This window comes from Bradyrhizobium sp. 157, assembly GCF_023073815.1.
GTDB lineage: Bacteria > Pseudomonadota > Alphaproteobacteria > Rhizobiales > Xanthobacteraceae > Bradyrhizobium.
The window spans coordinates 169,875-225,419 of record NZ_JADPKF010000077.1 but is presented as its reverse complement, the minus strand read 5'-3'; the positions used below and the strand labels follow the sequence as shown (position 1 = coordinate 225,419).

At 63.2% G+C, this 55,545-nt stretch carries 56 protein-coding genes, 1 pseudogene and 1 riboswitch (2 of these 58 running past the window's edge); of the genes and pseudogenes, 28 read left to right on the top strand and 29 right to left on the bottom strand.

Features of this window, described 5'->3' with window-relative positions:
* A protein-coding gene (locus IVA95_RS20605) for a TonB-dependent receptor (RefSeq protein WP_247512119.1) crosses the window boundary here: on the bottom strand, nucleotides 1-520 show its 5' end (the start). The gene continues 1,763 nt to the left of window position 1, outside the view; only the first 520 of its 2,283 coding nucleotides appear in the window; its start codon is at nucleotides 518-520; its stop codon lies off the left edge, out of view.
* Nucleotides 521-631: 111 nt separating this feature from the next.
* Nucleotides 632-830: riboswitch (cobalamin riboswitch) on the bottom strand.
* Nucleotides 831-964: 134 nt separating this feature from the next.
* Here IVA95_RS20605 and IVA95_RS20600 point away from each other — a divergent pair.
* From IVA95_RS20600 to IVA95_RS20590, 3 genes are read left to right on the top strand one after another with little or no spacing between them, the layout of a single operon-like run.
* A complete protein-coding gene (locus IVA95_RS20600) occupies nucleotides 965-2,008 on the top strand; it encodes an iron ABC transporter permease (protein ID WP_247512118.1) in 1,044 nt (347 codons plus the stop codon).
* Nucleotides 2,005-2,787, top strand: coding sequence for an ABC transporter ATP-binding protein (locus IVA95_RS20595; protein WP_247512117.1), 783 nt, complete (start codon nucleotides 2,005-2,007; stop codon nucleotides 2,785-2,787). Before IVA95_RS20600 ends, IVA95_RS20595 begins: the two co-directional genes overlap by 4 nt.
* Complete coding sequence (locus IVA95_RS20590) at nucleotides 2,787-3,620, top strand: ABC transporter substrate-binding protein (protein ID WP_247512116.1); 834 nt, start codon at nucleotides 2,787-2,789, stop codon at nucleotides 3,618-3,620. The genes IVA95_RS20595 and IVA95_RS20590 overlap by 1 nt, the downstream gene beginning before the upstream one ends.
* An 88-nt stretch (nucleotides 3,621-3,708) precedes the next feature.
* Here IVA95_RS20590 and IVA95_RS20585 read toward each other — a convergent pair whose 3' ends face one another.
* The 10 genes from IVA95_RS20585 to soxC form a co-directional block, all read right to left on the bottom strand.
* Nucleotides 3,709-4,749: an MBL fold metallo-hydrolase gene (locus tag IVA95_RS20585; RefSeq protein ID WP_247512115.1), complete on the bottom strand. Its 1,041-nt coding sequence runs from the start codon at nucleotides 4,747-4,749 to the stop codon at nucleotides 3,709-3,711.
* A gap of 252 nt (nucleotides 4,750-5,001) precedes the next feature.
* Entirely contained in the window at nucleotides 5,002-5,445 is a 444-nt protein-coding gene (locus IVA95_RS20580; RefSeq protein ID WP_247512145.1) for a hypothetical protein, read from the bottom strand.
* 14 nt (nucleotides 5,446-5,459) lie between these two features.
* Nucleotides 5,460-7,208: a thiosulfohydrolase SoxB gene (gene soxB, locus IVA95_RS20575; protein WP_247512114.1), complete on the bottom strand. Its 1,749-nt coding sequence runs from the start codon at nucleotides 7,206-7,208 to the stop codon at nucleotides 5,460-5,462.
* A gap of 26 nt (nucleotides 7,209-7,234) precedes the next feature.
* Nucleotides 7,235-7,540 carry a hypothetical protein gene (locus IVA95_RS20570; RefSeq protein ID WP_247512144.1) on the bottom strand — a complete coding sequence of 102 codons (306 nt, stop codon included), beginning with the start codon at nucleotides 7,538-7,540 and terminating at the stop codon, nucleotides 7,235-7,237.
* Nucleotides 7,541-7,548: 8 nt separating this feature from the next.
* Nucleotides 7,549-8,415, bottom strand: coding sequence for a sulfur oxidation c-type cytochrome SoxA (gene soxA, locus IVA95_RS20565; protein ID WP_247512113.1), 867 nt, complete (start codon nucleotides 8,413-8,415; stop codon nucleotides 7,549-7,551).
* Nucleotides 8,412-8,723 (bottom strand): thiosulfate oxidation carrier complex protein SoxZ, encoded by a 312-nt coding sequence (gene soxZ, locus IVA95_RS20560; protein ID WP_247512112.1) that lies wholly within the window; start codon nucleotides 8,721-8,723, stop codon nucleotides 8,412-8,414. Before soxZ ends, soxA begins: the two co-directional genes overlap by 4 nt.
* 21 nt (nucleotides 8,724-8,744) lie before the next feature.
* Entirely contained in the window at nucleotides 8,745-9,239 is a 495-nt protein-coding gene (soxY, locus tag IVA95_RS20555) for a thiosulfate oxidation carrier protein SoxY (RefSeq protein WP_247512111.1), read from the bottom strand.
* Between the two features lie 44 nt (nucleotides 9,240-9,283).
* Entirely contained in the window at nucleotides 9,284-9,604 is a 321-nt protein-coding gene (gene soxX / locus IVA95_RS20550; protein ID WP_247512143.1) for a sulfur oxidation c-type cytochrome SoxX, read from the bottom strand.
* A 57-nt stretch (nucleotides 9,605-9,661) separates the two neighbouring features.
* A complete protein-coding gene (locus IVA95_RS20545; RefSeq protein ID WP_247512110.1) occupies nucleotides 9,662-10,336 on the bottom strand; it encodes a cytochrome c in 675 nt (224 codons plus the stop codon).
* Entirely contained in the window at nucleotides 10,320-11,564 is a 1,245-nt protein-coding gene (soxC, locus tag IVA95_RS20540; RefSeq protein ID WP_247512109.1) for a sulfite dehydrogenase, read from the bottom strand. Before soxC ends, IVA95_RS20545 begins: the two co-directional genes overlap by 17 nt.
* A gap of 216 nt (nucleotides 11,565-11,780) precedes the next feature.
* Between soxC and IVA95_RS20535 the strand changes: the two genes are divergently transcribed.
* The 5 genes from IVA95_RS20535 (at nucleotide 11,781) to IVA95_RS20515 (ending at nucleotide 16,012) form a co-directional block, all read left to right on the top strand.
* Nucleotides 11,781-12,170: a metalloregulator ArsR/SmtB family transcription factor gene (locus IVA95_RS20535; RefSeq protein ID WP_247512108.1), complete on the top strand. Its 390-nt coding sequence runs from the start codon at nucleotides 11,781-11,783 to the stop codon at nucleotides 12,168-12,170.
* Between the two features lie 36 nt (nucleotides 12,171-12,206).
* Nucleotides 12,207-12,902 (top strand): DUF938 domain-containing protein, encoded by a 696-nt coding sequence (locus tag IVA95_RS20530; RefSeq protein WP_247512107.1) that lies wholly within the window; start codon nucleotides 12,207-12,209, stop codon nucleotides 12,900-12,902.
* A gap of 105 nt (nucleotides 12,903-13,007) precedes the next feature.
* Nucleotides 13,008-14,252, top strand: a complete 1,245-nt coding sequence (locus IVA95_RS20525) for an MFS transporter (protein ID WP_247512106.1) — start codon at nucleotides 13,008-13,010, stop codon at nucleotides 14,250-14,252.
* A 14-nt stretch (nucleotides 14,253-14,266) separates the two neighbouring features.
* Nucleotides 14,267-14,626, top strand: a complete 360-nt coding sequence (locus IVA95_RS20520; RefSeq protein WP_247512105.1) for a nuclear transport factor 2 family protein — start codon at nucleotides 14,267-14,269, stop codon at nucleotides 14,624-14,626.
* A gap of 135 nt (nucleotides 14,627-14,761) precedes the next feature.
* Complete coding sequence (locus IVA95_RS20515) at nucleotides 14,762-16,012, top strand: MFS transporter (RefSeq protein WP_247512104.1); 1,251 nt, start codon at nucleotides 14,762-14,764, stop codon at nucleotides 16,010-16,012.
* A gap of 54 nt (nucleotides 16,013-16,066) precedes the next feature.
* Here IVA95_RS20515 and IVA95_RS20510 read toward each other — a convergent pair.
* Nucleotides 16,067-16,450 (bottom strand): annotated as a pseudogene (locus IVA95_RS20510) (helix-turn-helix domain-containing protein); the annotation flags it as partial.
* Nucleotides 16,451-16,528: 78 nt separating this feature from the next.
* Here IVA95_RS20510 and IVA95_RS20505 point away from each other — a divergent pair.
* Nucleotides 16,529-17,410 (top strand): class I SAM-dependent methyltransferase, encoded by an 882-nt coding sequence (locus IVA95_RS20505; RefSeq protein WP_247512103.1) that lies wholly within the window; start codon nucleotides 16,529-16,531, stop codon nucleotides 17,408-17,410.
* A complete protein-coding gene (locus IVA95_RS20500) occupies nucleotides 17,403-17,906 on the top strand; it encodes a DUF2938 domain-containing protein (protein WP_247512102.1) in 504 nt (167 codons plus the stop codon). Before IVA95_RS20505 ends, IVA95_RS20500 begins: the two co-directional genes overlap by 8 nt.
* A gap of 12 nt (nucleotides 17,907-17,918) precedes the next feature.
* Here IVA95_RS20500 and IVA95_RS20495 read toward each other — a convergent pair whose 3' ends face one another.
* Nucleotides 17,919-18,413 carry a VOC family protein gene (locus IVA95_RS20495; protein ID WP_247512101.1) on the bottom strand — a complete coding sequence of 165 codons (495 nt, stop codon included), beginning with the start codon at nucleotides 18,411-18,413 and terminating at the stop codon, nucleotides 17,919-17,921.
* Nucleotides 18,414-18,605: 192 nt separating this feature from the next.
* Nucleotides 18,606-19,151: a carboxymuconolactone decarboxylase family protein gene (locus tag IVA95_RS20490; RefSeq protein WP_247512100.1), complete on the bottom strand. Its 546-nt coding sequence runs from the start codon at nucleotides 19,149-19,151 to the stop codon at nucleotides 18,606-18,608.
* A gap of 162 nt (nucleotides 19,152-19,313) precedes the next feature.
* On the opposite strand from IVA95_RS20490, the gene IVA95_RS20485 reads away from it, so the two are divergent.
* Complete coding sequence (locus tag IVA95_RS20485; RefSeq protein WP_247512099.1) at nucleotides 19,314-20,498, top strand: acyl-CoA dehydrogenase family protein; 1,185 nt, start codon at nucleotides 19,314-19,316, stop codon at nucleotides 20,496-20,498.
* Nucleotides 20,499-20,646: 148 nt separating this feature from the next.
* Nucleotides 20,647-21,786: an acyl-CoA dehydrogenase family protein gene (locus tag IVA95_RS20480; RefSeq protein ID WP_247512098.1), complete on the top strand. Its 1,140-nt coding sequence runs from the start codon at nucleotides 20,647-20,649 to the stop codon at nucleotides 21,784-21,786.
* A gap of 162 nt (nucleotides 21,787-21,948) precedes the next feature.
* Here the strand turns inward: IVA95_RS20480 and IVA95_RS20475 are convergent, their stop codons facing one another.
* From IVA95_RS20475 to IVA95_RS20425, 11 genes are all read right to left on the bottom strand, one after another.
* Complete coding sequence (locus tag IVA95_RS20475; RefSeq protein WP_247512097.1) at nucleotides 21,949-22,989, bottom strand: amino acid ABC transporter substrate-binding protein; 1,041 nt, start codon at nucleotides 22,987-22,989, stop codon at nucleotides 21,949-21,951.
* Nucleotides 22,990-23,041: 52 nt separating this feature from the next.
* Nucleotides 23,042-23,641, bottom strand: a complete 600-nt coding sequence (locus tag IVA95_RS20470) for a L,D-transpeptidase (RefSeq protein WP_247512096.1) — start codon at nucleotides 23,639-23,641, stop codon at nucleotides 23,042-23,044.
* 171 nt (nucleotides 23,642-23,812) lie between these two features.
* Nucleotides 23,813-23,950: a DUF2474 domain-containing protein gene (locus tag IVA95_RS20465; RefSeq protein WP_156433451.1), complete on the bottom strand. Its 138-nt coding sequence runs from the start codon at nucleotides 23,948-23,950 to the stop codon at nucleotides 23,813-23,815.
* The gene (gene cydB / locus IVA95_RS20460) at nucleotides 23,941-24,951 is read right to left on the bottom strand and encodes a cytochrome d ubiquinol oxidase subunit II (RefSeq protein ID WP_247512095.1); all 1,011 of its coding nucleotides are present in this window, start codon (nucleotides 24,949-24,951) and stop codon (nucleotides 23,941-23,943) included. Before cydB ends, IVA95_RS20465 begins: the two co-directional genes overlap by 10 nt.
* On the bottom strand, nucleotides 24,948-26,345 hold the full coding sequence (locus IVA95_RS20455) for a cytochrome ubiquinol oxidase subunit I (RefSeq protein WP_247512094.1): 1,398 nt from the start codon (nucleotides 26,343-26,345) through the stop codon (nucleotides 24,948-24,950). Before IVA95_RS20455 ends, cydB begins: the two co-directional genes overlap by 4 nt.
* A 146-nt stretch (nucleotides 26,346-26,491) precedes the next feature.
* On the bottom strand, nucleotides 26,492-27,460 hold the full coding sequence (locus IVA95_RS20450) for a hypothetical protein (protein WP_247512093.1): 969 nt from the start codon (nucleotides 27,458-27,460) through the stop codon (nucleotides 26,492-26,494).
* Between the two features lie 226 nt (nucleotides 27,461-27,686).
* A complete protein-coding gene (locus IVA95_RS20445; protein ID WP_247512092.1) occupies nucleotides 27,687-27,887 on the bottom strand; it encodes a hypothetical protein in 201 nt (66 codons plus the stop codon).
* Nucleotides 27,888-28,063: 176 nt separating this feature from the next.
* Nucleotides 28,064-28,675, bottom strand: a complete 612-nt coding sequence (locus IVA95_RS20440; protein WP_247512091.1) for a sigma-70 family RNA polymerase sigma factor — start codon at nucleotides 28,673-28,675, stop codon at nucleotides 28,064-28,066.
* 345 nt (nucleotides 28,676-29,020) lie between these two features.
* Entirely contained in the window at nucleotides 29,021-29,758 is a 738-nt protein-coding gene (locus tag IVA95_RS20435; RefSeq protein ID WP_247512090.1) for a response regulator, read from the bottom strand.
* Nucleotides 29,755-31,500, bottom strand: a complete 1,746-nt coding sequence (locus IVA95_RS20430; RefSeq protein ID WP_247512089.1) for a DUF3369 domain-containing protein — start codon at nucleotides 31,498-31,500, stop codon at nucleotides 29,755-29,757. The genes IVA95_RS20435 and IVA95_RS20430 overlap by 4 nt, the downstream gene beginning before the upstream one ends.
* Nucleotides 31,470-33,464: a HAMP domain-containing sensor histidine kinase gene (locus tag IVA95_RS20425; RefSeq protein WP_247512142.1), complete on the bottom strand. Its 1,995-nt coding sequence runs from the start codon at nucleotides 33,462-33,464 to the stop codon at nucleotides 31,470-31,472. The genes IVA95_RS20430 and IVA95_RS20425 overlap by 31 nt, the downstream gene beginning before the upstream one ends.
* Before the next feature lie 164 nt (nucleotides 33,465-33,628).
* Between IVA95_RS20425 and IVA95_RS20420 the strand changes: the two genes are divergently transcribed.
* The 11 genes from IVA95_RS20420 to IVA95_RS20370 all read left to right on the top strand — a co-directional run bounded on the left by IVA95_RS20420 (nucleotide 33,629) and on the right by IVA95_RS20370 (nucleotide 45,171).
* Entirely contained in the window at nucleotides 33,629-33,769 is a 141-nt protein-coding gene (locus tag IVA95_RS20420) for a hypothetical protein (RefSeq protein ID WP_247512088.1), read from the top strand.
* Nucleotides 33,770-34,102: 333 nt separating this feature from the next.
* A complete protein-coding gene (gene ugpB, locus IVA95_RS20415) occupies nucleotides 34,103-35,413 on the top strand; it encodes a sn-glycerol-3-phosphate ABC transporter substrate-binding protein UgpB (protein ID WP_247512087.1) in 1,311 nt (436 codons plus the stop codon).
* Between the two features lie 113 nt (nucleotides 35,414-35,526).
* A complete protein-coding gene (locus tag IVA95_RS20410; protein WP_247512086.1) occupies nucleotides 35,527-36,480 on the top strand; it encodes an aminoglycoside 3'-phosphotransferase/choline kinase family protein in 954 nt (317 codons plus the stop codon).
* A gap of 231 nt (nucleotides 36,481-36,711) precedes the next feature.
* Complete coding sequence (locus tag IVA95_RS20405) at nucleotides 36,712-38,331, top strand: ABC transporter substrate-binding protein (protein ID WP_247512085.1); 1,620 nt, start codon at nucleotides 36,712-36,714, stop codon at nucleotides 38,329-38,331.
* A 257-nt stretch (nucleotides 38,332-38,588) separates the two neighbouring features.
* Nucleotides 38,589-39,602: an ABC transporter permease gene (locus IVA95_RS20400; protein ID WP_247512084.1), complete on the top strand. Its 1,014-nt coding sequence runs from the start codon at nucleotides 38,589-38,591 to the stop codon at nucleotides 39,600-39,602.
* Between the two features lie 9 nt (nucleotides 39,603-39,611).
* Nucleotides 39,612-40,511, top strand: a complete 900-nt coding sequence (locus tag IVA95_RS20395) for an ABC transporter permease (RefSeq protein WP_247512083.1) — start codon at nucleotides 39,612-39,614, stop codon at nucleotides 40,509-40,511.
* A 115-nt stretch (nucleotides 40,512-40,626) separates the two neighbouring features.
* Nucleotides 40,627-42,432, top strand: coding sequence for an ABC transporter ATP-binding protein (locus IVA95_RS20390; RefSeq protein ID WP_247512082.1), 1,806 nt, complete (start codon nucleotides 40,627-40,629; stop codon nucleotides 42,430-42,432).
* Between the two features lie 19 nt (nucleotides 42,433-42,451).
* Nucleotides 42,452-42,634, top strand: coding sequence for a DUF4089 domain-containing protein (locus IVA95_RS20385; protein ID WP_247512081.1), 183 nt, complete (start codon nucleotides 42,452-42,454; stop codon nucleotides 42,632-42,634).
* Between the two features lie 7 nt (nucleotides 42,635-42,641).
* Nucleotides 42,642-44,039 (top strand): AtzE family amidohydrolase, encoded by a 1,398-nt coding sequence (locus IVA95_RS20380; protein ID WP_247512080.1) that lies wholly within the window; start codon nucleotides 42,642-42,644, stop codon nucleotides 44,037-44,039.
* Between the two features lie 2 nt (nucleotides 44,040-44,041).
* Nucleotides 44,042-44,470 carry an oxalurate catabolism protein HpxZ gene (hpxZ, locus tag IVA95_RS20375; protein ID WP_247512079.1) on the top strand — a complete coding sequence of 143 codons (429 nt, stop codon included), beginning with the start codon at nucleotides 44,042-44,044 and terminating at the stop codon, nucleotides 44,468-44,470.
* On the top strand, nucleotides 44,467-45,171 hold the full coding sequence (locus IVA95_RS20370; RefSeq protein WP_247512078.1) for a GntR family transcriptional regulator: 705 nt from the start codon (nucleotides 44,467-44,469) through the stop codon (nucleotides 45,169-45,171). Before hpxZ ends, IVA95_RS20370 begins: the two co-directional genes overlap by 4 nt.
* A 93-nt stretch (nucleotides 45,172-45,264) precedes the next feature.
* Here IVA95_RS20370 and atzF read toward each other — a convergent pair whose 3' ends face one another.
* Together atzF and IVA95_RS20360 are read right to left on the bottom strand one after the other, a co-directional pair.
* The gene (gene atzF / locus IVA95_RS20365) at nucleotides 45,265-47,070 is read right to left on the bottom strand and encodes an allophanate hydrolase (RefSeq protein WP_247512077.1); all 1,806 of its coding nucleotides are present in this window, start codon (nucleotides 47,068-47,070) and stop codon (nucleotides 45,265-45,267) included.
* A gap of 209 nt (nucleotides 47,071-47,279) precedes the next feature.
* Complete coding sequence (locus IVA95_RS20360) at nucleotides 47,280-47,708, bottom strand: MarR family transcriptional regulator (protein WP_247512076.1); 429 nt, start codon at nucleotides 47,706-47,708, stop codon at nucleotides 47,280-47,282.
* A gap of 218 nt (nucleotides 47,709-47,926) precedes the next feature.
* Between IVA95_RS20360 and IVA95_RS20355 the strand changes: the two genes are divergently transcribed.
* Complete coding sequence (locus IVA95_RS20355; protein ID WP_247512075.1) at nucleotides 47,927-49,789, top strand: feruloyl-CoA synthase; 1,863 nt, start codon at nucleotides 47,927-47,929, stop codon at nucleotides 49,787-49,789.
* A gap of 242 nt (nucleotides 49,790-50,031) precedes the next feature.
* On the opposite strand, the gene IVA95_RS20350 is transcribed toward IVA95_RS20355, so the two are convergent.
* Entirely contained in the window at nucleotides 50,032-50,535 is a 504-nt protein-coding gene (locus IVA95_RS20350; protein ID WP_247512074.1) for a MarR family winged helix-turn-helix transcriptional regulator, read from the bottom strand.
* A gap of 166 nt (nucleotides 50,536-50,701) precedes the next feature.
* Here IVA95_RS20350 and IVA95_RS20345 point away from each other — a divergent pair, with 166 nt between their 5' ends.
* Entirely contained in the window at nucleotides 50,702-51,889 is a 1,188-nt protein-coding gene (locus IVA95_RS20345) for an ABC transporter substrate-binding protein (protein ID WP_247512141.1), read from the top strand.
* A gap of 238 nt (nucleotides 51,890-52,127) precedes the next feature.
* Here the strand turns inward: IVA95_RS20345 and IVA95_RS20340 are convergent, their stop codons facing one another.
* Entirely contained in the window at nucleotides 52,128-52,658 is a 531-nt protein-coding gene (locus tag IVA95_RS20340) for a MarR family transcriptional regulator (RefSeq protein ID WP_247512073.1), read from the bottom strand.
* Between the two features lie 80 nt (nucleotides 52,659-52,738).
* On the opposite strand from IVA95_RS20340, the gene IVA95_RS20335 reads away from it, so the two are divergent.
* From IVA95_RS20335 to IVA95_RS20325, 3 genes are all read left to right on the top strand, one after another.
* Complete coding sequence (locus tag IVA95_RS20335; RefSeq protein WP_247512072.1) at nucleotides 52,739-53,974, top strand: cytochrome P450; 1,236 nt, start codon at nucleotides 52,739-52,741, stop codon at nucleotides 53,972-53,974.
* Nucleotides 53,975-53,984: 10 nt separating this feature from the next.
* Nucleotides 53,985-54,308: a 2Fe-2S iron-sulfur cluster-binding protein gene (locus IVA95_RS20330; RefSeq protein ID WP_247512071.1), complete on the top strand. Its 324-nt coding sequence runs from the start codon at nucleotides 53,985-53,987 to the stop codon at nucleotides 54,306-54,308.
* A gap of 78 nt (nucleotides 54,309-54,386) precedes the next feature.
* A protein-coding gene (locus tag IVA95_RS20325) for an ABC transporter substrate-binding protein (RefSeq protein ID WP_247512070.1) crosses the window boundary here: on the top strand, nucleotides 54,387-55,545 show its 5' portion. Its footprint extends 56 nt past the window's final position; the window shows 1,159 of its 1,215 coding nt (coding positions 1-1,159); the start codon lies at nucleotides 54,387-54,389; its stop codon lies off the right edge, out of view.

The window sequence follows — 55,545 nt, the reverse complement described above, 5'->3', positions numbered from 1 at the left end:
GCACCAGCGTATTTGAGGTCGCGAAAGCGCCGAATCCGCGCAGGTCGACGCTGGTCTTGGCGCCGTTGACGCCACCAAACAGGCTGGTCAGCTGCACGCCGGGCGTTTGCGCGATGATTTCCTGCAGCGTTTGAGCCGGTGAGTGCGCGATCTCTTCGGCGGTAATAATGGTCGACGCCGAGCCGACGATTCCTGAAAACTGGCGGCCGCCGCTGCCGTCCGCGCCTTGCGAGACGCTCTGGGATGCGGTGTTCGAGCCGATCCCTGCTGCGGGTCTTCCGCCGGTCGACGGCACCGCCGCCGGCACGACGCGGCGCGAGGTCGACGTTTCATTGTAGGTCGGTTTTGCGCGAGTCCGGTTCGGATCGGTGGGCGAGGTTACCTCGATCGGCGGCAACTGCTCCGATGGCCTCTGCTGCGCCTGCGCGCCGGATATGCCAAGGGAAATGATGGGCACCAGGAAACTGGAGGCAAGCCAGAAGCGGCGCTGCCGCTTCGCGACTGTGGTGGTGGAAGACATGGTTTAACCTCGGTATGACGTCAGTGGCACGTCACAGCGAACCAAGTCTCACCATGTGCTTTGAGCAGCTCAGGTGAAGCTAATGTCTGTACTCCCCGACCGACATCTTCGCGTGTGACCACGGCTGACGGCAGGTCTCCTGGCTCGCGGGTCGTTACCCATCGTCGCCTTCCCAGGACCGAGTGCCCAGTGGCATGTGACGAAGGATTCGCCGCTTACAGTTGCGGGGGCAGCCGCGGAATTGGGGGATTTCCCCGCACCGCATTCCCTTTTGATCCCCAAAACGGGAACCGTCGGGAACTATGGTAGAAGTTTGTCAAAGTCCGAGTCAATGCGCCCCGGGGCGTCCCGCGATCCTCACTGGACGAGTGCGCTATTTTTGCCGCATGAGCACGCCTGCCCGCCACCTGTACCGGGGCGAGTAAACCTGCTTTAGGACGATCGATGAGTGTTGAAGCCGTAGCCCTGACCAATGAGGACGCCGCGCGCCGGCGGATCGGCGCGACCGCGGCGCTTGCTGCCCTTGTTGTGCTCCTGATGCTGATCTCGCTCGGCATCGGGCCGGTGCGGCTGTCGCCCCTTGCGGTGGCGCAAGCGCTGTTCGGTGGCGGCAGCGAGGTGGCGCAGGTGATCGTGCGGGAAATCCGCCTGCCCCGCACGCTGCTGGCGCTGGCGATCGGCGCCATCCTCGGGCTGTCGGGCGCGTCGCTGCAGGGCTTGCTGCGCAATCCGCTGGCCTCGCCTTCGCTATTCGGCGCGCCGCAATCAGCGGCGTTCGGCGCGGTGCTGGTGATCGCGCTCGGGTTGGCCGACGTGCGCTCCTATGCGCTGCCGGTCGCCGCGATCATCGCGGCATTCGCTTCGGTGTTCGTGCTGCTCTCGATCGCCGGCCGCAATGCGGGTCTGCTGATCCTCATTCTGTCCGGACTGGCGATTTCGAGCTTTGCGGGCGCTGCCACCGCGCTGGTGATGAACCTCTCCAGTAACCCCTTCGTGGTGCTGGAGATCGCGTTCTGGCTATTGGGCTCGCTGGAGGACCGCAGCTTTCAGCATGTCATGCTCGCGTTTCCCTTCATCATTGCCGGCGCGGTCATGCTGTTCAGCCAGCGCCACGCTTTTCGCGCGCTCAGCCTGGGCGAAGAAACCGCGCAAAGCCTCGGCGTCGATGTGGGGCGTCTACGGCTGTTCGTGATTTCGGGCGTTGCGCTCGGTGTTGGCGGCGCGGTCGCGGTTACCGGCACTATTGGTTTCATCGGCCTGGTCGCGCCGCATCTGATGCGGCCCCTGATCGGCCACGATCCCGGGCGGCTGTTGGTGCCGAGCGCGCTCGCGGGCTCGGCGCTGCTGCTCGCCGCCGATATTGCGGTGCGCATCATTCCCTCGACCTCTGACATCAAGGTCGGCGTGCTGACCTCGATCATCGGCGTGCCGTTCTTTCTCTATCTGATCATGCGCGAACGCCGCGCGCTCGGCGGGGGCGTCGCATGAGTGAGGCTGCGCTGCTGATCGCAAGGAGACTCGGCGTGCGGCTCGCCGGCCGCGTCGTGCTGAAGGACGTTTCGCTGGCGCTGTCGGCGGGACACCTGGTGGCGCTGGTCGGCCCGAATGGCGCTGGCAAAACCACGCTGCTGCGCGCGCTAGCCGGGCTGATCCCCTCCGAAGGCGAGATCACGATCGGCGGCGATGCGCTGGCCTCGCTGCCGCTGCGCGAGCGCGCCAAACGTTTCGGCTATCTGCCGCAGGGGCATCTCGTGCATTGGCCGCTGCCGGCGCGCGATATCGTGGCGCTCGGGCGTTACCCGCATGGCGCAACCGATCCGGCGCGGCTGTCGCCCAGGGATGCCGAGGCCGTGCTGCGCGCGATGCAGGCGGTCGACGTGATGGAATTCAGCGATCGCCGCGTCACCGAATTATCCGGCGGCGAACGCAGCCGCGTCGCGTTGGCGCGCGCGCTGGCGGTGGAAGCGCCGATCATTCTGGCCGACGAGCCGACCGCCTCGCTCGACCCCCGCCACCAGATCGATGTCATGAGGAACTTGCGCGCGACCGCGGACAAGGGCGTGCTGGTCATCGTGGTGACGCACGATTTAGGCCTCGCTGCGCGGTTTGCCGACCATGTGCTGGTGCTGAAGGAAGGCAATCTAGTGTCGCGGGGCACACCGAGCGAGGCGTTATCGGAGCAGGTGATGGCGGACGTATTTCGGATCAGCGCCTACCGCGCGGAATATCAGCGCGAGGCGGTGATCGTGCCCTGGGCGGATATCTGATGCGACGGTTCGGCGTTCTTGTTGCGATCGCCGCATTGGCGATGTCAGGCGGCGCAGTATTCGCAGCCAGCCCTCCGCGTATGGTGTCGATGAATGTCTGCAGCGATCAGTTGCTGCTGACGTTGGCCGACCCCGAGCAGATTTTGGGCCTCAGCCGCTTCGCACGCGACGGCTGGCAATCGCAGGCGGGTGACATCAGCCGCTATCCGGTATTATCAGGCGCGGCCGAGGACGTGCTGCTGCTCAAGCCGGACCTGGTCATCGCCAGCGCGTTTGATAAGCGCTCGACGCGGGAGCTGTTGAAGGCGAAGGGGCTTCATCTTGCCGAGCTCGCCGTGCCGCGAAACCTCGACGAAGCCCGAGCGCAGATCCGCGAAGTCGGCGACATGACCGGGCACCCCGATCGCGCGGCTGCCGAAATCGCGCGGCTCGACGCCGCGCTAGCGCGCGCCCGCCGTGCCGCCGCCGAGCGGCATTATCGCGTGCTGCCGCTGTCGCGGCGCGGCTGGGTGGCGGGCAGCGACAGCTTTCTCGGCTCGCTGCTGAGCGAAGTCGGGCTGCGCAGCGCCGCTGGCGATCTCGGCTTTACCTTCGGCGGATTTGCCTCGCTGGAGGCGATCGTGTCCTTGAGGCCCGACTTCATAGTGGTTTCGAACGCCGGCAATTATGCGCGCGATGACGGTCAGGCGTTTCTGGTCCATCCGGCGCTGGAGCGCTTCTACCCGCCGGAGCGGCGCATCGTGATTCCGGAGCGGCTGACCGAATGCGGCGGCGTGATGCTGGCCGATGCGCTCGATGCGCTGACCGCGGAGTTGAAGCGGGTGGGAAAGTAAATTCGTAGCCCGGATGAAGCGAAGCGCAATCCGGGATGCCGCGAAAAGATTCCCGGATTGCGCTTCGCTCCATCCGGGCTACGGACTGTTACCCTTGCACCACCGGGCCGCCGACCTTCTTCCACGCGTCGAGGCCGCCTTCGATATGGGCGGTGTTGGCTAGTCCCGCGTTCTTGGCCGCGGCAACCGCCATCGCGGAGCGTTCGCCGAAGGCGCAGAAGAACACCACCCGGCGGCCGGTGGCGGCGGCGACTTCGCGCAGCATGCCGCCGGGCTTGAGGCTCTCGGCGATGCCGGGGTAGGGCGCGTGCAGCGCGCCCGAGATCGTGCCGTGCTTGGCGCGCTCGCTGGTCTCGCGCAAATCGACCAAGAGGATATCGGGCCGGCCGAGAATGTTGATCGCGTCGCGGGCAGAGAGCGCGAGTCCCTGCTTGGCAAGCTCCTCCTGGTGCAGCCCGACATGCATGTTGGCGGGCACCGCGACGTCCATCATCTTCGGGTTCGGTAGCTTCAGGTTCGCCATCAGCTCAATATATTCGTCGACGTTACGCACCTGCAGCCGGGGATTGTAGCGCCTCTCCTCGCCGATGGTGGAAACCGTGTCGCCCTTGTAGTCATGGGCCGGGAATACCATGGTTTCATCCGGCAGTTTCAGAAGCCGGTTGAAGATCGATTCATATTGCGCACGGGAAGAGCCGTTCTGGAAGTCGGTGCGGCCGGTGCCGCGGATCAACAGCGTGTCGCCGGTGAATACGCGGTCGCCCATCAAATAACTGTAGGAATCGTCGGTGTGGCCGGGCGTGTACATGACATCCAGGCTCAGCCCCTCGATCGTCAGCTTGTCGCCGTCGGAAACCCGCATCGACACTACGTCGGCCTTGCTTTGCTCGCCCATGATGGTGATGCACTGGGTGCGGTCGCGCAGTTCGCCGAGGCCCGTAATGTGGTCGGCATGCAGATGGGTATCGACCGCCTTCACCAGCCGCAGATCGAGCTCGCGCAGCAATTGGCAGTAACGATCGGCCTTTTCCAGTACGGGATCGAGGATCAACGCCTCGCCGCCGGCGCGGCTCGCCAGCAGGTAGCTGTAGGTGCCGGAGACACTGTCGAAGAGTTGACGAAAGATCATGGCTGACCGCCCGTGTTAATTCAGATCGGATCAGGGCGGATATAGCTCCAGCCCTGCTCCTGCAGTTCCTTCATTGTACCACGCGCGAAATGATCACACAAAATCCCCGGGCGTGAAATGAAGTCCTATCCCCGTCATTGCGAGGAGCGAAGCGACGAAGCAATCCATATTTCCGCCCGGGGATAGATGGATTGCTTCGCGGAGCCTGTCATCGGGCGCGCATTCGCGCGACCCGTTGGCTCGCAACGACGGTCACGGCCGCACCAGCGTGTACCCATTCTCCGTCAGAAAAAGAATCTGCGCCACCCCGACCTGCACCGGCGTTGCCGCGGCGATGAATTCCGGCCGTTTGCCGTGCTCGCGTTCGAGCGTATCGACGGTGTTGAGGCAGACGTCGAAACGCGCGCCTTGCGCGACCAGGCTCTCGACCATCTTGCGGTTGGGGTTTTCCGGGCGCAGCAGGTCGACGCCGGGGCCGAACGCGACGACCTCGATCGCGACCTTGTCGGGGTCGTAATGCTTCATCAGGTTGCTGGCGACGCTGAGCACGAGGCCCTGCTTGCGCGGATCGTTGTCGGAAAGCTGCAGCACGATTTTGTGCTCGGCGAAGGGCTTGTCCTGCAGCGGCGCCTGCTGGGCGCGGGCATCGGGCGCGGCGGCTGCGATCAGAAGCGCCGCGGTAGTTGCGCGAAGCATGGTCGAAAAGCCCGTCATGCCTGTCCCGCAATGCCCGGATTGCCTTCAACGCCTTTCAGCGTCACGCCCGGAAGCGAGCGGTTGGGCGGCTTGCCCGACCTCAGATGCTTGACGACGACATCCCAGATCGGCGCGCCGGTCTGCTCGTTGACGGAGGCCCAGCCCGCTACCTTGTAGCTCTTGCCGGCTTCGAGCGCGCGGCCATTGTCGAGCTTGAGTTCGGAAATCCGTTTTCCCACGGTTTCAGTTGGCGTGCAGGTGTAGGCGAGCCCGCCGACACGGACCATGTCACCGCCCTGCTGGTAATAGGGATCGGTGTTGAAGAGATTGTCGCAGATGTCTTCCAGCACGTCCTTGATCTGGCCGCCGGTCATGGTCTGGACGTAGGTCTCCGGATAGCTGACGGCGGTCTGCGCCATCACGTCCTCCATCGTCAGCGGCTGGCCCGCCAGCGCCGTGGTGCCCCAGCGAAAACCCGGCGACAGCGCGATCTCCGCGTTCAATTCGCCGAGCAGCGCGTCGCAGATCAGTTGATCCATGGTGCCGCTGAAATTGCCGCGGCGATAGAGCAGGCGGTCGGCGGATGCGATCTTCTCGTTGAACGTGGCCGCATACGGCTCGCGGATCTTGTCGATCAGCGCCTGCATCGCCGGATCGGGCTTCAGCAATTCGGAAAACACCGGCAGCAGCCGGTAGCGCACATCCTTGATCTTGCCCCTGCCGATGTCGAGGTCCAACACCGCGAGAAACTTGCCGTTCGAGCCGGCATTGGTGACGAGCGTGGTGCCGCCTGCGTTGGTGACGGCAATCGGCTGCGGCACGGCGTCATGCGTATGTCCGCCGAGGATGACGTCGATGCCGGTGACGCGGCTGGCGAGCTTGAGGTCGACATCCATGCCGTTGTGCGAGAGCAGAATGACGGCGTCGACCTTGTCGTCGTTACGATGGGTATCGACGAGTTTCTGCAGCTCCTCGTCGCGGATGCCGAACTTCCAGTCCGGCGTAAAGCGCTTCGGATGGGCGATCGGCACGTAGGGGAACGCCTGTCCGATTACGGCGATGCTACGCCCGCCGATCTCCTTGATGATGGATGGCTTGAACACGCGCCCCGATGCAGGGTCGAATGCCTTGGCGTCGTTGAAGGCGGCTTCCTCTGTCAGGAAGACATTCTGCGCCAGGAATTCGCCCTTGAAGCGTTCAAGGTTGGCGCGCAGCGCCTTCTCGCCATAGGTAAATTCCCAATGGCCGGTCATCGCCTCGATGCCGAGCAGGTTGGCGGCGTCTACCATGTCGGCGCCCCGCATGGTGTTGGCGAGGCCGGTGCCTTGCCAGAGATCACCGCCGTCGAGCAGCAGGGAGCGTCCGGCGGCGACCTCGCTGCGCATCCGATCGATCAATGTCTTCAGATGCGCAAAGCCGCCGAGCTTGCCGAACCGGCCGGCGGCCTTCTCGAATTCGATAAAGGTAAAGGCATAAGCATCGGCGCTGTCGGGGCGGATGCCGAAGCGATCGAGGAAGGCGCGTCCGACCAAATGCGGCGGGTTGCCCTGCATCGGTCCGACGCCGAGATTGACGCTCGGCTCGCGGAAGAACACCGGCCGAAGCTGGGCATGGGTATCGGTGATATGCAGGATTCGGGCATTGCCAAAGCGTTCGAGATCGTAGACGCCGCCATTGTCGGCGCCGCGCGTCAGCCGCGGCAGGCTGCCTGCCAGTGTGGCGGCGCCTGCCAACGTCAAAAAATCCCGGCGGCGGATAGTCATGCGTGTCTCCGCGCGTCGTAACAGCTTCAGCGTATTTCCAGATCCCTCCAGCGGGTCTTCTCGCTGGTGGCCTGGAAGATCGAAGCTTTGGCCAGCGCCTCGGCTTCCTTGGCCGACGCGGTGGCTTTGTCGAAATCGCCGGCGTCCGCCGCCTTTTTCGCCGCCACCAGCGTGTTCGCCGTGGTCGTCCATTGGTTGCGTAGCTTGCCGGCCTCCTTGTTGGCGGCTTCAGCCGCGGCATAGGCCGCCTTGAATTCGTTCTCGGAGCCCGCGGCGAGCGCGGACATGGCGCCCGCGGCGAGCAGCGCCAGAACCAATGCGGATTTCTGCATCATGTTCCTCATGGCCGCGCTCCCGGACCTGAAATCGGCAGCCCGTTGCTGACATAGGACAGGTAGTATTCGACGTTGCGATATTCATCGTCCTGCGGGCTGAGCGGCACGGCGCGGATCTGGCTATTGCAGGTGGTGAAGCGCCGGCTGGTGGTGCCCATGCCGCTCCATTCCGAGCGGTAGATCGGCATCGCATTAACGATGCCAAGCGCGGGCGCCAGGACCTCGGCGCGGATACGCTCGCCCGGGCTCTGCACGTGGCAGGTGGCGCAGGAGAAGTTGAGCTGGCCGCGCCGCGTGTAGAAATATTCCTTGCCGTTTTCGTAAGCCGCGAGCGCGCGCGGATCGTTCGGAATCTTGATGTCCATCGGCTTGCCGCGCGAGGTGAAGGCCATGTAGGCGGTCAACGCCGCCATTTCGTCCTTTACGTAGGAATAGGGCGGTTCGCCATTGGCCTCCCGGCAGCGGTTCAAGGCCAATTCAAGCGTAATGACCTTGCCTTCCTTCTCGTCGAAGTAGGGGTAGTTCTGGCGGATGCCGATGCCGCCGTTCGGGAAGCAGTCGGCATAGGTCTTGCCGTTCTTGAACGGCTTGGAGAACATTTCCTTGCCCATTTCGAGCGAGAACTCGTAGGGCGGGAATTGCTCCTTCTCCTGCCACTGCCGGTAGAGGTCCTCGTCCATCGAATAGGGACCGTTGACGAAGTCCTCGAACTTTACCTTGGGAAATTTGTCTCGGAAGAACTTCTGGAACGCCTTGGCGTCGGCGACAGGATCGATCTTGTCGTTGGCTGCCAACGGCGGCGCGCCCGCCAGCGTCAGCGCGGCCAGCACAATCGCGGCGGACGCCAGAAAGATCGCGGATCGCAGCTTCATTGGATCTTCGCCGTGGTGGTATCGGTCGCGCCCTTGTTGTCGACCCAACTGATCTTCAGCTCGTCGCCCTTCTTGGCGCCCTTGAACGCGAACTTGACGTAAGGATCCTTGGAGACGCCGCCGCCCCAGTCGGCCGCGAACACCTTCTTGCCGTCATGCTCGAAGGTGAGCTGCTGGATGAAATGTGCTGGAATGAGCTCGCCCTTCGAATCCTTGACGAAGCCGGAATCCATTGGGTGCTGGATCAGCACCTGCACCTCAGTGGTCTCGCCGCTCGAAGTGGCGCGCACGCGAATGGTCGATGCCATGAAATTCTCTCCCGGTACCCGTTAGCCGCCGCAGCCGCCGACGGTGACTTTGACTTCCTTGTTTGCGCTGTAGAGCTTGCCGCCGGCTTCCACGACCACGACGACGTTGCTGGTTCGCGCCATCTTGATGCGGTTGGAAACACTTGGGAGTGTGCCTGCAGGGATCTTGTAGGACGCCACCAGCGCGACCGGATTTTCGCTGACCAGGAACGAGATCGAAGTCACGTCTGCAAGAGTTGTGGAGACCGAGATCGGAACGACGGCGCCATTCTCCGCGATTTCGGGAGCGTCCATCTTGACCTTGTCCGAAGGCTCCGGCGTCTTGCCGTAGAGCGCCTTGATCGCATCGGCCTCGCTCTTGGCCTTGAACGCCTCTTCCGGATATTTGTCGTTGGCCGCGGCGAGTGCCTTCGTGACATCAAAGGGCACAATGCCAAGGCCGATCAGCGTCAACACGCCGGCGCCTTGCAGGATCAGGCGCCGGGTGGCGGAAAATCTGACGTCAGTCGTATTCATCGAAAAATCTCCTAAAGCGTGCGCCAGCACGTCTCAAACTTGCGTCACAGCGTCTGCAGGAAATCCACCACCGCGTTGATTTCCTTTTCGGTCAGGATCCGGTTTCGGCCGAACGGAGGCATCACGGTCAGCGGATTGCGCAGGGTTTCGTCGTTGATGATGGCGACGAGGTCCTCGCGATTGGGGTATTTGCTCTTGATGTCGACCAACTCGGGCCCGATCGTGCCGGGAAGATTGCCGCCCTTGATGACATGACAGGTCAGGCAATTGCCCTTCGAGCGATCGAACGCAAGCTTGCGGCCTTCATCCACCGCGGACTGCGCGTGCGCGGTGCCCGCGGACGCCAGAGTGACGAGCAGCGCCAGCGCCGGAAGCTTTGCGGATTTCGTCGGGGAACGATCGGTCACAGGCGTTTCCGTATTCTACTTCGGTTGCATCGTATCAAGCGGCCCGGTCGTGCGCGGCGTCAGATTCCTGCCCTCGGCCGTCGATGATATCCTGACATCGGCGGCGTTAACGCAATCGTTCATGCAGGGTTTTGCCATCGTATCGGGGCGCGGGTCGGCCCAGATGAAATTGTCGCGATTGCGCATTTTGACTTTCGGCAAGCTGTTGCGATCGGCAACGAATTCATGGGGAACGAGATCGTTCAGGTTCAGAATATAGGCGGTCAAAGCATAAACGTCATCCGCTGACAATGTGTGCGGCGCCTGCATCGGCATGGCGCGGTTAATATAGTCCCACAGGGTCGGGGCGAACGGCCAGTAGCTGCCGACCGTCGGCTCCGGGCGCTCGTCCCGGAGCGATCCGACGCCGCCCACCAGCTTCGGAAACCGGCCTTCGCCTTCGCCGAAGGTTCCATGGCACGCAGCGCATTGTTCGGCATAAACCTCCGCGCCCCTGTCGACGGTGCCCTTGCCGGGCGGGAGGCCCGTTCCGTCCTCGCCGCGCACGTCGATGTCCCATCCGGCGATCTGCGCCGGCGTCGCGACGCTGCCGTAACCGAACGAGCCGGGTTCGGCCGCGCCGGCGAGGCTTGCGGCGCAGGCAAGCAGGATGGCCATGATCGGCAGGCAAATCTTACGCGAGCTGTACATTGAAGACGCTTCCGTCGGGCTTGACCTGCCAGGTCTGGATCGAATTGTTGTGGTAGACCGAGTTTGAGCCGCGCTGTGCGCGCAGTTGTGCGATTGTAGGCTGCACGTAACCGGTCTCGTCGATAACGCGGGATGCGACCAGCGCGGGTCGGCCGTCCCAGCGCCAGGGCAGCGAGAATCTGGTCAGCGCCTTCGACAGCACCGGCTCGTGCAGCCGCGCGGTCTGCCAGTTGACGCCGCCGTCCATCGAGACATCGACGCGCTTGACCTTGCCGTTGCCGGTCCAGGCCAGTCCCCGAATTTCATAGAGGCCAGGTCCATCCAGCGGCTTCTCGGGGCAGGGAAAGGTAACGACCGACTTGGCGTCGATCAGCCAGGTGAAGCCGCGCGAGGTGCCGTCGGGCATCAGGTCGGTGTATTTCGAGGTTTCCTCGCGGGTGTGCCACGGCTTTTCGCCAAGCTTGATCCGGCGCAGCCATTTGATGTTGACGTTGCCTTCCCAGCCCGGCACCACCAGCCGCAGCGGATAACCCTGTTCGGGCCGCAGCGCCTCGCCGTTCTGCGCATAGACCACGAGGCAATCGTCGAGGCATTTGTCGAGCGGTAGACTACGATTCATATGCGCGCCGTCGGCGCCTTCGACCATCGCCCACTTCGCTTGCTTCTTGATGCCGACCTCCTCCAGCAGCGTCGACAGCTTGACCCCGGTCCATTCCGCGCAACTGACCATACCGTGGCTGAACTGCAGCGAATTCATCTGCGCAGCACGCCAGTTCATGCCGCCGTTGGCCGGACATTCGATGAAATGAATGCGCGACACGGACGGGAAGCGCATGATGTCCTTCATGGTGAGAAGCAGCGGGCGCTCGACAAGGCCGTGGATCATCAGCTTGTGCTGCGCCGGATCGACATCGGGCCATCCCGCATGATGGCGCTCGAAGAACAATCCGTTCGGCGTGATGATGCCGTGCAGATCCTGCAGCGGCGAAAAGCTCACCGACGATTCCGCGCTCGCGGTCAACCAGGGCACGTTGCGGCGGATGACGGAAGCTTCGGTATCGGCGGGGCGGCCATAGGGCCGATCGACCACGCCGGCGCCGATCGATTGCGACCAGGGCGCGTCTGCTGGGGGAGACTCCTGCGCGGGGTCAGCTATGGCGGAGTTGCCGCCAACGGCCAGGCTGCCGGTCAGGGCTGCACCGAGGCCAAGGAAGCGGCGGCGGCCCATCGGGGTATCCGGGGCGACGGGATCAGAGAGAACAGCTTTGCTGCGTAACGGGTCTGGCCGCACGTTTTCTTCCCCTCGCGGCCACCTCGCCGCATCATTTGTTTTTTTTTGGAACCGATATCCACATTTGCTAATTTAGTCAATGCTAAAGAAAGGATGGCGCGCTAGTGTGGTATGTGCTTCGCAGGCGCGGAAAATGATACCGGATTTGCAGTGATGAGAGCAGCCGCCCCGGCAGCCCAAGAAAGTACGCAAGAGACTACGCAAGAGACCGCCTTCGCTCCCGGCGCGGACGACGCGGCGGCGCTAAAGAAGCTGGCGAAGCAGGCCGGTGACGCGGCTCGGCTTCTGAAATTGCTCGCCAATGAAAAGCGTCTGCTGATCCTCTGCTTTCTTGCCGTGCGCGGCGAGATGACGGTGGGCGAACTCGTCGGCGTCGTGAAGCTGAGCCAGTCCGCATTGTCGCAGCATCTGGCGAAATTGCGCGCCGACGGTCTGGTGGAATTCCGCCGGACCTCGCAGACGCTGCATTATCGCGTCGCCGACCAGCGCACCCTGCGTCTGCTTGGGGTGTTGAAGGAGATCTTCTGCGGCGATCTGAAGTGATCGCTGCGCCACTGATTTTTTCGGGACCGAACTGCGATGGCGGAATATGTGGTGGAATTCGGCAAGGACGGCCGGCCGGTCGAGCCCGACGGCCGGCTCGACGCGGCGGCATTCCACCGCAACCATGAGCCGATCTGGGCGGTGCTGCAGAAATTCCTGGTCGGCAAATCCGGCGACGTGCTGGAGGCCGGCAGCGGCACCGGCCAGCACGTGGTGCATTTTGCGAAACATACGCCTGACATCATCTGGTGGCCGAGCGATCTCAATGAACGGCATCTCAAAAGCATCGAAGCGTGGCGGGCGCATGCCGCCTTGCCGAACATTCGTTCGCCGCTGCGGGTCGATCTCGCCGATCCGGCCTGGTGTCCGGCGATGCATGACGGCAGCGGGCCGGGCAAACTGCTCGCGGTGTTCTGCGCCAACGTGATTCACATCGCGCCCTGGCGCGTAGCTGAGGGCCTGTTCGCCGGCGCGGCGCGCTATCTCCGTGATGACGGGCGGCTGTTTCTCTATGGCCCATTCAAGCGTGACGGCAAGCATACCGCGATGAGCAACGCCGTGTTCGACACCAGCCTGCGCGAGCAGAATGCCGAATGGGGCGTGCGCGACATCGGAGAACTCAGTACATTGGCTGAGAACGTCGGTCTTTCGTTGATCGAAGCCGTACCAATGCCGGCCAACAATATGATTGTGGCCTTCGCGCCATCCACAAAGGGTGAAGTCGGCGCATAGCGCGCGCCCGTTTGCGTCAGTTGATCGCACCGCTTCGCGTCTTCATAGTGCTGCGGAATCAATCAACAAGGCTCCCGGCCCGGGGCCTGCAGGGCGGGAATGCCGATGCTGGATACGACAGCCACCCAAGAGATCGCCAATGACGCTCGCGCGCGCGCCAACGTGCTGCGGCTCGCTGCGGCGCAGGCGCTGACCGGCGCCAATTCGGCGGTGATTTTCGCCACCGGCTCGATCGTGGGCGCGACGCTGGCGCCTGATATCTCGCTCGCCACCGTGCCGCTGTCGATGTACGTGCTGGGGCTCGCCGCCGGCACGCTGCCGACGGGTGCGATCTCGCGCGCCTATGGCCGCCGTGTGGCGTTTATCGTTGGTACCTTCTGTGGAATCCTCACCGGTGCGCTCGCCGCCGCCGCCGTTCTCTACGCGTCGTTCTGGCTGTTCTGCTTCGCAACTTTCCTCGGCGGCCTCTACGGCGCAGTCGCGCAGTCTTATCGTTTTGCCGCCGCTGACGGCGCCAGCGCGGCATTCCGGCCGAAAGCCGTGTCCTGGGTAATGGCCGGCGGCGTGTTCGCCGGCGTGCTCGGTCCGCAGCTCGTGCAGTGGACCATGGATATCTGGCCTCCTTATCTGTTTGCGTTCAGCTTCGTGGTGCAGGCGTTCGTCGCGCTGGTGGCGACGGCGGTGCTGTGGAGCGTCGACGCGCCGAAGCCGGCAGCGTCGGACATGCACGGCGGGCGGCCGCTGTTCGAGATTGCACGGCAACCGCGCTTCATTGCCGCGGCGCTGTGCGGCGTGATCGCTTACCCGATGATGAATCTCGTCATGACTTCTGCACCGCTCGCCATGAAGATGTGCGGGCTCACGGTGAGCGATTCCAATTTCGGCATCCAGTGGCACATCGTGGCGATGTACGGCCCGAGCTTCTTCACGGGAACGTTGATCGCCCGCTTCGGCGCACCGACAATCGTGGCATTTGGCCTGACCCTGGAAGCCGTCGCTGCCGCGATCGGCCTTTCCGGCATCACCGCGCTGCATTTCTGGGCGGCGCTGATCGTGCTCGGCGTGGGCTGGAACTTTGCCTTTATCGGCGCCTCGGCATTGGTGCTGGAGACGCACCGGCCGCAGGAGCGCAACAAGGTGCAGGCGTTCAACGACTTCCTGATCTTCGGGATGATGGCGCTGGGGTCGTTCTCGTCCGGCCAGTTGCTGGCGCATTACGGCTGGTCGATGGTAAACATGGTGGTGTTCCCGCCGGTGCTGCTCGGCCTTGCAGTGCTGTCGTTTGCGTCACTTGCCAAGCGTCGCGCGAAGCTGCAGGCGGTCAACGAGATTCCCGATCCGAGTGTCTGATTACCGGAGGTCCCATGCCGTCGCGCGCCCGTCTCGATGAATTCATCGCCGCCGTCGTCTCCGGCGACCATGCCGGCGCGATCGAGCGCTTCTACACCGAGGACGCCAGCATGCAGGAGAACGCCGCCGCGCCGCGAGTCGGCCGCGACGTGCTGGTAGCGCATGAGCGCGCGGTGCTGGAGCGGGTCAAAAGCGTGACCTCGACCTGCGTGACCTCGATCGTCGAGGGCGACCATGTCGCGATCCACTGGGTGTTCGAGTTTACCTATCATTCCGGCAAGACCGGCCGTTTCGACGAAGTCGCCTTGCAGGAATGGCGCGGCGACAAGGTTTGGCGCGAACGGTTCTTCTACGATCCGTCGAAGCCGGCCTAGCTGCCACCTGCTGACATTTCGGCCGGCACCGAAGCAATGGGCGTTTCGATCTGCTAAGCCTCGCTGTCATGGCCGGGCAAAAAGCGCGAAGAGCGTCTTCGCGCTTGTGCCCGGGCATCACAGTGCGGTGAGCAAATGAAGCACGAAAAGTTGGATAGCCACCTCACTCACATCTGCATCGACGAGACCTCGATCCGCTACGACGGCTGGCGCATCGTCGCCGTCTGTTTCCTGCTGGCAACCTTCGGCTGGGGGCTCGGCTTCTACGGCCAGAGCGTCTATGTCGCCGAATTGCAGCGGCTGCACGGCTGGCCGGCGTCGCTGATTTCGTCCGGCACCACGTTTTTCTATCTGTTCGGCGCAGCCCTGGTCGCCTTCGTCAGCGAAGCCATCAAGGCGTTCGGTCCGCGCAACTGCCTGATCGCAGGTACGTTGGCGATGGCGGCGGCAGCCATCTCGATCGGTCAGGTGCGCGAGCCGTGGCAGCTTTACCTCGCCAATGCCGTGCTGGCGTTCGGCTGGGCCGGCACCAGCCTCGGCATCATCACCACTACGCTGGGGTTGTGGTTCGACAATAAGCGCGGCATGGCGATCAGCCTGGCGCTGAATGGCGCGAGCTTTGGCGGCATTGTCGGCGTGCCGCTGCTGGTGACCGGGATCGGCTATTTCGGCTTCTCCGGTGCCATGATGGCGTCGGCCGTCGTAATGGTTGCGCTGATGGTGCCGGTGATCCTGCTGCTGGTCGGACAGCCGCCGCTTCACCTGAGTGCGGGCCGGCTCGACACTGCTGACGCGCCGTCGCCAACGCAAATTCGCGCACGCGCCTTTCGCGATATCGGTTTCCTCTCGGTGTCATCGGCGTTCGCGCTGGTGCTGTTCGCGCAGGTCGGCTTCATCGTGCACCTGATCGCGTTTCTGGATACGGTGGTCGGGCGGCAGCAGGCGGCGATTGCGGTGGCGCTGTTGACGGCGATGGCAGTGGTCGGTCGCGTGCTGTTTTCTTTCGTGATCGACCGGATGAACCAGCGGCTGGCGTCCGCGCTGTCCTTTGTCAGCCAGGCCGTGGCGCTGCTCATTGTCATCAATGTGCATAACGACTACGTGCTGATCGCAGCCTGCGCGCTGTTCGGATTTTCGGTCGGCAACTTAATTACGCTGCCGGCGCTGATCGTGCAGCGCGAATTCGATCCGCGTTCATTCGGCGTGCTCGTCAGTTTGATCACGGCGATCAACCAGATCACCTACGCATTCGGTCCCGGCGTGGTCGGCCTGTTGCGCGATCTCTCCGGGAGTTACGCGCTGCCGTTCTATGCGTGCATCGGTGTGGAGTTGACCGCGGCGGTGCTGATCATGATCAGGGGGCGCGGCCCTGCTCGCGTCCAGTAGCGGCGAACATTTGCGTGGCGGCCGCCGCGTCTTCCTTTCGCCAATAGCGCCTGACGCCGCGGCCCGCAGCAGGCGGCGGAAGGTAGGACACTCCATGTGGCTCGGGGCGGGGCAGGCGGCGGCGTGGCGCAAGCCATCGCGCATGGCGTTGAGCTTGCGGATCGTCCGGTCCAACTCCTCAGCCTTGGCCGCCAGCATCCGCCGGTCGATGCGCGGGCGGCCGTCGGGTGCGAACATCCTGGCGATCTCGTCGAGCGAGAAGCCGGCGGCGCGCCCGAGCGCGATCAGCGCCAGTCGGTCCAACACGACGGGATCGAATAGCCGGCGGAGGCCACGCCTTCCGATCGAGGCGATCAGCCGCTTTTCCTCGTAGAACCGCAGCGTCGATGCCGGAACGCCGGATCGTTGCGCCACCTCCGCGATATCAAGGTCTTTCATGGTCTTGACCTCAAGTTGACTTGAACTGGCATCATGTAGGCTTCCGTTTGGTGAAGACAAGCGAAAGGAGACGGCATCATGGATGCGGCGTACCGAGGCGATGACGAGCAGATGAGGCTTTGGAACGGGCCTGCAGGGCGCGCGTGGCTCGGAACTCAGGATTTGATCGAGCAGATGTTCAAGCCGTTCGAGGAAATGCTCGTCGAGGCGGTTGTCTCAAGGTCCGGCGTGCACGTGCTCGACGTCGGCTGTGGCGTGGGCGGCACAACACGCGCGGTCGCGCGGCGGCTCCCAAGAAACGGAAGCTGCACCGGCGTCGACATTTCGGAGCCGATGATCGCGGCCGCCCGAGCCGCCGCCGGGTCCGAGGGAGTGCCGGCGAGGTTCATTTGCGCCAACGCGGAGACCTATGCGTTCCAACACGATAGCTTCGACACGATCATCTCGCGCTTCGGCGTCATGTTCTTCGAAAATCCGGTTCGCGCTTTCTCGAACCTGCGGCATGCCGTCAAGGATGAGGCCGAGCTTCGGTTCGTCGCATGGCGCGAGCCTGCGGAAAATCCGTTCATGACGACAGCCGAGCGCGCCGCGGCACCGCTGCTGCCAAATCTACCCGCCCGCCGGCCGGGTGCGCCCGGACAGTTCGCCTTCGCCGACCGCCACAGAATCAATGCCATCCTGCAGGAGAGCGGCTGGGCCGAGATCGATATCCGGCCCATTGATGTCGCCTGTACGCTGCCCGAGAAGGAACTGGTCCGTTACCTGTCGCAGCTCGGTCCCGTCGGCCTGATCCTGCAAGAGACGGACAGCGCGATCCGCGATCAGGTCATCAAGACGGTTCGCGCCGCTTTTTCTCCTTTTGTGCACGGCCCGGAAGTTCGCTTTACAGCGGCTTGCTGGATGGTGAGCGCTCGATCACCGTCTGCGGCAGGCGCGGCAGAGGAGACGATGCGTGGCTGACGTGACGGACTATCTCGTGCCCGCGGTCTTGATTGGAGCAGGTGCGACGGCGATCATGGACGGCTGGATGGTGGTGCGGCAGCGGCTGCTCGGCATTGCCCCATTGGACTATGGCTTGGTGGGTCGTTGGATCGGCCATCTGCTAAGCGGGCGTTTTCGCCACGATCAGATCGCCGTTTCCCCGCCGGTGCGGGGCGAACGCCTGATCGGATGGGGCGCGCACTATCTGGTCGGCGTCGTGCTAGCGGCCATGTTGCTTGCAATCTGGGGCCTCGATTGGGTTCGGCGCCCAACCATCATTCCTCCGCTGGTTGTCGGCGTCGGCAGCGTGATCTTGCCGTTCCTGCTGATGCAGCCCGGGATGGGTTTCGGCGTCGCCGCCAGCCGCGTGCCACGTCCTATGGCCGCTCGCCTGCATAGCCTCGTCACACACGGTATTTTCGGACTCGGTCTGTATGTGTCTGGCTGGCTCGCAAGTTTGTTGAGTATGTTTTGAGGATGTGCCGTCCTACGGCTCCCGCTGCCGCAGCAGGTTGTCGAGATCAAGCCGCTTGGTGAACATCGCGAGCGATTCGTCGGGTGCGCGGGGCCATTCTTCCTTCGGCCGGTCGCGATAGAGCTCGACGCCGTTCTGGTCGGGATCGCGCAAATAGAGCGCCTCGCTGACGCCGTGGTCGCTGGCGCCGTCGAGCTCGATGCCGGCCTGGATCACACGATACAGCGCATCCGCCAGCGCCGGGCGCGTGGGATAGAGAATGGCGGTGTGGAACAGCCCCGTGGTGCCCGGCGGCGGCGGATGGCCGCCTTTGCTCTCCCAGGTGTTGAGGCCGATGTGGTGGTGATAACCGCCGGCCGAAATGAACGCCGCGCCAGAACCCATCCGCTGCATCACCTCGAAGCCGAGCACGCCGCAATAGAAGCCGAGCGCGCGTTCGAGATCGGCGACCTTGAGATGGACATGCCCGATCCGCGTGCCTGATATGATGGGTGAGTTCTGGGGCATGTGTTCTCTCCGCTTTGGAAGTATCCGTGCCCCGGATGCGGCGCAGCGCGTCCAGGATCGCGCTTCGCGCGACTCCGGCAGTGCGCTGCTAAGCCGGGGCCTATGTCAGAGGCCGGCATGGGGTCCCGGCTCTGCAGTGCACCGCTGAAGAAGCGCTGCACTGCGTCCGGGACACGTAGGCGTGGGTTTTCCTCACGCAAGATCCGACACCTCGCCGTCCGGCAGTCCGAACTCGAACGTGTTCAGCGTCATCGATACCATCGTGTAATAGCCGCACAGCCCGATAATTTCGACCACACCGCGTACAGTGAGCAGCGCGACAGCCTCATCATACAGCGCTTGCGACACGCCGTGGCCCTCATGCAGCGACTTGGCGAGATCATAGATCATCCGGCCCTTCGGATCATCGAAGACAGGCGTGCGGCGGTCTCTGATGTCCTCGATGATCTTCGGATCCATGCCGTCCTTCAGCGCCAGGCGCTTGTGCGCATACCATTCGTAATGCGAGGTCCAGTGCCGCGCGGTGACGAGGATCGCAATCTCGGAAAGCTTTGCAGGGAAGATCGTGTTGAAGCGCAGCTGCTCACCGAGCCGCGTGGCGTGCCGCGCCATCTCCGGGCTGTTGAGCCAGGCCATCATCGGTGCCGGCGGAGCGCCGCGCTTGCCGGCGATGGCCTCGTCGTAGGTTTCTTTTTGCTCGGCGTTCATTTCGCCAGGCGAAAGCAACTTCAGCCGCATGCCGGTTTCCTCTTGTTTTTCAATCGTTATCGCCTAGCGCATACACCCGATCGGGCATCGTGACCACCGCCAGAGCGGCATGGGCTGATGTCAGACATATATTGAATTCCGCAACGCGAGGGCTAAGGTCGCTTCCAAACATTCCCACATGGAAACGCCGACATGTCCGATCTGGAAACATTCCGCCGTGAAACCCGCGCCTGGCTCGAGGCCAATTGCCCGCCGGAGATGCGCCGTCCGATGACCTCCGAAAGCGATACCTACTGGGGTGGTCGCAACGCCAAATTCTCCTCCGAGCCGCAGCGCGTCTGGTTTGAGCGGATGCGCGACAGGGGCTGGACCGTGCCGGACTGGCCGAAGGAGTATGGTGGCGGAGGGCTGGAGCCCGCCGAGCACAAGGTGCTGCGTGAAGAAATGGCGGCGATGGGCGCGCGCTCGCCGCTCTCGAGCTTCGGCATCTGGATGCTTGGGCCGGCGCTGCTGAAATACGGCACCGAGGCGCAGAAGAAAGAGCACCTGCCGAAGATCGCCGCCGGTCTGATCCGCTGGTGCCAGGGCTACTCCGAGCCGAACGCCGGATCGGACCTCGCCTCGCTGCAGACCCGCGCCGAGAGCGACGGCGACGACTACATCATTAACGGCCAGAAGATCTGGACGTCATACGCCAACTACGCCGACTGGATTTTCTGTCTGGTGCGCACCGATCCCACGGCGAAGAAGCATGATGGCATCAGCTTCATCTTGTTCGACATGGCCTCGAAGGGCGTCTCGACCAAGCCGATTCTTCTGATCTCCGGCTATTCGCCGTTCTGCGAAACCTTCTTCGACAATGTGCGGGTGCCGAAATCGCATGTGGTGGGCCAGGTCAACCGTGGCTGGGATGTTGCAAAATATCTGCTGCAACATGAGCGCGCGATGATCTCGGGCACTGGAGAGCGCGGCATCGGCCGTCCGCTCGGGCAGGTCGCGGCCGACTCCGTCGGTAGCGATGATTCCGGTCGGCTCGATGATGCCATGCTGCGCGGCCAGATCGCCGCGTTCGACATCGACGAGGCGGCGTTTGCGGCTGTGGCCGAACGCGCGATCGATCTCGCCAAGGCCGGCCAGTCGCATCCGGCGTTTTCGTCGGCGATGAAATATTACGGTACCGAACTCAACAAGCGCCGCCACGAGATCCTGATGTCGGCCGGTGGCATCGACGCGCTGGAATGGGAAAGCGAGCGCTCCAGAGGCGGCGCACGTTCGCGCGCCTGGCTGCGCACCAAGGCTAACTCGATCGAGGGTGGCACCTCGGAGGTGATGCTCGGCATCGTCGCCAAGCGCATCCTCGATCTGCCGGGGGCTTGACCTGAATCCCTCATCCTGAGGAGCGCGGAGCGCGTCTCGAAGGATGAGGCCCCGATATCGGCCTCATGGTTCGAGACGGCGCCAAGGCGCCTCCTCACCATGAGGATCAAGAGCGAAATCAGTCCAAGATCAGCGTAACGGAATCCCCATGCCCCTCGTCCTCACCGAAGAACAATCCATGCTGCGCGACAGCGCGCGCGGCCTTATCAGCGACAAGGCACCGGTGTCGCATCTGCGTCACCTGCGCGACAGCAAGGACGAAACGGGCTTTTCCCGCGACCTCTGGAAGGCGTTTGCCGAGATGGGCTTTTCCGGCCTGCTGGTGCCGGAGAATTTCGGCGGCAGCGGGCTTGGCTGCGTCGAGGCCGGCGTGGTGATGGAAGAAATCGGCCGCACGCTGATGCCGTCACCGTTCCTGTCGACCGCGGTGCTGGCGGCATCGGCGCTGTCTCGCGGCGGCAGCGAAGCGCAGAAATCGGCGCATCTGCCGAAGATCGCCGACGGATCGCTGCTGGCAGCGCTCGCGATCGATGAGGGCCCAAAGCATCGGCCTTTGCAAATCAACCTACAGGCGGTGCGCTCCGGCAACGGCTTCAAGCTGAACGGTGCCAAGGCGCTCGTGGTCGACGGCCACACCGCCGATCTCCTGATTGTCGCGGCACGCACCGGCGGCGCAGCCGGCGAACGCAACGGGCTGACGCTGTTCCTGGTCGATCCCAAAGCCAAGGGAATTGCGATCGAACGCACTGTAATGGTCGACGCACATAATGCTGCGCGGATCGAATTCGGCAATGTCGAGATCAATGCCGATCAGGTGCTCAGCGAGATCGACCAAGGCGGCGTGTTATTGGAGGGCGTGCTCAATATCGGCCGCGGCGCGGTCGCTTCCGAAATGGTCGGCCTGAGTGAGGAGGTGTTCGGCCGCACCGTCACGTATCTGAAGGAGCGCAAGCAGTTCGGTAAATTGATCGGCGAATTCCAGGCGCTGCAACACCGCGCCGCCCAGCTCTATATTGATATCGAGATCACCCGCGCCGCGGTGCTGAAAGCTCTGCAGACCCTCGACGACGATTTCGAGCACGCGGGCGCGGCAGCGTCAGTCGCAAAGGCCAAGGCCGGCAACACCGCGACGCTCGCGGTACAGGAGGGCGTGCAGATGCACGGCGGCATGGGCATGACCGACCAGTTCGACATCGGCTTCTTCATGAAGCGCGCGCGGGTCTGCCAGGAGTTGTTCGGCGACAGCAATTACCACGCCGATCAGTTGGCGCGGATGAAGGGCTATTGATCTTCATTTTTTGGGGTGCGCGGCGTCCCGTACACGGCTGTCATCACCCGCGAAAGCGGGTGATCCAGTACGCCGCGGCCTCTCGTATTGTTACCAGCGTCTCTGGAATACTGGATCGCCCGGTCAAGCCGGGCGAGGACAGGGTGTGGTCAGCGAAAGAACTCACCTAATCGGCGGCGCGTACTGAATCCCGCCGTTGCTCCACAGCGAATTCAACCCGCGCGGGATCTTCAGCTTGGATCCTTCGCCGACATTGCGCTCGTAAACCTCGCCATAATTGCCGACATGGCGGATGATGCGGGCGGCCCAGTCCTTGGGCAGGCCGAGATCTTCGCCATAGGCGCCTTCGGTGCCGACCAGCCGCATCACGTCGGGCTTCTTCGACTTTAGCGCCTCGTCGATGTTCTTCGAGGTGATGCCGAGTTCCTCGGCGTTGATCATCGCATACAGCGTCCACTTCACGAGCATCATCCAGTCGTCGTCGCGCTGACGCACCACGGGTGCAAGCGGCTCCTTGGAGATGACGTCGGGCAGGATGACATGGTCGCTCGGCTGGATGAGGTTCAGCCGGAGTGCGTAGAGCTGGGAGACGTCGGCGGTGAAGGTGTCGCACTTGCCGGACTCATACGCTTTGAGCACATCTTCCAGCCTGGGAAACTTCACCTCGGTGTATTTCATATTGTTGGCGCGGAAATAGTCGGCGGCGTTGAGCAACGTCGTCGTCCCCTCCTGCACGCAAACCTTGCTGTTGTTGAGGTCCAGCGCGGAATCGATGTTGCGCGAGCGCGGCAGCATGAAACCCTGGCCGTCATAATAGGCGACCGCCGGGAAATAGAGGGCGTTATTGCTCTCGCGCGACATGCTCCACGTCGTGTTGCGCGAGAGGATGTCAACCTTGCGGCTCTGCAGCTCCTTGAAGCGTTCGTTGGCATCCAGCGGCACGAATTTCGCCTTCTTGGGATCGTCGAAGATCGCCGAGGCGACCGCGCGGCAGAAATCGACGTCGAAACCGGTCCAGTCGCCCTTGTCGTCGGGGATCGAGAATCCGGGCAGGCCTTTGTTGACGCCGCACAGCACTTCGCCGCGGCGAATCGTCCGCTTCAGCGTCTTGGTGTCGTAACGCTCATAGGTGATCGCGCCAGCCGCAATCGCGATTGCGACCGCCAGCCCAATCAGGAGGCCGCCTCGAAATGTCCGTAGCATTTTTAACTCACTATTTCAGGGGAATGGATCGGCGGGAGAAGCGGCGTTGCAATTAAAGCTCCGGCTTCTGCCGCACGATCACCTTGGTGCCCACGGGCACGCGCTCATAGAGATCGGCGACGTCGGCATTGACCAGCCGGAAGCAGCCGGAGGAGACGGCGGTGCCGATCGTGTCGGGCCGGTTGGTGCCGTGAATGCGATAGACGGTGGTGCCGAGATACATGGCGCGGGCGCCGAGCGGATTGCCGGGTCCGCCGGCCATGAACCGCGGCAGATAGGGCTGGCGCGCGATCATCTCCGGTGGCGGCGTCCAGTCCGGCCATTCCGCCTTGCGGGTGATATTGAGCAGCCCCTGCCACTGGAATCCTTCGCGGCCAACGCCGATGCCGTAACGCAACGCGCGGCCGTTGCCCTGCACCAGATAGAGGTGGCGATCCTGCGTCGAGATGATGATGGTGCCCGGCGGTTCGTTGGTGCGATAGAGCACCGCGGTCTTCCTGAACTGCGGATCGAGTTCGACGTTCTCATCGGGAACAAACCCCGGCTGGTCGCCGACATCGGGCTGCCGCATCTGCGCCTGGCTCTGCGAGGCCGAAAGGATCAGACCGCCGGCGGCGATCACCATCCAGATCAGGTGCCGAAATTTTTTCATCGCAGAAATTCTCCTTGTTGGCGCGGCGGCAAAATGGTTGGCGGCAAATCAGCGGAACCATCAAATCTCAGGGCTGGCTTGATGGCAAGTTTAGGGCGAATGCGGCGGATACGTGACTGAAATGTCGTCCATTTTCGTCATCCACCAAATTCATGGGATATTCCGCCTGCCCTATTTCGGCGCGATCCACAGCCGCAGGCAAAACGAAATCAGCGCGACGGTGCCGACGCCGCCGAGCCAGAGCGCGGCAAACCACAGCAGGCGCTGCATGAGAGGGCGAGGGGCCGGCTCGTTGGGCTTCAATGGTATCCACTCTCGGGTTTGACCTTGCCGCGGAACACCCAATAGGCCCAGGCGGTATAGCCGAGGATCAGCGGGATCAGTCCGGCGACGCCGACCAGCATGAAGAGCTGACTGTTCGCCGGTGCCGCCGCCTGCCAGATCGTGATGCTCTGCGGCACGATATAGGGATACATGCTGATGCCGAGGCCGGCATAGGACAGCATAAACAACGCCAGCGCCAGAAAGAACGGCTGGTAGTCGTATTTCTTGGCGAGACTGCGCAGCAACAGGGCGGTGACTACAGCAACCGAAATCGGTACCTGTGCCGTCATGAGGACGTTCGGCCAGGCGAACCAGCGCTCGGTGTACTGTATATGGAGGAACGGCGTCGCGATGCTGACCGCGGCGATGGCCCCGAGCATCGCGAGCAACAGGACCCAGCTCAGGTGATAGGCGCGGTCGCGCAACTCGCCTTCGGTTTTCATGACCAGCCACGTCGCGCCGAGCAGCGAATAGCCGATCACCAGCGACACGCCGGTCAGAATGCTGAACGGCGTCAGCCAATCCCACCAGCCGCCGGCATAGTGCCGTCCCTCGACATGCACGCCCTGCAGGATGGCGCCCAGTGCAATGCCTTGCGCCAGTGTTGCCAGCAAGGATCCGCCGAAAAAGGCGATGTCCCAGCGGTTGCGTGCGGCTGTCGTCCGCCAGCGGAATTCGAAGGCGACACCTCGGAATACGAGGCCGAGCAGCATCACGATCATCGGCGTATAGAGCGCCGGCATCAGCACGGCATAGGCGAGCGGGAACGCCGCCATCAGGCCGCCGCCGCCGAGCACCAGCCAGGTTTCGTTGCCGTCCCATACCGGCGCGACGCTGTTCATGATGACGTCGCGGTCGCGCTTCTCCGGAAACAGCGGAAACAGAATGCCGAGACCGAGATCGAAGCCGTCCATCACGACGTAGACGAAGACAGCAAAGGCGATGATGAAGGCCCAGACGATGGCGAGGTCGACCGCGACGTTCATGAGCCGGCCCCCTGGGCAGCCGGCGTGATGCCGGCGGTGCGGATCGGCGCCTCGTGCGCCATTCCCTCTTCGCCCGGATACGGCGGCGCCGCCATCAGGCGCAGCAGGTAGATCACGCCGGCCGCGAACACCACGAAATAGACGATGATGAAGGCGATCAGCGAGGAGGCGACCGCGGGCGCCGCCAGCGGCGAGGCGGAATCAACCGTGCGCAACAATCCGTACACCGTGTAAGGTTGCCGTCCGACCTCGGTGGTGATCCAGCCCGCAAGCACGGCGATGAAGCCTGCCGGAGCCATTGCGACCGCAAACATGTGCAACAGCCGCGAATCGTAGAGCTTGCCCTGAACACGCATCAACAGGCTGAACATGCCGAGCGCCAGCATGAGCAATCCCATGCCGACCATGATCCGGAACGACCAGAACGCGATCGCCACCGGCGGCCAGTTTTCGCGCGGCACGGTGTCGAGGCCGGCCATCGGCGCGTCGGGCGAGTGCTTGAGAATCAGGGAGCCGAGCTTCGGCACTTCGACTGCGTAGTCGACCCTGCCGGCGCTCTGGTTGGGCAGGCCGAACAGAATCAGAGGAGCGCCGTCCTTGTGGCTCTGGAAATGGCCTTCCATCGCCATGATCTTCACCGGCTGGTGCTCCAGCGTGTTGAGCCCGTGCTGATCGCCGGCGATGATCTGGATCGGCGCCACCAGCGTCGCCATCCACATCGCCATCGAAAACATCACGCGCGGGCCGGCGAGGTGCCGATCGCGCAAGAGGTGCCAGGCGCCGACCGCGCCGACCACCAGCGCGGTGGTCAGATACGCCGCCAGCACCATGTGCACGAGGCGATACGGGAATGAGGGGTTGAAGATCACCTTGAGCCAGTCGGCGGCGATGAACTGTCCGGCCTCATTGACGGTGTGCCCTGCCGGCGTCTGCATCCAGGAATTGGCCGACAGGATCCAGAACGCCGAAATCAGCGTGCCGATCGCGACCATCAGCGTAGCCAGAAAATGCAGTTTTGGACCGACGCGGTTCAGGCCGAACAGCATCACGCCGAGGAAACCCGCTTCGAGGAAGAATGCGGTGAGCACCTCATAGGCCATTAGCGGGCCGATCACCGGGCCGGTCTTGTCGGAAAAGACCGACCAGTTGGTGCCGAATTGGTAGGACATCACGATGCCCGACACCACGCCCATTGCGAAGGCGACGGCGAAAATTTTCAGCCAATAGTTGAACAGGTTGATGTAGACCTCGCGCCCGGTCGCGAGCCACAGCGCTTCGAGCACGGCGAGATAGCTGGCGAGCCCGATCGAGAAGGCCGGGAAGATGATGTGGAACGACATCGTGAAAGCAAACTGCGCCCGGGCCAATATGACCGCATCCCAGCCTTCAAACATCGCCACCACCTGTCGCAATTTCGCCGGGCGCGATCTTTCAAAAACGGAACTACAGTTTTCGAAAATTGCGTCCGAACCAGGCGTGTACCTTACCACGCCCGATGCGACGATTATACCTGCATGCCGCGCGGAACAGGCGTGCAAGCCTATGCGTCACCCGATGAGTTTAGTCTCAGTCGCCGAATGATCTCGGCCCGTACGGCGTGCGTCTGATCCTTGCCGGCCAGCGGCGGGCTGCGGATTTTCTTTCCCGTGCGAAGCCGGATTGTGATCACGTAGAGGCTGTCCTTGCGACCGCCGCTCTCGACATCGATAGCCTCGACATCGTCACCGCCGATCGTCTCCACCTCTGTTGTGCCTTTCCATGAAAGCCGTTCGATCCTGATCGCGCCATCGTGGACGATCCAGCATGCACTTATCCGATGCAGATATCTGAGCAGCACGAAGGTCACGATCGCGCCGAGCGACCAGACGGCGATCCCGAGGGCGGACAATTTGCCGCTCCACGGTGCATAGATGAATGGAATGCTCAGTGTGCCGGCGAGCAGCACGAACAGAACCTTGAGTCCTCGTACCCTTCTGGGATTGACCGGCTTGCCTAGTCGTATCCCGGCATTGACGGCGTCGAGCGGGTTCTCGGCCGGTTCGGGATCAGGAAGCCGAAGCAGCCGGGCAATGTGGACGGTGGTTTGGTGCACCTGGGTGATATCAGGCAGGGGAGGCGAGGTGAGCAAATCTCCCGATTCGGTCTCAAATACCAGGCTGAACTCGATTGATCTTCCGCTGTTCTTTCGAAGATGCATCCCCGAAATTTCATCATACCTGATCAGTCTTTTGTGCAACTTCCCGAATGGACGCTGTTCGCCGATCAGGATTTCGCCTGATGTAATGATCCAGACAACATTACGATCAAGTAGAGCTGCGCCCAGCAGGAGGCATCCGAACAGCAGTGCAAAAAGGGCGGCGACGCCAAGCCAATATTGGTTCGGCAGATGGCTAAGGCCAGGCAAGGCAACCAAACAAAGGAGTACGGCAGCGCCTGCGAGAGCGAGCCGCTCGTTAAGCGACGTGCCCTTGCGTAGCCTGACTTCATTCTCGTTAGTCGCAGCATCCATCAATGGCGACAAGCATCATGACCGACGTGGTCACGTAAGCGGCTAAGTGTACGGCTGAATTACGGCAGGTGAGAGTAGCCCATCGCGGCAGATTATTCGCGATCAGCTACTCGCCGCAAGGTTGCGTTCAGCGGTCCTCCAAAACAGAGCGACCCGGCTGGGGGGCATCCCGGCCGGGTCGTTGGAGGTCGCTTGGGAGTCTGGAGCTTGGGAGGTAAGAGGAAGTTCAGCGGGGGGTCTCGCTGTCGTAGGAGATCACGCAGACCTCCCTGGGACTCTTGGTGCCGCAATCGACCACCTGTTCGCGCACGAACGTCGAACCGGTGTCGCGCTGGGCGCGCGGCTGGACGTTCTGAGCCGATAGGGTGGCCAAGGTCGCGACGGCGCCGAGCGGGACGATGAAAAAGCGGAAGGACGGCTTCAGCATGTTCGCTCTCCTGTTCGGCGTTGGCGTTGCGTCGTTGACGATCGGTATAGGGGGTGAGTTTTTCCGGGTGATGTCGTGATTTGTTTCATTTGTTTCGCCGGAGGTAAGCTTTGTCCGTCGAATTCGACCCGTTTTCTATCCTTAATGCCGATCTAAGTAATTGAAGTCGCTTATCTTTAAGCAGCGATGCTGTCCACGCCGGCGCCCTTAAGCAACTCGGCCAATTGTTTGCGGGCATAGAACATGCGGGTCTTCACCGTGCTCTGGGGAATACCGATGATCGCGCCGGCCTCTTCCACCGACTTCTCGTGGTAGTAGACCAGGTTGATGATCTCGCGATGTGCCGGCGACAGCTTGGCAACGCAGGCGCGCAGGATGGCGCTGGTATTGCTGCGGTCGAGCGAGGCTTCCGGCGTGTCGGCCTCGTCGGCGATCTCCAGCACGTCTTCCTGCTCGATGTCCTCATGCTTGCGCTGGCGCAGCGCGGTCAGCGCCTTGAACCGGGCGATCGACAGCAGCCAGGTCGAAACCTGCGAGCGGCCCTCGAACTGGTCGGCGGTCCGCCACACGTCGAGGAACACCTGGCTGACGAGGTCTTCCGCCATGGTGGTGTCGCGCACCATGCGCAGCACGAAGCGGTAAACCCGGACGTTATGACGGGAGTAAAGCACATGCATCGCCGTACGGCCGCCCTTGGCAATATCCTGCAGCAGCGTTTCGTCGGATGTCGCGCGGGCGGCGGCAATCGACTTCTTGGCTGCGGCGTTGATGGCGATGACGTTCGACATGACAGGCTCCCAATTCCACGCCGGGCGGCGTTTCGTTAGGAGGATTGTTAATTAAGCTCGGTTTCGGGATGTCTGCACCAAAAGGGAAAAATGGTTTCGTGGCCGAGAGAATTGTTTCGTCGCGGGGCCCGCGACGAAACATTCGGAGATAAAAGGCCAATAATTTCAATGTGCGGAAAATTGGAAGATTTCAGATGCGGATTAGTTCCGCAGGTAGACCCTCATCCCTGAGGAGCGGCGCCTTCGCCGCGTCCCGAAGGATGCAGGCCCCAGACGGGCCACATGGTTCGAGACGCCGCTTCGCGGCCCCTCACCATGAGGGTCGAACAGCAGAAGCGCCGAGACCTAACCCTTCTCACCCGTCGGCGAGAACAAATAGCCGCCGCCTCTGATTGTGCGGATCACGGCGGGCTTGGTTGGATCGATCTCGATCTTGCGGCGGATACGCATGATGCGCAGATCGACGGCGCGGTCGAAAGCCTCGGCGTCGCGCGCATTGGCCAATTCCAACAGCCGCTCGCGCGACAACACCCGTTTCGGATTCGCCGCGAACACTTTCAACAGGCCGAATTCGGACGCCGTCAGCGGATGCTCGTTGCCTTCGTCGTCGCGTAGCGCCTGGGCTTCGAGATCGAGCCATTTGGTGCCGAACCGCACCAGTTGTTCCTTCTCCGCCTTGGCCGTCGCGGGCTCGGGCGTCGCCGTCTTGGCCGGCGTGCTGCGGCGGAGCACGGAGCGGATCCGCGCCATCAGTTCGCGCAGCTCGCAGGGTTTTGCGATGTAATCGTCGGCGCCGAGTTCGAGGCCGACGACGCGGTCGATCGGGCTCGCGGTCGCCGTTAGCATGATGACGGGAACGTTGATGCGGCTCTTCAGGTCGCGAATGATCGAAAGCCCGTCTTCCTCGGGCATGTTGAGGTCGAGCACGACGAGGTCGGGCACGGCGTTCTCGATCTCCCTGCGCAGGCTCTTTCCCCCGTCGCACAAGGTGACGCCGAAGCCGTGCATCTTGAGGTAATCACCGACCATCTCGCGGGCCGGCGCCTCGTCGTCGACGATGAAGATGTGCGGGTTCTGGGTCATGTCGTCTCTGTCGCAGGCAGTGTAACCGTAAATGTCGATCCCTGCCCGGGTCCGGCACTTTCCGCAGTCACATGGCCGCCATGCATGTCGATAATACGTTTGACGATCGACAGACCGAGGCCGGTCGAGCTTTCACCGGCGGTCGGCTTGGCCGATAGCCGCTGGAAGCGGCCGAACAACCGGCCGAGATCCTCCGGCGAAAGCCCGGCGCCCTGGTCGGCGATGCGGATCACCGTGTCGCTGCCTTCATGGCTCACAGTGACCGTGATCTTGCCTCCGATCGGCGAATATTTGATGGCGTTGCTGACGAGGTTGTCAATCGCCTCGCGGATCCGGTCGGCATCGCACATGGTAACGATGTTCGGCGGGGCCGATACCGTGATGGCCTGCTGCTTGTTGACGGCCGAGGGCAGGTTGGAGTCGGTGACCTCGTTCACGAGGGCTCCGACATCGACGGGTTCGCGGCGGATGGTGATGTCGAAGGCATCCGCCATCGCATCCGAAATCAGGTGGTCGACCATCGAGGTCAGGCGTTTGGTGGCATCCCTGATGTGCTCGACCTGTGCGGTGACGTTCTCCTTCGGCGAGCCTGCGCCGATCAATTCGGTCAGCATCTCGGTGCGGCCGAGGATTACGCCGAGCGGGTTCTTCAAATCATGCGCCACGGTGCCGAGAATTTCGTTCTTGAAGCCGTTGGCGCGCTGCAGCCGCAGCCACTGCGCCGAAAGGCGGCGGTTGGCCTGCATCAGCGCGCGGGTGCGCTGGGCGACCCGGTCCTCGAGCTGGGTGTTGGCCTCGTGCAGTTGGCGATAGAGGATGACGTTGTCGAAGGCGATCGACAGCCGGCTGGAGAAAATCTCGACCAGCGCGCGGTCGGTGTCGGAAAGCTGGCGCTCGGCCTGCAACAGCACCACCACTTCGCGGCCGCTGCCGGTGCGCAAATAAAGCACGCTGCGATGGTCGGCGAATTCGTTCTTGCGGCGCTGGAAGGCCGCTTCCACCATTTGCCGCAAATCCGGATCGAGCGCCTTGGAGCTCGTCGTGCCGATAAACCGGCTGTAACAGCCCGAGCCCGCCAGCACCGAGAATTCGCTCCCCGGGGCGCCGTCGTCGCGCAGCACCAGGATGCCGGCGCAGTCGACATTGAGCAGCGAGGCGAGCTGCGTCAAAACGCCCTCCGCCAGCCGCTGCATCGATTTGAAGTCGTAGAGCGTCGAGGCGGCGTCGATGATGATCTCAAGCCCGCGCCTTGTCTGCACCATGCGCTCAAGCTGCTGGTAGCTGCGCAGTGCCGCCGTCAGCGAGGTGAACAACTTGTCGGCTGTCAGCTCTGTCTTGGCCTTGTAGTCGTTGATGTCGTACTGGACGATGACGCGGCGCTCGGGCGCCTGCCCGGGCTGGCCGGTGCGCAGGATGATGCGGACGGTCTCGTTCTTGATTTCGTTGCGGATGTATTCGACCAGGTCCAGGCCCGCAACGTCGGTCTCCATGATGACGTCGAGCAGCACGGCGGCGACATCAGGGTTGTCGCGCATCAAGATGCGGCCTTCGGCCGCGGAATAGGCTGACAGGATTTCCAGCGTCGCGCCGTTGAGACTGTAGTCGCTGAGCGCAAAGCGGGTGCCCTCGTGCACCGCGGCGTCATCGTCGATGACGGCGATCTTCCACTTGCGCGCGGATGAGTCCTCCGGAGCCAGTCCGGTATCGTCGATCAGGTGGAGGACATCGTCCTGTTCGGCCATTGCGAAGTTCCGTCGGCTGCTGTCTGGTCTGTACTCGTGGATCCGCCCTTGGCGACTTTCGGCATGATAATGCGGAAGGTGGTGCCTTGTCCCAGCCTCGACTCCAGCATCATCCGGCCGCCGAGCTGTTGAGTGACAAGATTATAGACGATATGCAAGCCCAGTCCGGTGCCGCCCTCGTTGCGGCGGGTCGTAAAGAAGGGGTCGAATGCCTGCCGTTGCACGTCCGGCGTCATTCCGGCCCCGTTATCGGCAAAGATGATCTCGACATCGTCGCTGCCGCGCGCCCGGGCCGAAATCGTGATCGCGCCGGAGCGGCCATCGGCAAAGGCATGGTTGGCGGCATTGAGGAAAAGATTGGTTAATATCTGGCCGTAGGAGCCGGGATAGCCGTCGATGACGAGCCCTTCCGGCACCTCGACCGACAGCGTGATCGCCGCTTTCTTCAACACCGGCCGTAAGCTCGCGACGATCTGGTCAGTGGCCTCGCTCAGGCTGAATTGCCGGCGCTCTGCGTGCGAGCGGTCGACCGCCACCTGCTTGAACGACTGGATCAGCTCGCCGGCGCGATGCAGGTTCGCCACCAGTTGTCCTGCTGCGTCGCGCGAGCTCTTGACGAATTCGTCGAGCTTGGAGCGGCGGAGCGGCTCGGTGCGCAACTCGGACTCGAATGTTTCGGCCCGCCGCGCAAAGCTCGACGCCACCGTCAGGCTGATGCCGATCGGGTTGTTCACCTCGTGGGCAACACCGGCGACCAGCCCGCCGAGCGCCGCCAGCCGTTCGGCGTCGATCAGGTTCTGTTGCGCGGCGTTGAGCTCGAGCAATGCGCTCTCCGCTCTTTCCTTCGAGGCGCGCAGTTCGTCCTCTGTTTTGCGCTTGGCGATGGCGTTCTCGCGGAAGACGTCCACCGCGCGCGCCATGGCGCCGACCTCGTCCCGGGCGGTAGTGCCCTGTACGCGGCGATCGTAATTGCCCGACGTGATTGCATGCATCGAAGCCAGGATCTGCTGCAGTGGCAGGCGGATCGAGAGCGCGATCAGGACGCCGGCGGACAGGATGATGCCGAGGAACATCACGGCGATCGACAGCACCCGGCGCGAGATGCTCGATAACGTCTTGTCAAAAGTCTCCTGCGCCTTTTGCTCGCGCTGGCGCATCTTGACCGATAGCTCGTCGATCACCGCGATGGCCTCGGCCTGGCTGGCATCGATAGTGTTGCGCAAAAGTTCGGTCCGGACCGCGAGTTGTTCGGTCAGCTTGGCCATGCCCTCGCGCAGTGCCACCGTCCGCGCCTGCAGCCGCGTCAGCGCCATGCGCTGCAGATCATTATCGGCCAGATCGGTCATCGCGGGGATCGTCTTCTCGATCGTCTCGGTATTCCTGCGGGCGTCTTCCGCAGATGCCGAGGCCGGCGACAGGTAATAGGCGTTGGCGGCGACCAGCAGGGCCGTAAACGCCTCGCGTGACTTCCCGAGCGCGGGCCAGATCTGCGCGTCGCGATGCCCGGTGGCGCCCTCGATGATGGAATACAGCCCGGCCATTTCGCGGGCCGGCCCCAGCACCTGCTGCTCATAGGTCTTGGTGATGGTGGCCTGCACGGCGCGCAATTCACCGAAGCCGTTGAGGAAACGGTCGGTGACCTGTTCGAGCCGCTCGACTGACCCTGATAGCATCGGGTCGTTCGAGGCGCGCGTGGTCAGCGTACCGAGCACCGCTTCGCGCAGCAGCAGGATCTCGGCGAACAGCTCAGGGCTCGGCTGATTGATGTAGCGATGGATCAGGTTCTGCAGCCGGCTGGTTTCGCTTTCGAGGTGGGCCAGGATCTTGTCGGACTCCCGCACCTGCCGGACGTCGTCCCATGCAGAGCCCAGCACGTTGGCGCCGTTCCAGATCAAGACGGCGAGCACCATGACGACGGCGGAGTTCAGTCCCGCGATCGACAGAATGCGCCATCGGATCGGCACCGCGCGGAGCCATTGCACGATGCGAAAGCGCCCGCGCGCGGCGAAGCTCGCCGGCCGTTGCGCTGTTTGCTGCTGTTGCGGCGCGCCGGTCAAATCCACTCCACTCTACGAAGGCGCCCGACCAATAACGGCGCCACCGTCCCGATCAATGCAACGTTGGTACGGTGGAGATCGATCGCACCGGTCCGGGTCTGTCCGGGACGGTCCTGTTCCGCGCCGAACTGGTGGGAATGGAACATTTCGTCCCGATGCTTGCCGTTTCGGGGATCGGCGGCAGGAAATCCGCGCGCAAAAACGCTCATTGAGACCGCCGTTAGCAACAGCGCGACAACAAGCACAAAAGTCCGCGAAAGGCTGGCGCGGCGATACACAGGCGACAAATCCCCTTAGAGATGGAGTCTGCGGCGGAGAGAAAAGGTTCAACGCAATTTTAGCAGAATTTGCCGATGCTTGGCTATCAGGGACACGGCGGGGCGGCGGCTAGCCTGGGGTTATCCTCAGGCGCCGGTTACAATCTTTAATTGTGCATTGCGGCGATGTCGGCGGATTGAAACCGCGGTCGCAGGCATTTATGAGGATGCGGCGAACGGGTACATCGCTCGCGCGGCAGAGCAGGGTTGTCACCGGTGAAATCGGCCTTGAGGTTCTTGCAATTCGCAACGCTCGCCGCCGTGGCGCTTGCGTCCCCCGCCCACGCCGCCACCGAGATCATGTGGTGGCACGCGATGTCGGGGGAACTCGGCAAGCAGCTCGAGAAGCTGGCGGCCGATTTCAATGCGTCGCAGTCCGACTACCGGATCGTGCCAACCTACAAGGGCAACTACACCGCGACGGTGACGGCGGCGATCTTCGCATTCCGATCGCGAACCCAGCCGGCCGTCGTTCAAGTCAACGAGATCGCCACCGCAACCATGATGGCGGCAAAAGGCGCGATCTATCCGGTGTTCGAATTAATGCGCGACCAGTCGGAGCCGTTCTCGCCGGAGGCCTATCTGCCGGCAATCACTGGCTACTATGCCGACGTCGCCGGCAACATGCTCTCATTCCCGTTCAATGTCTCGACGCCGATTCTCTACTACAACAAGGATCTGTTCCGCGCCGCGGGCCTCGACCCCGAGGTGGCGCCGAAGACCTGGGTCGAGGTCGGAGCCGCGGCGAAGCGCCTGCGTGCGGCCGGCTCGCCCTGCGGGCTCACCACATCCTGGCCGTCCTGGGTCCATGTCGAGAATTTTTCCGCCTTCCACAATCTGTCGCTGGCAACCCGTGGCAACGGCTTTGGCGGACTCGATGCAGAACTGACCTTCAACAATCCGGACCTGGTTCGGCACATCGCGCAACTCGCGGAATGGCAGGCGACGAAAATTTTCGACTATAGCGGCCGCGGGCAATCGGCCGAGCCGCGTTTTCAAAGGGGTGAATGCGCCATCTTCATCGGCTCGTCCGGGACACGCGCCGACATCAAGGCCAATTCGAAGTTTGAGGTCGGCTACGGCATGATCCCGTACCGGCCCGACATCGCCGGCGCCCCGCAAAATTCGATCATCGGCGGCGCCACGCTATGGGTGCTGCGCGACCGGCCGCGCGCCGAATACACCGGGGTTGCGCGGTTCTTCGCCTATCTCTCCAAACCCGAGATTCAGTCCGCCTGGCACCAGAACACCGGCTATTTGCCGATCACCCGCGCCGCCTTCGACCTCACCCGCGCGCAGGGCTTCTACGATCGCAATCCGGGTACTGCGATCGGAATCGAGCAGATGACCTTGAAGCCGCCGACCGAGAATTCGAAGGGAATCCGGCTTGGGTCCTTTGTGCTGATCCGCGACGCCATTGAGGACGAGTTGGAGCATGTCTTCAGCGGCAAGCGGTCGGCGCATGCAGCGCTCGATGCAGCCGTCGAGCGCGGCAACCGCCTGTTGCGCCAGTTCGAACGCGCCAATCCGGATCAGTAGTCTCACTCCGTCATTGCGAGGAGCGAAGCGACGAAGCAATCCATCTGTCCTCGAGTTGAGCTATGGATTGCTTCGCTTCGCTCGCAATGACGGCGGAAAAGTTCAGTGCCACCATGACCGCATCACTACCGACACTCACAGACTACGAGCCCTTCCGCGCGTGGCGCGCCGATCCGGCGCAGTGGCTGCCGATCGCGCGCGATATCGCTCGCGGCCACGGCCTTACATGCGCGGCGCCGCACATTTTCTCCACCGGCACCAATCTCGTCGTTGCCCTCGACGAAAAGCTCATCCTGAAAATCTTCCCGCCATTTCTTCGCGCCCAATTCGTCTCGGAACGTGGCGCGCTGGCGCAGCTTCACGGACGGCTTCGTGTCGCGATTCCCGAAATCGTCGTCGAAGGCGAGCGCGACGGGTGGCCATATCTCGTCATCACGCGGCTATCGGGCGTGTTGGGCGCAGATGCCTGGCCTTCGCTGCCGGAAACGGACAAGGAGCGTGTGCTTGTCGAAATCGGCGAGACCATCGCCGAGGTGCAGCGCGTTCCCGTCGGGCCGCTCGGGCAGATCGAGCCGGGCTGGGACATCTTCATGCGCCGGCAGATCGAGGGATGCCGCGCCCGGCACGCGCGTCTCGGATTGCCGCAGAAATTTCTCGACGGCCTGGACGAATTGCTGCGCGATGCGGCCTGGCTGGTCGCGCTGGACACGCCAGCGGTAATCCTGACCGGCGAATATATCCCGGAGAATTTTCTCTTGAACCGGGGTGGTTCGGGCTGGCGGCTCGCGGGGCTAATCGATTTCGGCGACGTGATGACGGGGAGGGGCGAATATGACCTGCTGGGTCCGAGCGCCTTCATGACCGCCGGCATGCCGCGTCGCGTGCGAAGCCTGTTTGAGGGCTACGGATACTCAGCCGCGTATATCACGACCGACCTGAAGCGGCGGCTGATGGCGCTGATGCTGCTGCATCGCTTCGGCAACCCGGCCAAGCAAATCTGTATCGAGGGCTGGCAACAGAGGGCCGGCAATCTCCACGAATTGCAGGATCTGCTTTGGCCGGTTTGAGTGCGCCGCTCAGCAATAAAGCGTCAGAAATATCTGCATAATTTATGAGCAAATATGCATCTTTGTATGCAATCCGCAACGATGCCGCATCCCCGGGCGCCATTCGCTTTGGACGCATTCGCCCGCATCATCAATGACTTGGCGTGAAAGAAAGCCTTCCTTAAGGAATGGCACGAACCTTGCGATTCCAGTTCCAAAGCCGCTTTCCCCTCGGGCGTTGGAGCATCACCCATGAAGCGTCGCGATTTCCTGAAATCCGTCACCGGAGTTGCCGCGGGCGCTATGGTGCCCGCGCCGGCGATCTGGTCCTCCGCCAAAGCTCAAGCGCGATCGGAAACGCTGCTGATCGTCTCGGAAAGCGGGCCGAACAATCTCGACATTCACGGCGTCGGCACCAACGTGCCCGGCTATGAGGTGTCGTGGAATTGCTACGACCGGCTGATCAGCCACGAGATGAAGAGCGGTCCGGGCGGGGTGCCGTATTACGACCGCGACAAGTTCAAGCCCGAGCTCGCCGAGGACATGAAGGTCGGCGACATGTCGGTGACCTTCAAATTAAAGAAGAACGCGAAATTCCATGACGGTGCGCCGGTCACCGCCAAGGACGTCAAGTGGTCGCTCGATCGCGCCGTCAGCGTCGGCGGCTTTCCCACGTTCCAGATGGGCGCGGGCTCGCTGACCAAGACCGAACAGTTCGTCGTCGTCGACGACAACACGGTGCGAATCGATTTTGCCAAGAAAGACCGTCTCACCATTCCCGATCTCGCGGTCATCGTGCCGTGCGTAGTCAATTCCGAGTTGGTGAAGAAGAACGCCACCGAGAAGGATCCGTGGGGCCTCGAATACACCAAGCAGCAGACTGCGGGCTCCGGCGCCTACAAGGTGGTGAAGTGGACGGCTGGCACCGAAGTCATCATGGAGCGCAACGACGAGTGGGCCGGCGGTCCCTTGCCGAAGGTCAAGCGCGTGATCTGGCGCATGGTGCCGCAGGCCGGCAACCGCCGCGCGCTGCTGGAACGCGGCGACGCCGACATCTCCTACGATCTGCCGAACAAGGATTTCGTCGAGCTGAAGGACAGCGGCAAGCTCAACATCGTCTCGGTGCCCTATTCCAACGGCGTCCAGTATATCGGCATGAACGTGAAGATCGCGCCGTTCGACAACGTCAAGGTCCGCGAGGCCGTCGCCTGCGCGATTCCCTACCAGAAGATCATGGATGCGGTGCTGTTCGGCCTGGCCAAGCCGATGTTCGGCGCCGCAGCCGACAAGGCGACCGAGGTGGCCTGGCCGCAGCCGACCAAATACGTCACCGATATCGCCAAAGCCAAGGCATTGCTGGCGGAAGCCGGGTATCCCAACGGTTTCGAGACCACGCTGTCCTTCGACTTAGGCTTCGCCGGCGTCAACGAGCCGCTCTGCATCCTGGTGCAGGAAAGCCTGGCGCAAATCGGCATCAAGACCACGATCAACAAGATCCCCGGCGCCAATTGGCGCACCGAACTGAACAAGAAGGTGCTGCCGCTCTACACCAACGTGTTCTCCGGCTGGCTCGACTATCCCGAGTATTTCTTCATCTGGTGTTACGACGGCAAGAATTCGATCTTCAACACCATGAGCTACCAGTCGAAGGCGATGGACGAATTCATCCACGGCGCCGTCGACGCCGCGGCGATCGGCAACACCGCGAAATACGACGCAGATGTGAAGGGCTTCGTCGACCTTGCCTTCAAGGACATCCCGCGCATCCCGCTCTATCAGCCCTACGTCAACGTCGCGATGCAGAAGAACGTATCCGGCTATCAGTACTGGTTCCACCGCAGGCTGGATTATCGCGCGCTGGTGAAGGCGTGATGCGTCATGCTGCGTGCGGGCGAAACATTGGCTTGTTGCGCTCTCGTTGTGAGTGAGGGCCGCAGGGCTCTCTCTCCATTCAGTGAGGGACGCGCAACTCTCTCACTCCCTCCCCCCTTGCGGGGGAGGGGCGGGGAGAGGGGTAAGCCACACGCACCGCCGTTGCCGCCACCCCTCTCCCCAGCCCTCCCCCGCAAGGGGGGAGGGAGCCGAGCTGTGCAAGCGGCAGCGCTTTCTCCGATCATCAGGAGCGCCTCATGCTGACCATGATCGGCAAGCGGCTGATATTTGCGATTCCCTCTTTGATCGGGGTCGTGATCGTCACGTTCCTGCTGACGCGCGCGCTGCCGGGCGATCCCGCGGCCTACTTCGCCGGGCCTGCCGCCAGCAAGGAAGCCATCGAGCAGATCCGCAAAAAGCTCGGCTTCGACAAGCCGTTGATCGAGCAGTTCTTCCGCTACACCAACGATCTCGCGCATGGCGATTTCGGCAATTCGCTGACCACGGGCCAGCCGGTCGCGACCGAAATCCGCAACCGCCTGCCGGCGTCGGCCGAGCTGACGCTGCTTGGTCTCATCGTCTCGATCACGATCGCGATTCCACTGGGCGTGCTGGCCGCAACCCGGCCGGGCTCCTGGATCGATCATCTCTGCCGGATCACGACAACGGCCGGCGTGTCGCTGCCAGTGTTCTTCACCGGTCTCGTGCTGGTCTACGTCTTCTATTTCAGGCTCGGCTGGTCGCCGGCGCCGCTCGGCCGGCTCGACGTGTTCTACAGCGCGCCGCCGACCGTGACCGGGCTTTACCTGATCGATGCCCTGATCGCGCGCGAGTTCGAGACGTTTCGTTCGGCGCTGAGCCAGCTCATCCTGCCGGCGGCGACGCTGGCGATCTTCTCGCTGGCGCCGATCGCGCGCATGACGCGGGCCTCGATGCTGGCGGTGCTGGCCTCCGATTTCGTCCGCACCGCGCGCGCCAGCGGGCTTTCGCCGTCGACCGTGATCGTCACCTACGCGTTCCGTAATGCGATGCTGCCGGTCATCACCACGCTCAGCATGGTGTTCTCGTTTCTGCTCGGGGCCAACGTGCTGGTCGAGAAGGTGTTCGCGTGGCCCGGCATCGGTTCCTACGCGGTGGAAGCGCTGATCTCGTCGGACTTCGCGCCGGTGCAGGGTTTTGTGCTGACCATGGCGGTCATGTACGTGCTGCTCAATCTGATTATCGACATTCTCTACGGCGTGATCGATCCGCGCGTGCGGCTTGAAGGATGAGGTTCGAAGATGAGTAGCGTTGCGCCTGCCGTTGAGCCTGCTGCTCCCGCGCGTAGCTCGGGGTTCGCTGCGATGTTCGAGCACACCCGCTACGTGCTCGGCGAGAACCGCGTCACCGCCTTTGCCTTCGGTCTACTGGTTATCATCCTGTTTGCCGCGATCTTCGGCCCCTACATCGTGCCCTACGATCCGCTCGCCAGCGATACCGCCGCGGCATTGAAGCCGCCGTCCGCCGCGCACTGGTTCGGCACTGACCAATTGGGCCGCGATATCTTCAGCCGCGTCATCGTCGCCACCAGGCTCGATACCTTCATCGCGGTCGCCTCGGTGGCGCTGGTGTTCCTGATGGGCGGGCTGGCCGGCATCGCCGCCGGCTATTTCGGCGGCTGGACCGACCGCATCGTCGGGCGCATCGCGGATACCATCATGGCGTTTCCGCTGTTCGTGCTGGCGATGGGCATTGTGGCTGCACTCGGCAATACGGTGCAGAACATCATCATCGCCACCGCGATCGTGAACTTTCCGCTTTATGCCCGCGTCGCCCGCGCCGAAGCCAATGTCCGCCGCAACGCCGGCTTCGTCCAGGCGGCGCGGCTGTCGGGCAATGGCGAGATGCGGATCCTGCTGGTCCATATCCTGCCCAACATCATGCCGATCATGATCGTGCAGATGTCGCTGACCATGGGCTACGCCATCCTCAACGCCGCCGGCCTCTCCTTCATCGGGCTTGGCGTGCGGCCGCCGACGGCCGAATGGGGCATCATGGTCGCGGAAGGCGCCACGTTCATGGTGTCGGGCGAATGGTGGATCGCGCTGTTCCCGGGGCTGGCGCTGATGATCGCGGTGTTCTGCTTCAACCTGCTCGGCGACGGCCTGCGCGACATCGTCGATCCGCAGCGGAGGACGTGATGGCTGATTCAAGCTTCGCTCGTCTCTGCCCCCGCATGGGGGAAGGAAATGCGACAGGAGTGCTGATCGTTCTACTTTGCATGGGGTTGTTTTCGAGATTTTTGCGGAGGTCATCATGACAGCCCCGCCTCTTCTCGATGTCCACGACCTCACCGTCGAATTCACCACGCGGCGCGGCATTGTCAGGGCCGTGCAGCATGTCAATATTTCGGTAGCCAAAGGCGAAACGCTCGGCATCGTCGGCGAATCCGGCTCCGGCAAATCGGTGACATCATATGCGGTGATGCGGATCCTCGACCGCGCCGGCAGGATCGCCGACGGTTCGGTGATGTTCTCCGGCATTGACGTCAAGGCTGCGACCGAGCTCGAGATGCGCGATCTGCGCGGCCGCGAAATCTCGATGATTTTCCAGAACCCGCGCGCGGCGCTGAACCCGATCCGCAAAGTGGGTGATCAGATCGAGGACGTACTGCGCCAGCACGTGCAGAGCGCAGCCAGCGACCGCGGCGAGAAGGCGATCGAGGCGCTGGAGCAGGTCAAGATTGCCCGTCCACGCGAGCGCTATCATGCCTATCCGTTCGAGCTTTCGGGCGGCATGTGCCAGCGCGTTGTGATCGCGCTGGCACTGGCCTGCAATCCGCAGCTTCTGATCGCGGACGAGCCGACGACGGGACTCGACGTCACCACCCAGAAGGCGGTGATGGACCTGATCGTCGAACTGACGAAGCGCCGGCACATGTCGACGATCCTGATCACGCATGATCTAGGCCTCGCCGCCGCCTACTGCGACCGCGTGGTCGTCATGGAAAAGGGCCGGGTGGTCGAGACCGCGAAGTCGGCGGATATCTTTGCCAGACCCGAGCACGCCTACACGAAAAGGTTGATGCGCGCGACGCCAAGGATTGGGGTGTCGCTGCGGGATCTGCTTCCCGAAGACGAGGCGGCGGTCTCTGCCTCTCTCCGCACGCGGGGAGAGGTCGACGCGCGAAGCGCGGCGGGTGAGGGGGACTCTCCGCAGACTGCGCTCGCTGAAACAGCCCCTCACCCCGACCCTCTCCCCGCGAAGAGCGGGGAGAAGGAGCAGAAACCCCTCCTCCTCGTCGAAAAGCTGGTGAAAGAATACCCGCGCCAGGGCGCCACTGCCGTGCTCGGCAAGTTGTTCTCCCGCAAGCCGCCGGTGGAAGCGGAAGTCTTCCGCGCTGTCGACGGCATCAGTTTCACCGTCGGCCACGGCGAGAGCGTCGGTCTCGTCGGTGAATCCGGCTGCGGCAAATCGACGACGTCGATGATGGTGATGCGGCTGTTGGACCAGACGTCCGGGCGCATCAGTTTCGATGGCGAGGAGATCGGCGCCATCCTGCCGCAGGCCTTTGCGCGGCTGCCGCTGCGCAAGAGCATCCAGATGGTGTTCCAGGATCCGACCGACAGCCTCAACCCGCGCTTCACCGCGGCACGCGCGATTGCCGATCCGCTTCTGCAACTCGGCGACATCAGGGGACGTGACGCGCTTCGCGCCCGCTGCGAGAAACTCGCCGGCCTGGTCGGCCTTCCGATCGACCTGCTTGATCGCTTCCCGCACCAATTGTCCGGCGGCCAGAAAGCCCGCGTCGGCATCGCGCGCGCGATTGCGCTGCATCCCAAACTGGTGATCCTCGACGAGCCCACGGCAGCGCTCGACGTCTCCGTTCAGGCCGTCGTGCTCAATCTGCTACGGGACCTCAAGCAATCCATGGGCATGAGTTATTTGTTCGTGTCGCATGATCTCAATGTGGTGCGTCTGCTCTGCGATCGTGTCATCGTGATGCGGGCGGGGCGAATCGTCGAGCATGGTCCATCCGAACGCGTGCTCGGCGATCCGCAGGACGCTTATACTAAGGAATTGCTGACGGCGATCCCGCATCCGCCGTTGCCGGTTCACTAGAAACGCGAATGGAAACGAAATGGCCACCGATCCCCTGGACAATTACATCGACGCCGTCGCCAAGGCGCTGGCGCTGCTGGTCGAGGAAGCCTGGCGTCCCGCAGTGCGGGCGAACCTCGAAGTGTCGCTGAGGCTGGCGCGGCTGGTCGATGAATTCCCGCTGCCGGACGAGACCGAGCCGGCCAGCGTCTACACAGCGTGATAAGGTTATGACCGTGAACAGTGACGGGCTATCGGCCCAACAAATCGCGCAGGCCGTCGCGGGCGGAAAGCTATCCGCAATCTACGCGACCGAAACCGCACTGGCGCGAATCGCCAAATATGATTCCGTGCTGAACTCGTTTACCGACATCACCGCGGATCGCGCGCGCGCAAAAGCCCGCGCAGTTGATGCCGCCATCGCCGCCGGCCAGAGCGTGGGACCGCTTGCCGGCGTGCCGTTCGCGGTAAAGAACCTGTTCGACGTGAAGGGTCTCGCCACCCGCGCCGGATCGAAGATCAACCGCGATCTTGCCCCGTCACCGCGCGACGCCACGCTGATCGAGCGCATGGAAGCGGCCGGCGCCGTGCTGGTCGGCGCGCTCAACATGGGCGAATACGCCTATGACTTTACCGGCGAGAACGTGCATGACGGCCCGTCGCGCAATCCGCATGATCCGACGCGGATGACCGGCGGCTCGTCGGGTGGTTCTGGCAGTGCGGTCGGCGGCGCTCTTGTTCCGATCGCCCTGGGGTCCGATACCAACGGATCGATCCGCGTGCCGTCGTCGTTCTGCGGAATCTTTGGGCTGAAGCCGACCTATGGCCGGCTGTCACGCGCCCGCTCGTTTCCCTTTGTCGCAAGCCTCGATCATCTCGGGCCGTTCGCTCGCAATGTCGGCGACCTCGCGCTGGCTTATGATGCGATGCAGGGACTGGATGCCGATGACGCCGCCTGCACGACACGGCCGGTCGAACCGGTTGCGCCGCTGCTGGCCCAAGGCGTCGACGGCTTGCGAGTCGCGGTGGCCGGCGGGTACTTTCAGAAGAACGTCTTTCCGGAAGCGGTCGAGGCCGTGGCGCGCATCGCCAAGGCGCTGAACGCGACCAAGACAGTCGAGATTCCCGAGGCCGCGCGCGCCCGCGCCGCGGCTTACGTGATCACCACGACCGAGGGCGCATCGCTGCATCTCGATCGCCTGCGCAAGCGGCCGAACGATTTCGACCCCGCCGTGCGTGACCGCCTGATCGCCGGTGCCATGGTTCCGGCGCCGCTGGTCGACCGCGCGCAAAAATTCCGCCGCTGGTATCGGGCAAGAGTGCTGGAGCTGTTCCAATCGGTGGACGTGATCATCGCGCCCGCGACGCCCTGCATCGCGCCCAAGCTCGGGCAGGTCAACTTCGTGCTCGACGGCGTCGAACTGCCGGTACGCGCCAATATCGGCATCCACACCCAGCCGATTTCGTTCATCGGCCTGCCGGTGGTGGCGGTGCCGGTGCCGCTGGAGCCGATGCCGATCGGCGTGCAGATCATCGCCGCGCCCTGGCGGGAAGACATCGCACTGCGAGTTGCGCATGCGCTGGAGCGGATGGGTGTTGCGGCAGCGCCTGCGCCGAGAGGACTGTAGCCATGGAGATCGATCTTCCCGAGGTAGTGGCCGAAGTCACCGCGCAATTCCAGCGCTACGAAAAGGCGCTGGTGTCGAACGATGTCGCGGTGCTCGACGAACTGTTCCGCAACGATCCCCGCACGCTGCGCTATGGCATCGGCGAAAATCTCTACGGCTACGACGCCATCATGGCGTTCCGCGCCGCGCGCTCGCCGGTCGGGCTGATGCGGCGGACTGACAGGACCGTGATCACGACGTATGGCCGCGACACCGCCGTTGCCTCGACGCTGTTCTATCGCGACGGCGCGCCGGGAAAGGTAGGGCGGCAGATGCAAACCTGGATACGGTTTTCCGAAGGTTGGAAGATCGTCGCGGCCCATGTCAGCATCATCGACGAGCCCAAATCTTCTGAGCAAACGTCTTCCAAGCAAACGGATCAAAAGGCATGAGTCTGGAGGATCTGCCGGAAGCCACGGTTCGCCGCGTCGATCGCCCTTCGTCGCAGCGGGACAAGGTCACGCGCGCGGAAGAACTGCGGCTGCAGCTTGCCGATGAGATCGTGCGCGGCGTGTTGCCGCCGGGTTCAGCGCTCGATGAGACCGATATCGCCCGGCGCTTTGCTGTGTCCCGCACGCCGGTACGTGAAGCGTTGCGCCAGCTCGTGGCGAGCGGCTTGGTCGAGGCTCGCGCCCACCGTGGCGCCGTGGTGGCGCAGCCTTCGCTCGACCGCTTGACCGAAATGTTCGAAGCGATGGCGGAATTGGAAGCGCTGTGCGCGGGGTTAGCCGCCGAGCGGATGCCGCCGGGGGACCGTCAGAAACTGGAAGCGATCCACGAGGAATTGCGGGTGCTGAGCCATGCCGGCAATCCCGAACGCTTTCACGCGGTCAACGAGCGCTTTCACAACGCGATCTATGCCGGCTCGCAGAACAGCTACATCGCCGAGATGACGCTGGCCACACGGGTGCGCGTGCAGCCGTTCCGCCGCGCCCAGTTCCGCAATCTCGGGCGGCTGGCAAAGTCGCACGCCGAACACGACCGTGTGGTAGTCGCTATCATGCGCGGCGACAAGGCGGGCGCTGCGGCGGCGATGCGCGCCCATATCGAGCTGGTGCGCGGGGAGTACGAGATCTACGCGGTGTCGGTGTAGACGCTCGTCATTGCGAGGAGCGAAGCGACGAAGCAATCCATCGTTCCGCATACGTGGAGGGGTGGATTGCTTCGCTTCGCTCGCAATGACGGCTCAAGCCGTCGCCTTCTCCATGAACGCACGCCAGCCACCGTAGGCCGAAATATCTCGCGCGTCTTTGATCGCTGCGGGCTCGACGAGAAAACCCTTTACCCCTCTGCCGTCCGCGAGCCTTATGGTGCCGATGCCGAGCGGCGGCGGGATCGCGGCGACGAACTTGCCGAACGACGCCGCTGGCAAAGCCCATAGCTCCAGCTTGATCGAATGGCCCGCGCCAGCCTCCACGCGCAGCATGCCGGGCTTCGGCGGCATGGTATCGAGCGCGTAGAGCCTGTAGTCCGGCGCTGTCGTGGTCGCCTCGAGCAGGCGGGCGCCGAGCGCCTGCAGCTCGCCGTTGAGCGCCATGCCGGAAAGATGCGCGCCGACCACGGCGAGGGTGATTTCATCGCCGCCCGCCGCTGGCGGTAGCAAAGCAAGCGTTGGCTGGGTCACGCCCTTGGCTCCCATCTTCAGTTTTGTATCGGCATGAAACATGCGACCGATGCTGGCGAGTTGCGCGTCGCGTCCCGCAGGCGCCAATAGCGTGATACCGAACGGGATGCCGTCGGGCCGCATCGCGGCCGGCAGCGCAAGCCCGCAGAGATCGAGCAAATTCACAAAATTGGTGTAGGTACCGAGCCGGCTGTTGAGTTCGATCGGATTGGCCAGCACCTGCGCCGTCGAATAGGCGGTCGGCGCCGTCGGTAGCACCATCGCGTCGAAACTGGCGAAGGTTTGCTCAGCCGTGCGCCGCAGCGCCTGCAAGCGATAGAGCGAGGCGAAGGTATCGGCCGCAGTCAGCCGCGCGCCGGCCACTGTGATCTCGCGCGTCACCGGATGAATCGAATCCGGCGAGGATGCCAGGAGGTCGCGGATGACAAGGTAACGCTCGGCTACCCACGGTCCCTCATAGAGTAGCCGCGCGGTTTCATAAAAAGGTTCGAGGTCGAATTCGACCAGCGTGGCGCCGAGCTGCGTCCAGCGCTTGAGCGCCTCGCCATAGGCTTTTTCCGAGGCGCGGTCGCCGAAGAAAATCAATTGGCCATTGCGCGGCACGCCAAGCCGGAGTTTTTCGGGAAATGCCGACATCGGGCCGAGCGGCCGATCGCGCGAAAACGGATCGGCGCCATCGGGTCCCGCCATCGCGGCTAGTGCCATCATCGCGTCGTCGACGGTGAGCGAGAACACCGAAATGCAGTCCAGCGTGCGGCAGGCCGGGACGAGCCCGGCGTTGGAGATCAGTCCGAGGCTCGGCTTGAGTCCTACGATGTTGTTGAGCATCGCCGGCACGCGGCCCGAGCCCGCGGTGTCGGTGCCGAGCGCCAGCGGCACCAAGCCGGCGGAAACCGCAACCGCCGAGCCTGAACTCGACCCGCCCGGAACGAGATCAGCGCGGATCGGGTTGACGGGAATACCGTAAGGCGAGCGGACGCCAACCAGGCCGGTCGCGAACTGGTCGAGATTGGTCTTGCCGATGACGATGGCGCCAGCCGCGCGCAGTTTTGCGACGGCCGTGGAATCCTGTGCGGGCGAATACGAGAAGGCCGGGCAGGCGGCCGTGGTCGGCATGCCCCGCGCATCAATATTGTCTTTCACTGCCACCGGCACGCCGAGCAGCGGAAGCGATGCCGCATCTTTCGAGGCCAGCGCTTCGGCCTCGCTAAGCGCATCCTTCTCGTCGCGCAGGCTGATGAACACGGCGGGATCATTATGGTCGCGGATGCGCTGATAGCTGCGCGCGACGGTTTGCCCCGGGGTGATCGCGCCGGCGCGGTGCGCGGCGACGATGGCGGCAATGGTTTCAGGCGCGTCGGACCCCATGGCGGGCAAAACTCCAGCGAGCAAACGTTACCCCGACTGAAGCAAGCGATGTGCCATTGTGTACAATGGCTCGGTCAGGGTAGGTGTCAAAGATAGAAACCTAATTTCAGACACTTACTGTGCAACGGCGTGTGCTGTGCGAGGGCCGCGCAGTCGAGCGCGTGCCTAAAATTTGGGCGGAGAAGCCCAAGGCGCGGCGCCGGCCGTGATCAGGTGAAGTCCGAGAGAATCTGCAGCAGTTTCTCCCGGTTCTCCTTGCCGATCTTTTCGGCCACATGGCGCTCATGTTCGGCGGCAAGCCGCTTGAACTGCGCCAGCGCCGTCCGGCCGCGCGCGGTCAGGTGCAGCGCGTGGGAGCGCCGGTCGGTGGCGGATTTGACGCGGCTGACGAGATCGCGCTGTTCAAGACTGTCCAGGAGATGCACCAGCCGGGCGCGTTCGATGCCGAGCCGCTTGGCCACCGCCATCTGGCTCAGGCCCGGGTTGGCGCCGATTATCGTCATCACGGAATACTGCGTGGGCCGGATATCGACAGCGCCGAGCGTGCGAATGAAATCCTGAAAAATCCAGATCTGAAAGCGCCGCACCGCATAGCCGGCGTGGCCCGCCAGCGCGTCGAGGCCGATTTCGCCATTCATTAGATCGCTGTGCGCGTTGCCGTTTTCACTTCGCGCGCGGCCGGGGCGCGGCCGAATACCAGCGCGTGAGTTGGCAATTCTGGGTGCCTGACTGTTCCTCGCCATCGTTCCCTTCTAGCGCTTCACGCAGCTAAGGGGAAGATTGTTGTTGACGACAACAATTGTTGTGCTCAACATTAGCTTCAAGCCAGCCCTTTCGAGGCTGCAGGAGGAAGCCCATGACCATCGCCGCCATAAGCGGTGCCGATTCCCAAAATCTTTTCGCGACACCCGAGATCGTTGCCGATCGCCGGACCGATGGCAGCATCATCCTGAAATCGACCACGCCGCTGCGGCCGAGTGCGCGCTGCATCGGCGACTGGCTCGAGCACTGGGCGCGGCAGGCGCCGGACCGGATCTTTCTCGCCGATCGCGCGGGCGCGGATGCGCCGTGGTCGACCGTTACTTACAAGGGTGCCTTGAAGCAGGTGCGCTCGGTCGCCAGCTGGATTCTCGCGCAGGGACTAAGCGCCGAGCATCCGCTGGTGATCCTATCCGACAACAGCGTCGAGCACGCGCTGTTCGCGCTCGCGGCCCAGCATGTCGGCGTGCCCTCGGCCGCGATTTCGCCGGCCTATTCGCTGATGTCCAAGGACTTCGACAAGCTCAAGAGCATGATCAAGCTGCTCGAACCTGGCGCGATTTACGTTTCCAACACAAAACCGTTTGCCGCGGCGTTGGCGGCGATCTCGCCGCTGCATTCGGCCACCATCGTCAGCGGCAGTGCGGACGACGGCGACGCGATCTCCTTCCGCGCCATCACGGCAACGCCGGAAACGCCTGATGTCGAAAAGGCCTTTGCCGCGGTGACGCCGGACACCATCGCAAAATTCCTGTTCACCTCGGGCTCGACCGGCACGCCAAAGGCCGTGATCAATACCCAGCGCATGCTGACCTCGAGCCAGCAGGCCAAAGCGCAGACCTGGACGTTCCTCGAAGATATCGGCGAGGATCTCGTGATCCTCGACTGGCTGCCCTGGAGCCACACCTTCGGTGCCAACCACAATTTCAATCTAGTGTTGCGCAACGGTGGCACGCTCTATGTCGATGGCGGCAAGCCGGCACCGGGGCTGTTCGCGACCTCGCTGGCAAATTTGCGCAGCGTGATGCCAACCGTCTATTTCAACGTGCCGCGCGGCTTTGACATGCTGATCGCGGCGCTGCGCGGCGACGACGAGTTGCGGAAGAAGTTTTTCAGCGAGGTGAAGTTCGCTTTCTACGCCGGCGCAGCGCTGCCGCAGAATCTGTGGGACGCGCTGGAAGAACTCTCGATCAAGACGGTTGGCCGTGCGCTGCCGATGGTGTCGGCCTGGGGCTCGACCGAAACCTCGCCGCTCGCCACCGATTGCCACTTTCAGGCCAGGCGCTCCGGCAATATCGGCGTGCCGATCCCCGGGACCGAACTGAAGCTGGTGCCGTCAGGCGACAAGCTGGAGGTGCGGGTGCGCGGCCCGAATGTCACGCCCGGTTACTGGAAGGCGCCGGAATTGACCGCGCAGGCGTTCGACGAGGAGGGCTTTTACCTAATCGGCGACGCCGTGACCTTTGCCGATCCGGCGCGTCCCGAACTCGGACTGTTCTTCGATGGCCGCGTCGCCGAGGACTTCAAGCTCAATTCGGGCACCTGGGTCAGCGTCGGCACCTTGCGCGTCGCCGGCATCGCTGCGCTGGCGCCGCTGGCGCAGGACATTGTCGTGACCGGCCATGGCAGCGACGAGGTTCGCTTCCTCGTGTTTCCGAATATTGCGGCCTGCCGTGCCCACGCCGGTTTGCCCGACAGCGCCGACGTGAATGATGTGATTGGCCACGACAAGGTTCGAAGTGAGATTGCCCAAGGGCTCGCGCGGCTGAAGGCGCAAGCTGGCAATTCGTCCGGTCACGCAACGCGCGCGCTGCTTTTGGCCGAACCCGCGTCCGTCGACGGCGGCGAGATCACCGACAAGGGCTATATCAACCACCGTGCGGTGCTGACGCGGCGCGCGAGCGCAGTGGCAACGCTGGACGACGACGCCTCGGCCGAATGGATCGGCTGCGCCGGCTGACGCTAGAGCATGATGAAATTGGATTTGATTGCGACCACGAAGAAGGTGCGCTCCCTCTCCCGCTTGCGGGGGAGGGCTGGGGTGGGGGTGTCTCCGCGGGCGACACTGCCCGAGTGGAGAGAGCGCCCCCCACCCGGCGCTTCGCGCCGACCTAAGAGCGAGCTTCGCTCGTCTCGACCCCGCAAGCGGGAGAGGTGAAGCGCGTCTGCGGCCAAATCGATCTAACCAAAAATCATCATGCTCTAGGCGCGTCGGGATGCCGCGTGCTTGTGCGCCTCGACCAGCCGCACCAGCATCTGCAAGAAAGCCGTCTGCTCGGTCTTGCTGAGCGCGGAAAGCGTTTGCGCATTAAAGCTCTCGCCAAGCCGGCTGGCCTCGTCGGCGCGCCTCTCGCCCGCCGCGCTGAGGCTGAGCTCGACCGCGCGCTTGTCCCGCGCGGATCGCTTCCGCTTCAAGACGCCGGTCTCCTCCATCCGTGACAGGATTTTCACGAGGTTTGGGAGCTGCATCTTCAACACGGCGGCGAGTTCGCTCTGCGTCACCGTCTTGTTGTCCCGCACCGTAACCAGGATGGCGTATTCGAGCGGTGAAAGTTTTAAGGACTCGAAATACGGATAGAACGCCTCGAAGTTCTCCAACTGCAGGATCCGGATCATGAATCCCGGGGTCTGCTGCAGCGCGGTGAGATCGAGTTTTCGCGCCAAGTGCGGCACGGCCGGTCTGGCGGCTCCGTTGCCCTTGCGCATCGAAACTTTTCCGATTCGTTCCATGGGGAATAGCTCGCACGGCATCACATGAATTGACAATCCTCAAAATGCTTATAAGTTATAAGTAATTTCGAAGCGGTCGCGAAGGTCGCCTTTTCCATGCAGGAGGGAACGCATGCGAGAGTTTTGTCGCACAGGAATGCTCATGGTCGCGCTCGGCGGAATCTTCGCCGGCGCTTCCCAAGTCCAAGCCCAAGACCGCGTCCGGATCGGCGTGCTCAACGACCAGTCGGGCGTGTTCTCGACCTACCAAGGCATCGGCTCGGTCATCGCCGCGCAAATGGCGGTGGAGGATTATGGCGGCAAGGCCGCCGGCAAGGTGGTCGACGTGATCACGGCCGATCACCAGAACAAGACCGACGTCGGCGTAGGCATCGCGCGGCGCTGGTACGACACCGAAAGCATCGACGCCATCTTCGACTTGCCGAACTCGGCGATTGCGCTCGCCGTCGCCAATATGAGCGAGCAGAAGAACAAGGTCTTCATCGGCTCGGGCGCCGGCACCGCGCTTCTCACCGGCGAGAAGTGCACGCCGAATACCGTGCACTGGACCTACGATACGTATGCCTATGGCCGCGGTCTCGGCAAAGCCGTGGTAGCCCAAGGCGGCAAGAAATGGTTCTTCCTGACCGCCGATTACGCCTTCGGCCATGACCTGGAGAAGCAGGCGATGGAAGGCGTCAAGGCCTCCGGCGGCGAAGTGCTCGGCGCCGTGCGCCATCCGCTCGGCACCGCCGACTATGCTTCCTTCTTGCTGCAGGCGCAGGCCTCGGGCGCCGACATCGTCGGCGTCGCCAATGCCGGCGACGACACCATCACCTCGATCAAGCAGGCGGCGGAGTTCGGGCTGACCCGGAAGCAAAGGCTGGTCGGGCTGATCCTCGGCATGAATGGCATTCCCGCGCTCGGCCTGAAGGCGGCGCAGGGCGCGCAGATCATGAATCCATTCTACTGGGATTTGAACGACGGCACGCGCGCTTTTGCAAAGCGGTTCGCCGAGCGTCATCCGCAAAAGAATTATCCGAACGACATGCAGGCCGGCGTCTATGCTTCGGTGCTGCATTATCTGAAGGCCGTCGACAAGGTCGGCGGTGCCGCCGACGGCAAGGCCGTGGTGTCGGCGATGAAGGCGATGCCGACCGACGATCCGCTGTTCGGCAAGGGAACGATCCGCGCCGACGGGCGTAAGATTCATCCGCTGTTTCTGCTCGAGGTGAAGAAGCCTGACGAATCCACGTCGAAATGGGATCTGTTGAAGGTTGTCGCTACGATCCCGGGCGATCAGGCTTTTCGTCCCGAAAGCGAGGGTAACTGCCCACTGGTCAAAAGGTGACTTGACCGGCGGCGGCCGGCACGAACCGGCCGGGGCGAAAATCGATCGTCGAGGCTGGTCGTATATGTTGCCAAGGCAACCAGTTTATGCGAGCGTGTTTTCACAAAGCGGCCGATCGCAGAGCACGGAGATTGCCGGGCCGCACAGGGAGAAACGGATGTGTGGGCGTGTCGGGTCGCGACGCCATGCGATGTCGCGTGCGCAGTCGGGTGGCCGCGGCGTAGCTAATAGGCGCCGCTCAGCTCTGCGTATCGACTTCGCCCGCGCCTTTCACGGCGTCGAGATTGCCGTGCACCCGCAGCAGCAGCGCGATCAGGGTCTCCCGCTCCGGCTTGCTCAGGCAGGAGAGCAGGCGACGCTCGCGTTCGAGCGCTACCGCGATGACCTGGTCATGGGTGGCATAGCCCTTCGGGGTCAGCGAGATCGAGTGGGTGCGACCGTCCTCGCGGTCGGCCCTGATGCTGACCAGCCCGCGTTCTTCCATGCCGGCCAGCGTCCGGCTCACGGGTCCCTTGTCGAAACCGATCACGTGGCAGATCCGCGCCGCCGAAATTTCCGGCTCGATTGCGAGCAGCGACAGGATCCGCCATTCCGTGACGTTGACCCCAAAGCGCTTCTGATAGACCACGGTCGCACTGCGCGACAATTTGTTGGCGATGAAGGTGATGAGGGCCGGAACGTAACGGTCGAGGTCGAGCACCTGTTCGGCCCGTCCGCTCCTGCCTGCCGCGCCCGCACGGGGCGCGCGCGCCTGTCTGTTCCTGCTCATGCTTTTCCGATGCTGCTCCAGCGGTCCAGACATAGAGACAGCGCACGCCGCTCTGCAAGAACATTATGCAGGAGACCCACATGAGCGCGACATCCCGGATCGATTCTGCAACCCCGGAGCGGAGTGCGCCGGCCGGCGTGCCCCATCTGGACGTGGACCCGTTCTCGACCGAGTTTTTCGAGGATCCGCACCGGATCCACAATGTCCTCCGCGAGGCCGGGCCGGTGGTCTGGCTCGAAAAGTGGAGCGTCTATGGCGTCGCACGCTATGCCGAGGTGCACGCCGTCCTCAACGATCCCCTGACCTTCTGTTCGAGCCGCGGCGTTGGCTTGAGCGATTTCGCCAAGGAGAAGCCGTGGCGACCGCAAAGCATCATCCTTGAAGCGGACCCGCCAGCGCATACCAGGACACGCGCGGTGCTCGCTCAAGTGCTGTCGCCGACGGCGATGAAGCAGGTCCGTGAACATTTCACGGCGATGGCCGCGGCCAAGGTCGACGAATTGCTGGCGCGCGGAAGTTTCGATGCGGTTGCCGACCTCGCGGAGGCCTATCCGCTCTCGGTATTTCCCGATGCGATGGGCCTGAAGCAGGAAGGGCGGGAGAATCTGCTGCCCTATGCGAGCCTGGTCTTCAACGCGTTCGGGCCACCGAACCAGTTGCGCCAGGAGGCGATCGAGCGCTCCGCGCCGCACCAGGCCTATGTCGCCGCGCAATGCCAGCGTGAAAATCTTGCGCCCGGCGGCTTCGGCGCCTGCATCCACGCCCGCGCCGACGCCGGCGACATCACGGCGGAAGAGGCCCCTCTGTTGGTGCGCTCGCTGCTTTCGGCCGGGCTCGACACCACCGTCAACGGCATCGGCGCCGCCGTCTATTGCCTGGCGCGCTTCCCCGATCAGCTTGCGCGGCTGCGCGGCGATCCGACGCTGGCGCGCAACGCATTCGAGGAAGCGATCCGCTTCGAAAGCCCGGTGCAAACCTTCTTTCGTACCACGACGCGGGAGGTCGAGCTCGCCGGTCACCGCATCGGAGAGGGCGAGAAGGTTCTGATGTTCCTCGGCGCCGCCAACCGCGATCCGCGGCGTTGGGAAAATCCAGATAGCTACGACGTGACCCGCCGCACCTCGGGCCATGTCGGCTTTGGCTCGGGCATCCATATGTGCGTCGGCCAGCTTCTCGCCCGGCTCGAAGGCGAGGTGATGCTGGCGGCGATCGCGCGCAAGGTTGCAAGTATCGAGATATCAGGCCCGGTGAAGCGCCGCTACAACAACACGCTGCGCGGCCTCGAAAGTCTCCCCATCACGATTTCTCCGGCCTGACGGACCGCCCATGCCCAGCATCACGTTTGTTCACCCTGACGGCCGGGCGCAGCGCGTCGACGCCCGCGATGACGAAAGCGCGATGCAGGCTGCGACGCGCCACGATGTCGGTGGAATTCTGGCCGAATGCGGCGGCAACGCGATGTGCGCCACCTGCCATGTCTATGTCGAAGAGGGCTGGCTCGCCCGCCTGCCGGGCATCGGCGACGACGAGGACGCGCTGCTGGACGGCGCCGCCGCCGAACGGCGGACCAACAGCCGTCTGTCCTGCCAGATCAAGCTTGCTGCCGATCTCGATGGTTTGGTTCTCAATCTGCCGGACCGGCAATTGTGACGGCCTAATCGCCTGAACTGAAGTCAAACCCGGCGAAGTCCGGGAACGCTCAAGAGCCAATTCGAAAGGGAGAGAACAATGAGGGGTTTCAGGTTAGGTCTCGCGCTTGCCTTGTCTTGTGTGGCGTCGGGCGCGGCGCGCGCGGAAATTTCCGATAACGTCGTGCGCATCGGCGTGCTGAACGACATTTCCGGTATCTTCCAGGACACCAACGGCATGGGCTCGGTGGAAGCCGCGCGCATGGCGGCGGAAGATTTCAATGGCGGCGGCAAGGGTATCAAGGTCGAGATCGTCTATGCCGATCACCAGAACAAGGCCGACGTCGGTTCGGCGATCGTGCGCAAATGGCTCGACGTAGACGGCGTCGATGCCGTGGTCGACGTGCCGAATTCGGCTGTCGGCCTCACCATCAATTCATTGCTGCGCGATACCCGCATGACGTTCCTGGCGTCGTCCACCGCGAGCTCTGACCTGACCGGCAAGGCCTGCTCCCCCAACACAATCCAGTGGGTCAATGACGCCTGGGCGACCGGCAACTCGACCGCGGCGGCGATGATGGCGCGCGGCGGCAAGGAATGGTACTTCATCACGGTGAATTTTGCGCTCGGCCAGGGCATCGAGGCCGAGGCCACCAACTACATCGAAAAGCACGGCGGCAAGGTGCTGGGCTCGGCCAAGCATCCGCTAAACACGCCGGACTTTGCCTCGCTTCTGCTGCAGGCGCAGAATTCCAAGGCCAAGGTCATCGGCCTCGCCAATGCCGGCGGCGACACCGTCAATGCGGTAAAGCAAGCGGCCGAGTTCGGGCTTCAGCAAAGCGGACAGACGATGGTGGCGTTCCTGCTGTTCATCAACGACGTCCATGGCATGGGTCTGAAGGTAGGTCAGGGCCTGCAACTGTTCGAGGCGTTTTACTGGGACATGGATGAAAACACCCGCGCGTTTGCAAAGCGCTTCGCGGCGCGGCCGGGCGTGAACGGCAAGATGCCGAGCGGCAATCAGGCCGGCGTCTATGCCTCTACGCTCGCCTATCTCAACGCAGTGGCCGCGACCGGCAGCGACCACGCCAAGGATGCGGTGCCCGAGATGAAGAAGTTCAAGGGCAAGGACAAGCTGTTCGGCGATGTCACCATCCGCCAGGACGGCCGCGTCATCCACCCGATGTACCTGTTCGAGGTGAAGAAGCCGGAAGAGTCGAAATATCCCTACGATTACTACAAGCTGATCTCGACCATTC

Bases quoted from the DNA above. Each gene is read 5' to 3' on its own strand.
- IVA95_RS20600 (WP_247512118.1), top strand. From the start codon at position 965: ATGAGTGTTGAAGCCGTAGCCCTGACCAATGAGGACGCCGCGCGCCGG.
- IVA95_RS20595 (WP_247512117.1), top strand. From the start codon at position 2,005: ATGAGTGAGGCTGCGCTGCTGATCGCAAGGAGACTCGGCGTGCGGCTC.
- IVA95_RS20590 (WP_247512116.1), top strand. From the start codon at position 2,787: ATGCGACGGTTCGGCGTTCTTGTTGCGATCGCCGCATTGGCGATGTCA.
- IVA95_RS20585 (WP_247512115.1), bottom strand. From the start codon at position 4,749: ATGATCTTTCGTCAACTCTTCGACAGTGTCTCCGGCACCTACAGCTAC.
- IVA95_RS20580 (WP_247512145.1), bottom strand. From the start codon at position 5,445: ATGCTTCGCGCAACTACCGCGGCGCTTCTGATCGCAGCCGCCGCGCCC.
- soxB (WP_247512114.1), bottom strand. From the start codon at position 7,208: ATGACTATCCGCCGCCGGGATTTTTTGACGTTGGCAGGCGCCGCCACA.
- IVA95_RS20570 (WP_247512144.1), bottom strand. From the start codon at position 7,540: ATGCAGAAATCCGCATTGGTTCTGGCGCTGCTCGCCGCGGGCGCCATG.
- soxA (WP_247512113.1), bottom strand. From the start codon at position 8,415: ATGAAGCTGCGATCCGCGATCTTTCTGGCGTCCGCCGCGATTGTGCTG.
- soxZ (WP_247512112.1), bottom strand. From the start codon at position 8,723: ATGGCATCGACCATTCGCGTGCGCGCCACTTCGAGCGGCGAGACCACT.
- soxY (WP_247512111.1), bottom strand. From the start codon at position 9,239: ATGAATACGACTGACGTCAGATTTTCCGCCACCCGGCGCCTGATCCTG.
- IVA95_RS20545 (WP_247512110.1), bottom strand. From the start codon at position 10,336: ATGTACAGCTCGCGTAAGATTTGCCTGCCGATCATGGCCATCCTGCTT.
- soxC (WP_247512109.1), bottom strand. From the start codon at position 11,564: ATGGGCCGCCGCCGCTTCCTTGGCCTCGGTGCAGCCCTGACCGGCAGC.
- IVA95_RS20535 (WP_247512108.1), top strand. From the start codon at position 11,781: ATGAGAGCAGCCGCCCCGGCAGCCCAAGAAAGTACGCAAGAGACTACG.
- IVA95_RS20530 (WP_247512107.1), top strand. From the start codon at position 12,207: ATGGCGGAATATGTGGTGGAATTCGGCAAGGACGGCCGGCCGGTCGAG.
- IVA95_RS20525 (WP_247512106.1), top strand. From the start codon at position 13,008: ATGCTGGATACGACAGCCACCCAAGAGATCGCCAATGACGCTCGCGCG.
- IVA95_RS20520 (WP_247512105.1), top strand. From the start codon at position 14,267: ATGCCGTCGCGCGCCCGTCTCGATGAATTCATCGCCGCCGTCGTCTCC.
- IVA95_RS20515 (WP_247512104.1), top strand. From the start codon at position 14,762: ATGAAGCACGAAAAGTTGGATAGCCACCTCACTCACATCTGCATCGAC.
- IVA95_RS20505 (WP_247512103.1), top strand. From the start codon at position 16,529: ATGGATGCGGCGTACCGAGGCGATGACGAGCAGATGAGGCTTTGGAAC.
- IVA95_RS20495 (WP_247512101.1), bottom strand. From the start codon at position 18,413: ATGCCCCAGAACTCACCCATCATATCAGGCACGCGGATCGGGCATGTC.
- IVA95_RS20490 (WP_247512100.1), bottom strand. From the start codon at position 19,151: ATGCGGCTGAAGTTGCTTTCGCCTGGCGAAATGAACGCCGAGCAAAAA.
- IVA95_RS20485 (WP_247512099.1), top strand. From the start codon at position 19,314: ATGTCCGATCTGGAAACATTCCGCCGTGAAACCCGCGCCTGGCTCGAG.
- IVA95_RS20480 (WP_247512098.1), top strand. From the start codon at position 20,647: ATGCCCCTCGTCCTCACCGAAGAACAATCCATGCTGCGCGACAGCGCG.
- IVA95_RS20475 (WP_247512097.1), bottom strand. From the start codon at position 22,989: ATGCTACGGACATTTCGAGGCGGCCTCCTGATTGGGCTGGCGGTCGCA.
- IVA95_RS20470 (WP_247512096.1), bottom strand. From the start codon at position 23,641: ATGAAAAAATTTCGGCACCTGATCTGGATGGTGATCGCCGCCGGCGGT.
- cydB (WP_247512095.1), bottom strand. From the start codon at position 24,951: ATGAACGTCGCGGTCGACCTCGCCATCGTCTGGGCCTTCATCATCGCC.
- IVA95_RS20455 (WP_247512094.1), bottom strand. From the start codon at position 26,345: ATGTTTGAAGGCTGGGATGCGGTCATATTGGCCCGGGCGCAGTTTGCT.
- IVA95_RS20450 (WP_247512093.1), bottom strand. From the start codon at position 27,460: ATGGATGCTGCGACTAACGAGAATGAAGTCAGGCTACGCAAGGGCACG.
- IVA95_RS20445 (WP_247512092.1), bottom strand. From the start codon at position 27,887: ATGCTGAAGCCGTCCTTCCGCTTTTTCATCGTCCCGCTCGGCGCCGTC.
- IVA95_RS20440 (WP_247512091.1), bottom strand. From the start codon at position 28,675: ATGTCGAACGTCATCGCCATCAACGCCGCAGCCAAGAAGTCGATTGCC.
- IVA95_RS20435 (WP_247512090.1), bottom strand. From the start codon at position 29,758: ATGACCCAGAACCCGCACATCTTCATCGTCGACGACGAGGCGCCGGCC.
- IVA95_RS20430 (WP_247512089.1), bottom strand. From the start codon at position 31,500: ATGGCCGAACAGGACGATGTCCTCCACCTGATCGACGATACCGGACTG.
- IVA95_RS20410 (WP_247512086.1), top strand. From the start codon at position 35,527: ATGACCGCATCACTACCGACACTCACAGACTACGAGCCCTTCCGCGCG.
- IVA95_RS20405 (WP_247512085.1), top strand. From the start codon at position 36,712: ATGAAGCGTCGCGATTTCCTGAAATCCGTCACCGGAGTTGCCGCGGGC.
- IVA95_RS20400 (WP_247512084.1), top strand. From the start codon at position 38,589: ATGCTGACCATGATCGGCAAGCGGCTGATATTTGCGATTCCCTCTTTG.
- IVA95_RS20395 (WP_247512083.1), top strand. From the start codon at position 39,612: ATGAGTAGCGTTGCGCCTGCCGTTGAGCCTGCTGCTCCCGCGCGTAGC.
- IVA95_RS20390 (WP_247512082.1), top strand. From the start codon at position 40,627: ATGACAGCCCCGCCTCTTCTCGATGTCCACGACCTCACCGTCGAATTC.
- IVA95_RS20385 (WP_247512081.1), top strand. From the start codon at position 42,452: ATGGCCACCGATCCCCTGGACAATTACATCGACGCCGTCGCCAAGGCG.
- IVA95_RS20380 (WP_247512080.1), top strand. From the start codon at position 42,642: ATGACCGTGAACAGTGACGGGCTATCGGCCCAACAAATCGCGCAGGCC.
- hpxZ (WP_247512079.1), top strand. From the start codon at position 44,042: ATGGAGATCGATCTTCCCGAGGTAGTGGCCGAAGTCACCGCGCAATTC.
- IVA95_RS20370 (WP_247512078.1), top strand. From the start codon at position 44,467: ATGAGTCTGGAGGATCTGCCGGAAGCCACGGTTCGCCGCGTCGATCGC.
- atzF (WP_247512077.1), bottom strand. From the start codon at position 47,070: ATGGGGTCCGACGCGCCTGAAACCATTGCCGCCATCGTCGCCGCGCAC.
- IVA95_RS20360 (WP_247512076.1), bottom strand. From the start codon at position 47,708: ATGAATGGCGAAATCGGCCTCGACGCGCTGGCGGGCCACGCCGGCTAT.
- IVA95_RS20355 (WP_247512075.1), top strand. From the start codon at position 47,927: ATGACCATCGCCGCCATAAGCGGTGCCGATTCCCAAAATCTTTTCGCG.
- IVA95_RS20350 (WP_247512074.1), bottom strand. From the start codon at position 50,535: ATGCGCAAGGGCAACGGAGCCGCCAGACCGGCCGTGCCGCACTTGGCG.
- IVA95_RS20345 (WP_247512141.1), top strand. From the start codon at position 50,702: ATGGTCGCGCTCGGCGGAATCTTCGCCGGCGCTTCCCAAGTCCAAGCC.
- IVA95_RS20340 (WP_247512073.1), bottom strand. From the start codon at position 52,658: ATGAGCAGGAACAGACAGGCGCGCGCGCCCCGTGCGGGCGCGGCAGGC.
- IVA95_RS20335 (WP_247512072.1), top strand. From the start codon at position 52,739: ATGAGCGCGACATCCCGGATCGATTCTGCAACCCCGGAGCGGAGTGCG.
- IVA95_RS20330 (WP_247512071.1), top strand. From the start codon at position 53,985: ATGCCCAGCATCACGTTTGTTCACCCTGACGGCCGGGCGCAGCGCGTC.